The following is a 56,531-nucleotide window of genomic DNA, read 5'->3' as shown; positions in this document are numbered from 1 at the left end:
ACGTACAGCTCGCCGACGCATTCCACGCGGCCGCCGTTGTCGTCCTCCAGGTAGTCGGCGGCGACGATGCCGCCGACGATGTCGTTGAACTCCTGCGAATGCTGCAGATCGACCTTCTTGTTCACGGCCGTCATATGCCGACCGGACAACTCCTCGGCGGTGAAGTGATCGCCGTTCTTGTTGGTCCCGGTGCGGCAGAGCACGAAACTGAACTGGGGGTCGCCCGCCGAGCCGACATCCATGGCCTCGGTCGCGAGGCGTTCGCCGTCGCCCAGCCGGATGTCCACGGGGATGCTGGTGTGAAAGTTCGCGGCGGCGGCCATCGGAACGGGTTTCTCCTCCCGCTCGGCGCTGGCCTTGGCCCCGGGACCGCAGACGAACAGGCGCTCCTTGGCGTTGGAAGCCTCGCCGTGCTTGGAGGTGATGGCGTAGTGGTGATCCTTGGACTTCATCCGGCTCTGTTTGCCGAATGAGCCGATGATCCGCTTCATCTCCTGCTCGTTGGGATAGGCGTGATCGCGGTAGGAGATCAGCCAGTGCGGAATGTGCTTGGCGTTGCCGAGAAAGGTCTGGAAGAACTCGCTGGCGTTGGCCTTGGTGACGGTCTTGTGGTCGGTCTCGTAATACTTGACCTTGGTGTCGGCCTTGATTTCGAGCCCTTCCCAATAGGTCATGAGCCCCTCCACAAAGTGGTAGGCCCGCTCGTAGTTGGTGGTCGAAAACTCGGTGGCGTAGGGCGGATCGAAGTAGGCCAGATCCGCCTTGGCTTTCGGCAGCAGGTCGTTGATGTCCTGCCGGTGTGCCTTGTTCTCCTTGTCGTTGTCGAAGACCAGGGCGTTGATACGCTGCAGATTCTTGCGCAGACGATCCTTGAACTCGTCGGGGGTGTCCTGGCGGCGGCCATAATCGGTGGACGACGAGAAGTGGCCGAAGCCACCCTTGCCGCTCATGCAGGTTTTGCCGAGGCCAAACAGGGCGATGTCTTTCTTGAAGCCGGAGAGCTTGTCGCAGTTGGCGCGGATGGTGTCGATCAGCGTATGGACACCCTTGGCGAAGAAGATGCCCTTGAAGTTGTCCTGAACGAAGCTGCCCGCCTTGGCGTTGTCGGCCAGAAGCGCTTCGATCTCGTCCTCGCTCAGGCGAACCGAGTTGTTCTCGATGATCGCCTTGGCGGCATGGTGGCAGTAGCGGAGCCGGTCGTTGGCGATGACCTGGAGGCCCTTGGTCTTGTACATGTAGGCCACGACCGCAGACCCCGAAAAGGCATCCAGCACCGTGCCAGTGCCTTCCGGGGTATGCTTCCAGATCCAGTCGACGAGCTTCTGCTTACTGCCAATGTAGTTGGTGATGTACTTGGGGCGCTTCTCGGGAGGGAGCTCTTCAGGAGCGGACTGTTCGGCGGCCTCGCTCCCGAGCGTGTCGGGATCGAGAGTCAGCGCCGCATCGGCCTCCAGTAGAAACGCCAGCCTTTCCAGGTCTGTGGCGAACAGTTCCATCAACGTCTCCGGTCAGTTTGCTGTGCTCTCCGCGATTTGCGGGGAGCGTTCAGCGGTTACTTACCGGAAGCGTTGGCGATGTGTCGGAGGGTGACGGCGAATTTCAGCGGGCGGAGTTCAGCCGCGTCAGAACGGCCTTGCCGCAGGCGTCGAGGGAGGGGTATTCGTCGCTCTCGGTGATCTCGGAAAAGACCCCGTCATAGGGTGAGCGGGACAGCCGGTGGTATTCGAGAAAATCCGCCGGAAGCGAGGTGGCCCCGGCCTCGACCAGACGGTTGACCACCCAGGCGGCCTCGTCCCTGCGGTCGGAAAGCCCGTTCGGCCCCCGCTCGAAGTAGTACATCTCCGCATCCAGACCGGGACCCGGCCCCTGAACCCAGACGCCCACGGGCACGTATTCCGGGACGGTGGCTTGCCGGTCGGCCATTATCGAGTCGATCATATAGCGCAGTTTCATGACCAGTCCTCCGCGATCCGGAGATGCTCTGCCAGAAGCTGGGCGTCGATCCGGTGGAATCTTTCGGCGTTTTTTTGTCGGTAGGCGATCCAGCGTTGCCAGTCCGCCGCGAGCTCGGGCTCCGAGACCGGCTCCATCATTTCGACATGGTGAATCCGGCCCAGATCGTCGGTTAGCTCGACAATCAGCCAGCCTTCGGCCTCCTTGCCGTCATGTTCGGCCATCAGGGTGTCTTCGACCCGGACATCGACCACTTTGATGGTGTGGGCGTGCTGAAAACCCTCGTCGTAACCGAGTGCCTTCCACAACAGCCAGAAATCGGTGCGCAGATGGTTGCCAGCGGTGTCGAAATGGGGTGCGATCCGGGTGACGGTGAAGCTATCCACCAGGGTATCCAGGAAGAGATCCCCGGTTTCCCTGACGGTCATGCGACTGCCCCGGTTGTTGAACCAGTGCAGCGCTTCCTGCAGCCGCTGTTTCTCTTGTTCGATAAAGTCCTTCATGGTCATTGTTTGCGTTTGCTCCAGCTTTGAGGAGTATGGACGATGTCCTCCACCTTGCGCCCGTCGGGTAGTTTCTTGATGCCGCGCCGGGTGAAACTCTGGATGATCTCCCGGCGTTCGTTGTCGCTTCTGGCGACGATGAATTCGATGTTGTCCAGCAGCGTCACCGAGTATTTGAAGATGGTCTCGTTGCCGTGGCGCTGCGAGAACCGCTTCCAGTCGTCGATGCTGGCCCCCCGGTTGCGCTGCACGTAGTCGTCAATCACTTTGCCGTAGGCGTCATGGTCGTAGCTGATGGCGTCCATGCGCCGCAGCATCTGTTTCTTGAAGTAGAGGGCCGGTGAGGCGTCGCTGGCCGGTTGCTTCTTGATGCGGGTGAAGAAATAGCTTGCGCCGCCGGTCTGCATGTCAGCCACCGGGGACATGCCGCCCGGAGCCACGCCCATGCGCATCTTCTCGACCGTGCTGACCATGGCTCCGTTGTTCTCCATGATCAAGTCGATGAAGCCAGACATGCTCTCACCGTTGGTCAGATCGTGGACCAGCGAATACCCCTTCATCTGTTTTTCCAGGTCATCCTCGGTGATGTCGAACCGGAACTGGTGCCGGTATCCGCCCTTGGCGTTGCGGTCCAGAAAGCCCGCCTGGTATTCGCCCAGCGGGTTGTATCCCGAAAGCTGGGTGATGTCCTGGACGCCCAGTTCCTTTTGCCAATAGCCGCGCAGGGCCTGGACCCGCTCGGTGGTGGTGGCGTTGCGGTCGTCGAGGGATTTCTGCAGCCGTTTGTAATCGGCGCTCTTGTCGGTCTTGCGGATGTAGGCGAGCTTTTCGAGGTACATCTGCTCGGCGTTTTCCGCCGTGGCCACCCGGGTGTCGATGCCGAGCTGTTCGAGCTTTTCCAGCATCGCCTCGACCCGTCCGGGGGTAGCGTCGCCGTCCAGGATCATTTCCAGCTCGCCGCGCTGGGCATAGAGGTTGGTGTCGGACCAGGGGCGATAGCGGACCCGGGTGCCGTCCTCGAAGGTGACGGTGTACTGGTGTCCGTCCTGCATGCGGGAGTTGTGATTGAACAGCGTCCGGTTGTCGATGTCGTCGGCCTCGACGGTAATGGTGCCGGAACCGATCCTGCGCTTGGTGTGGGTCACCTTGCCGCGTTCCACCTTGAACGGCGGATTCTCCTTGGGTTTCTGCGCGTCGAGCTTGGGTAGATACTGCTCGAAAACGCCGTTGGTGGCCCGGTCCCAGTCGACGGATTCTTCGATCTCCTTGACCCATTTCAGATAATGGTCCGCCATCTCCTTGACCTTGGGGTCGGCGCTCTTTTGCAGGGTCTCCAGTTTCTTGCGCAGGCGCAGGGCTTTGTCGATCTTGGTCCGGTTGTACTTGCCGTCGCCCACGTGGAAATTGACGTTTTTGACGGCGTCCAGAACGGTCTCGAAGAAGCTGTCTTCGACCAGCGGTTGTCCCTTTTCCCCGGCCGCCGTCTGCACATACCTGCGCAGCACCTCGTCGATGCGGCGGTCCGTGTCCGGCCGGATCTTCATCTTGACCACGGTGCGCTTCTTCCCCTTGAAACTCTCGGTGAAGATCAGCGCGTTCTGGTCCTCCACGTCGCCGCTGTCGAAGGGCAATGTCTTGCCTTGCCAGCCGAGTTTGCGGGCCTCCTCGACCAGGGTCTCTTCGGCGGCGGAGAGCAGCTTTTTCTTGCCGGTGGCGGCACTCAGCTTGTCGAAGCGGAAGCCCCGATCCCCCAGCACATCGGCGTAATAGCCCTCGAAGTCCCGCCGGAGATTGTGTTTCCGCTCCAGGGCAAGGTCGTAGAAATGCCGCAGCCCGGCCGGGTCCTTGGCGAACCGTCCCTCGGCGTAGGGTCGCAACAGATCGAGGTAATCCTCGTCGGCGATCTTTTCGACTTCCTGGATGTAGCGAAAGGTCGCGTTCGGATCGACCCGTACCTTCCCTTCCTTGGCCGCCCGGAAGACCTTGTTGTAAAACGGCTCTTCCTCGCCGCAGACACCGTTGGGGTGATAGTCGAGCGAGAGCTTGTCCTGCCCCAGAAACTTGAATGCCTGGCCTTTGTCGATGCCGTAGACGCGACCGTCCCGGGCGCGGATGAACTGCTTGGAATGTCCGTCGTGGTTGGCGATCAGCCAGTCGACCACATGCTCGCGCTGGATCTGCTCCAGTTCGATGGTGGTCAGATCCTGTGGCAGGATGTTGCGAAAATCGAAGTCGTCCCGCAGATCGGTACGCCATTTCTGGATGGAGCCGGTGCGGCCGTTCAATTGGATGGTGCGCACCTCGATGGAATGGGGGTCGATCAGGCGGCCAATCTTGTAGGCGGCTTCCTCTCCGAAGGCGATGAACTCATCATCCTTGCGGCCAATGGGCTTGAACAGCCATTTGTCGCCGTTTTCGTCGGTCCAGAACTCCTTTTCGTGTGCGCCGCCGACAGCGGCCTTGCCGGTTTTCTTGAATTTTGACGGCAGACCTTTCTGCTGCCACGCTGAATCGACTGTGGCGAACTCCGCGCCTTTCTTGACGATCTTGGGCTCGGGCGGCTTGACCGGGCTCGGCTGTGGAGCTGGTTTCGGCGGCTCTTTCTTCGGCGTGGCGGGCTTGGCAGGAGCGGTTTTCTTCTTGCCTCCATGCTTTTCGGCCCAGGCCGCGTGCTTGGTGTCGATGCTGGCCTGAACCGCCTTGATTTTCGCCGGGTCGGTCTCGGTGAAGAGCGTGGTCAGCTCGTCTTTGTTGGCCCACTGCCAATACTGGACCTTGGTCTCCTTGGCGAGCGTCTTGAGCTCTGCCGATTTCAGTTTTCCGACCTGATCCTGGAAGAGCTGTTTCTTGAGGGCGATTTCCTTGCTGTGGGCCGCGAGCAGCTCCTGGGGCAGATCGGTGCCGCCGGAAACCGCCTGTTCCGCCTTGGCAATCGCGTCGAGGAAATCCTTGTAGCCGGTCGGCGTGTCGGGAACGACCACGGCCTTGGCGGCGTCTTCGAGAGCCGTTTTCTGTTTCAGGATCAGCTTTTGTTTGGCCTCGTCGACCGTCTTTTTCTTGACCGACTGGGCCATGTCGGCACCGGCCTTCTTCTGCAGCGCCTCAACGAGCTGCTGCTTGTTCTTGAGGATGCCGATGCCGTGCTTCTGTTTGGCCGCCGATAGTTCCTTGCCCATCAGGCCGCTGTGATCCACGCCGGGTTCCAGCTTGTCCAGCAGCTCGATGGTCTCCTGTTTGGTCATGTTGAGGGAGATGCCGTTCTCCTTCGCCATCTCCTTGAGCTGCTGGGCGGTCATGCCCTCCAGCCCCTCGGCGGGAGGGATCTTCGCCATCTGGACGGCGAGCAGCTTGGCCTGCTTGAGTTCCGCCTGCTTCTGTCCGAGCAGCTCGACCAGTTCTTCCTTGGTCCGCAGCAGGCCGATCTTGTGTTCCTTGAGCTTGGCGCTGAGCGCCGCTCCGGCCAGGTCGCCGTGATCGATCCCCGGTTCGGCCAGATCGAGCAGCTTGATGAAATCGGCCTTGGTCCGGGCAATGGCCACGCCGTTTTGTTTCGCCAGGGTCTGGAGCTGTTTGACCGTCAGCGAACCGAGGTCGGCGATGTCGCCGTTTTCAAAGGCGCTCTTGAGCTTGGCGTTCTCCTTGGCCTGGGCGTCGGCCATGCCTTCCAGCACATGGGGCGGGAGAATGCAGGCGTCCCCCTGCGATGCCTGGGCGGCCATCTCGCTGCCGCAGACGGTCATCGGCCAGGCCACGATGTTAGTGCAGCGGCAGTGCGGATGCGCGGGTTGCTGAGGGAACTTGTCGATGGGAAAGGTCTTGCCGTCCAGGCCGCCGCAGACCGGGCACATGCGCTCGTCCTCCACGGCCAGCCATTCCAGTTTCTGGATGCCGACCCGCTCGTGGAACTTGAGCCTGCCCATGTTGTGGGCGCGGAGGACCTCGGTGCGGGCGATCATCTCCATGCGGTACTGCGCCTTGCTGAACACCCGGCTTCCGGCCTGGCGAAAGGAGTCCTTGTCGACGATCACCTTGCCCATGTCCCTGACGATGTCGTCGGCCCCCTTGCCCGTGGCGACGCCGTTCAGGATGGTGCGCTTGATGCCGTCTGCGAGTTCTCGGTGGACGTCACCGGCGAGCGTGAGGTTGTACTGCGCCATGAAGTCGAGGGCATTGGTGTCGACGATGGTGAACACCTTGGTGGCCAGCTTGTCGATGCCCTCGGGCTTCAGGTCGGCGTAGAACGGCAGCGCCGCGTCGGCGAGCTCTCCGATTCCCTGCTGGATACCGAGCTTGAAGGAGTCCTTGGTCGTCTTGCGAAAGACCAGGGTCTGCTCCCGCTTGAGCCGCTTCATGGTGTCGTCGAGTTCGAGCTGGAGCTTTTCCAGCCCCTTGAGAGCGGCGAGCTTGTTGTCCGGCAGGGAGCCTAGGGAGCGGTACTGGAGGATGGCGCGGGCGACCTCGTCTTCGGCCTGTTTCAGGGCCTGGGTGAGTTGGGCCGTGACCTGGTCGTTGTAGCGGTTGCGGGCCGTCAGGCTTTTCAGGGTGGCCGCCTGGATGCGCTGCTTGAGGTCCGACGGCATCAGTGGGGCTCCCGGCGGTCGATGAAACGACAGGCCGGGGCGTCGAAGGTGCGCTCGCTGTTGTGAACCCGGCAGTGGTTGGTGTCAGCAATGAAGTGGCTGCACTCGTCGCACACGGCCGCGTCGCCGGTGGACTCCAGATCGCCCGACCAGACCAAAGCCGCCTCCGCCGTGGGTTCATCGTCCTCGGCCGGAATGCCGAGCATCTTCCGGGCGCGAGGCACGCTGAGAATGCCGGAGACGACCATATCCACCACCGGCTTCACCTGCTTCTCGTCCATCAGGTCGATCTGCTTACGTTCGGTCTCGCGGTTGGCGGCCTCGATGTCCGGGTCCAGGTCCATCTTGAGCTGAAGGCTGGAGCGGCTGATGAGCTTGCGGTCGTAGAGTTCGATGAGGAGCTTCTTGAAATCGACCGCGTCGCTGGGGTCGAGGTCGTTGAAGATGAACTGGATGCTTTTGTCGCCGTGGCCGTTCAGCTCCATCCAGTCGTCGAACACCCAGTCGAGGAGCTTGCGTGCGGCCTGTTTGATCTCGCGGATCATGACCATCATCTTCTGCATGCTCACCGAGGCGGTGGCGAAATTAGGGCCATCGCCGGTCACCAGCGAGCGTGACAGCCCCAGGGCCACCACGATGTCTTCCTTCACCTCCTTGACCTTGTCCTCGACGTTGAGGACCTGGCCGTCGGTGCCGTGAGTTTCGACATTGACGTAGAACGGGACCACCAAGCCGCTTTTCATGTCCATCTTGTTGACCATGTCGCGGACCTGTTCGAGCATCCGCTGGTCCGGCATCACCATCTTCTGGCCGAACGCGCCGCCCACCTTGAGCAGGCGAAAGGGCGTAGCCCAGCGCTTGGCGATGGCCTGTTCGGCCCGGCGGTAATCGCGCAGCAGTTCGATGGCTTGAAAGGCTGGAAGCACGAGGGAGTTGCCCCGGGGCGAGAAGGCCGGTGCGTCCCATTTGAGGTGGACCACCTGTTCGACGGGTAGCGGGATGGATTCCCCGCCGCCGGGGGTGTCTTCGGGAAATTGCCGGGCCTCGATCAGCTCGCCCTGGGCGTATTTGACTTTGACCGAAACCGGGTTGACGCAGACCAGTTCCTCGATGTCCTGGCCGGACTTGGTGAAGCGCTTGAAGCCGATGGCGTCGCCTTTCACCAGGAGCTGAAGAACCATGTCCTTGATGAATTGCGTGATGTTCAACCGCCAGGCGGCCTCCAGTGCCTGCTCCTTGAGGGTCTCGTCATCGCTGGTGATCTTGATCTCGTCGCCCACGGCGAAGGTGCGCCAGGAGTTGACGCAGTTCTTCACCAGCGGCTCCTCGACATAGTATTCCCAGGCCTTGCGGGCGCGTTCTTCCCAGGTGGCCGGAATCGCTTCGGCGGCGTTCACCTTGGCAAAGGCGGCCGAGTCGAGCGCGGCCGCTGCTGCCATCGGCGCGATGACAAAGCCGGTGGTGTCCAGGCTTTCGGGTTGTTCGTCCTGATGGGCGGTGCTTTCCACGTGATCCTCTCGGTAGTTTCGGCCATGACAGCCGCACATCCGGCCCGTGTGGGCCGAACCCGGCTCGATGCCGGTTACTTACCGGAGCGGGGTGGAAAACGTCGGAGGATGCGATCAGATGAAGATCGGATTGGTGAGCACCGGCTTGAGCGAGACCACCTCTTCGCCGACCGGGTCGAGGTTGCCTTCCTCCCGGATCAGCATGGCGCAGCGCACCGCGTCGATGATGTGGTCGTTGCCCTTGGAATAGATGATCTTGCCGTCCCGCAGGGTGTAGGTGTGGGTGGTGAACTGGTCTTCCACCTCAAGGTCGTCCGAGGGGAAAATGAGCTGCTTGCGCTGCAGCGCCCCGTTGATGAGGCTGGTCATCAGCTCCTTGGTCCGCTTCTTGACTTCCTTGCCGTCGCGGACCGCCAGCCGGGTCATGCCGCCGAAGTCGTATCCCTTGAGCCTGCCTTCCAGCTCCAGCCCTTTGTACTTGTCCAGGGTGAGCAGCTCCTGGACCACGGCCAGGCCGTTGCCGCCGTTGTCCACGCCGATGCCCGCCGGGGTGTAGTAACGCTCCAACAGCGCGATGATCTGGGCGATGTGCGGATAGGAAACGTGTTCGAGATGAACGCGCAGGATCATTTTCAGCAGCGTTCGCTCGCCGATCTCCATCTCCTGGAATACGACAATCTCGGTGGGGTCGTTGGTGTAGCCCAGGTCGCCGCCAACCCAGAACTGCCCGCTACGGGGCGTGAGGTTGAGCAGCATCTCCAGCCGGTCGTGGGCCGCTTCCTCGGTGTCGCAATCGCGCAGCTCGGAATCGGTGATGACGATCTTCTGATACTCCAGCAGATCCTGCCGACAGAGGTTGAACTGTTCGACATTGAAGGCCCCATAGGAGGGCTTGCCGTGCTCACCGGCCACCTCGTGCTGCCAGCCGGAGCTGTCGCGGCCGCCGTAGAACTCCAGCAGTTCGGCCTCGCGATCCTCGGTCCACAGAGGGTTGAGCCAGGACGGCCAGCGGAACACATGGAACTGATCCGACGAGGTGAGCCGGTAATAGGTGGTGTCGCGCAGGCCGTTGGGCGTGGAGTAGATGCGTAGCGTCCCTCCGGCTTTGAGGCACTGGCGCAGCGCCTTCCAGGCCCGTTCGGTCAGCCAGGCTCCTTCATCGACCCAGACGCGGCCGACATGCAGGGACCGGAAGGCGTCGCCATAAGCCCCGGCCGGGCGAAAATAGAGCACCGAACCGTTGGTGAACTCCAGCCGGAAGTAGGGTTTGCGGTGGATCTTGGGCTTGCCGTACTTGGTCAGGGCGATGCTGTTCATCAGATCCGGGTTGGTGTCGAGCTGGAACTCGATCTCCTCGATGATGGTGTCGAGGTGTCCCTGGTGCGGAGCGGCGATGAGGCCCTGACCGCCTCGGGTGGTGAAGGCGTAATGGAGCGCGTCGGTCGAGAGCACGATGGACTTGCCCACGTCCCGGCCGTCGAGGTGGATGATGTTCTTGGCCGGGCAGCGCAGGTCCTCCACCTGGTGCGGCCAGTAGTCGCGGCCTGAGCCATCCCGGTTGTAGAGGTAGGCTTGCCCCCACAACACGGGATCGCTCAGGGTCGCCGCGAGTCTGCGCTCCTTGTCGGTTACCGCCATCAGTGCATTCCCGTCCTCAAGGCGCTGCCGAGGATGGTGCCCACCAGTTCCGTCAGGATCTGCTGCACGGCCAGGGTGTTCTTCCGGTCATGGACAGCCTCCTGAATGTCGATGATGGCCTGGTCCAACTCCGCCCAGGCCCGGTATTGCTGCTGGGCCGCTTCCAGACGGCCGAGGGCGTTCTCGATCCGTCCCGCCGCCAGTTCGGTGCCGATTTCAACCAGGGCCTCACCGGCCTGGCGGACGGCATCGCTGTTTTCCTGAAGGATCTCTTTCATTGACCTGCCTCCTGGTTCGAGCCGTTGGCCCACTGGTCAAGGGCGTCCACGGCGGTCTGCAGGCGCAGGCCGACACCGGTCAGGCGCTCGGCGTCCGGGTGGCCGACCTCGCGCAGCGCCTTGTTGGCCTCGGTCACGTACTCGGGCGTGTGGCGGTTGACGGTGGCTACCGCCGACTGGATCTGGGCCGGAGGCCGGTAGGTGGCGCAGCCGGTCATGATCCCGGCCAGGACCAGCGGGATGGTCCATTCGAGGGTCTTCTTCAACATGTTGATCTCCTTTGGTTTGTGGGTTTTGGGCACATGCAGAAAGATCTCTGCAAACACTTGATTTCCAACGAAATAGAAGCGTCATTGGATGTGGCGCGGGATGGTCCCGCATCCACGAAAACCGGAACCGGAGGCAGGCCATGACCTACGACAGAAACCGCCAGCAGGCACTCAAGGCATACCGAGAAAAGCAGGAGAACATCGCCCGGCTGATCGAGGGCATTCGCGGCAAGCTCGAAGCGGACGCGAAGCAGACGGACATCACCTGGGCGAGCGTCGGCTCCCTCGGCCACGTCGAGGAACTGCTGCGGGAGCTGGACGAGTTCCTGTCCTGAACACACCGGGCCACTGACAAAGGAGACATCGACATGACCGAATGCACCGTGCATCAAGCCGCCGAGGCTTTCATCGGCCACCTGCGGGAATCCGGAAAGAAAGAGCGGACCCTCTACACCTACCGGAAGGACCTCGACGTGGTTGAGTCCTTCTTCGGAGCGGATCGCCAGCTCGCCGAGATCCGGCTTCCCCAGGTCGGCAAGTTCTACAAGTCCGACCTGCTGCTCAAACTCCCCGACGGCAAGGAGCGGGCTGAACGCACCGTCGCCAAGACCGTCCGGGTGTTCCGCATGATGATGGTCTGGGCCAGGGAGTCGGGGCGCATCGAGGAGTTGCCTCTGCCCAAGAGCACGCCCATGGGCCACAGCCGGGTAAAGGAGTCCAGCGATGAGCAACCGAACGGCTGACCTCGATCTGACGGGCGCGACAGAGGCGTTCTGTGCCCGCCTGTCGGCCGAAGGACGCTCCCCAGCGACCATAGCCGCATACCGCCGGGACCTCGCCCTGGTGGCCCGCGTGGCCGGGGAGCTGGCCCCGGGTATCGTCTGCCGGGCGGTCACGGCCGGGCTTCTCGACAAGGTGTTCTCCGCCGGGCCGGTTACCGAGAGTGAGCGAGGCCCACGCTCGGCGGCGTCGCTCCATCGGATGAAGGCGGCAGTGCGGGCTTTTTTCGCCTGGGCCGTCGAAGTTGGAGTGGTCGATGACAATCCGGCCCGGTCCATCCGCATGCAGCGACTGCCGAGAAAGCTGCCGGTGTTCCTGACCGCCGCTGAAAAGAAACGGCTCCTCAAAGAGCTCAAGGGACGGACCGATTTCTCCACGCTGCGCGACCGCGCCATGATCGAGGTGCTGCTGGGCACCGGGATCAGGCTTGGCGAGCTGGCCGCGCTCGACATGGATGACATTGACCTCGACGCCAAGCATCTGCGGGTGCGGGCCAAGGGGAATGTGCCGCAGGTCAAGTTCATCAAGACCGACCTCCGCACATTGCTGCGCCGTTACCTGGCCGAGCGCCGTCGACATGGCCGTCCCGAAATGGAAGCTCTGTTCCTGTCGAACCGGGACGGCAGACTCTGCCAGCGGCAGATTGCCAACCGGCTCGCTCACTGGCTGCGGAAAGCCGGGATCGAAAAGGATCTGACGCCGCACGGGCTGCGGCACACCTTCGCCACCCACCTCTACGGCGCGACCAATGACTTGCTCGTGGTGCAGCGGGCCTTGGGGCATCGCGACGTGTCCACCACCCAGATCTATACCCACCTCGTGGACGGTCAGCTCGAGGAAGCCCTCGAACGCCTCTGATCCTTCCGGACCCGACGATGGGAGCGGCCTCGGCTGCTCCTGTTTTCGTTGGCCGAGACAGTGTCGAAGACAGTGAATGACAGTGCCCGCAGAAGAACACATCCGCCGATGATGAATGATCATGACGGAGGGTCTCTTCCTCCCGGGCGGAGCGGGAAATATCGATTGACCGTAATTTCTCCTTCGCTGTCTGTCGGCCGCACATGGCTATAACTGCTTGGCTTGTGCGCTCCAGGCGCGGAACACACATGGCAATATCTGCTTGGCATGTGCGAGGGCCGTTGCCGAAGGAATGGCTATTTGCGGGGCTTGGCCGGTTCTGCCTGGGGTTCGACATGCCAATATCTACTTGGGTTATGTGAGAGAGCTCCGGCGTGAACGTGCCAATATCTACTTGGGTTATGCGGTTCGGCTTATGCACACACATGCCAAGCGGATATCGAGAGCTGCAGGAAGAAATCGAGGAGTGGAAATGATGATCGGCAGCCGGAGAATGCCGATTCCGAAAGTGCAAGGAACACGTCTTATCCGCAATTCCTGGTGAAGCTGTCTGCCGCAAGTCGCCGTGTGCCGGGGTCATCGGAAAAGCCCTCCATGGTGTTATCCGCAATTCTTTCCGTGTTTCTTGCGGCCGGAGGGTTTCGCGCCCGGGGTGTTGGCAGCCTCGGCCACCTTCTCAAGCAGTGCCGCCGCCCATTCCGCCGGAGAGGTCTGCGGGCCTTTCGGCTCCTCACCCTCGCGAGCAATCTTGGTGGTCTTGAGATCCTTCATGTGGCAGCGGATCATCCGGTCGAGCTTTTCGGCGGCGTCGGTGTTCCCCTCGATCTGGGCGCGGACCAGCTTGACCGAGTAGACGCCCACCAGCTCCACTTGCAGGAAGTCGCTGGATTTGTTGAACTCGAAGTCCTGGTTGAGGCGGTCGATGATCGCGTCGAACATGACCTTTTCTTCCGGCGTCAGGCAGCGGTCGGCGAAGATGCCGTGACGCAGCCGGTTCTGGTTGCCCTCGGGCGCACCAGGCCCGCGCCGGGGCGGTTCGGTCTTGCCCTCGTTGCGGTGCCAGCGGTCCAGCGTCTCTTTGTCCGGTTTGTTCAGTGCCACGTGGAAATCCTGCCGAATATTGTTTTCCCAAGCCGGGATGCGGGGCGGGAGGCCGATTTAGCCTCCAAACGCGCTCCCGCCGGTTCAGGGGTTACTTACCGGAAGCGGCGGCCAACTGTCGGTCCCGGTCCTGTTTTCGTTCGGCGGCGATGATCTGGTTGACCCGGCGGGTGGTCACTCCAGCGAGGTTGGAGATCTCCTGGCTGCTGATCCCCTGCAGATGAAGAGCCAATACCAGAGCGCGGCGCTCCTGGTAAAAGCGGCTCGGTGCCGGGACCCAGAGAATCCCGGTGTAGTGCTTCTGGATCTGCTCGAAGAGTTCCTCGGGCAGGACATCCTTGGCGTTGGCGTAGCGTTTCTTTTTCTTCACAGCTCAATCCTCCATTTTCTTCATCCACGGCTGGGGCACGTCCGGGTTGAAAAACCTCAGCGTGCTGGGGCGTCCGGACTTCGGCCCGTGGATAATTTCGATAGAACGCTCGGTGACCTCGCCAATCTCCTGATCGCCATCGACGAAGCAGACCAGGCCGTAGTCCTCGCCGCAGGGAAACCGGAAGCGGCCCTGGTTCTGATAGAGGCGTGCCTCGGACCAGCCATTGGCCATGGCCTCCTCACGGATGGCGTCGACCTTGGCGACAGCCTGGGAAGTCACCGGCTGCTTACATTTCCAAGCTTGGTTCCCGGGATAAATCCAGTCCTTTCTGGGAACTTCGACGGGTTTCTCCTGGGGCTCGGGACGAAGCGCGGGTGGCCGGTAGTTCTTCGGGGAAAAGGAGTGCAGTACCTCCTGCAAGTTTTCCTTGCCAAACTCCCGGATGGCCAGCTCCTGCAGGGCGTTGAATCGCTGCCGCAGCGTGTTCCAGGCATCGTCGGGGAGCTTTCCGGCCTTGTGCGCGGCTTGGGCGGTGACCATGCGGAAACGTAGCCAGGCAAAGAATTCAGGCGACAGACGGCGACACAGCGTGCCGTCGATCTCCCGGTCTTCAGGCCAGTCGCGAGCGTCCTCGATCTCGTGAACGTCGAGCCCGGTGGAGACATAGATGGCGGGCTGCGGTGGTTGCGGTGGTAATGATGGGGTTTCACATCCGGCCGAGGCGTCCTGCCCTCCGGCGGTGTGCTTGATCATGGTTTTCAGAAGGCTCATGGCTTCACGCTCCAGAAATACGGGTTAATTGCTTTTCCCGTTACTTACCGGAGCCCAAAGCCAGGTGACGGCGGACCGATGCTTTCGCTTGTAATCGTTTTTTTAGCGAGCGGCCGTTTTGTAACTGTTTTTTGAGATCTCTAAACGTTTTTCGAGAAACCGGCAGGTTCTGCGGTGGATATGTGCGGTGGCTGCGGTGGTCGTGCGGTGGAAGATTTTCTCGTCCCACCGCAGGGGGTGGTCCGTTGTTTGTTTATTGTTTTTCGTTAGTTATGAAGAAAGAAAAGAGAGAGTGCGGTGGTTGCGGTGGTATTTGGGGAATGTCTCTCACGCTGGGCCGGAATTTCTCTGGTGGGGGACGCCGGGTTGGTGAGTCGAAAAAATATTTCAGCCCATAGGGGGTGAGACCTCTGGATTTACCACCGCAACCACCGCAAAGGCCATGAAAGCCTTGTCTGGCAAGGGTTTGGCGTGCGGTGGTTATCCACCGCAAGGGACAGCGGTGTTCACCGCACCACCGCAAAAGAAAAGGACGCCCGAGAGCGTCCTGAATTATTGGGAGGGCGAACCGATTGGGGTTCAGACCTGGAGAATGTTTTCGACCAGCTTGTAAACCGTGGTGCCGCCAAGTGTGCGTGGCCAGTCGGCGCAGGGAGGATTGTCGCGCAGCCTGGCGCGGCGGATGGCTTCATCGATCCGGTCGCGGGTGATCTTGCGTGCGTCGATCCCCTTGTCGTAACCGGGAAGGTGCCGCTTCAGCCGGTCGCTGCAATCCCGTGACGATGCGATGCCGGTGCCGTCCTCGAAATGAAGCAGCAGCCAGTATTCGAACTTGGGGTTGCTGAGGGCGAAGCCGTAATTGTCGCGTGCCTGAGCCCAGGCATGAAGCTGGTCCAACTGTTCGTCGGTCCACTGATCCTTGTCCACCACGAGCCAGGCTTCGTCGGAGGATCTCAGCTCCTCCTGCCGGAGATGGTCCTCCATCCGCTTCAGCACCTGGGGAGGTGAGCTATCATGACTGCCTTTGAGGCAGTTCACCCGGATCACCGATTGCTGGTCATTGAAGATGGCGAAATACTGCGGCTCGGTCTTCACGCCTTCCACCGCGATCACGAACAGTTTGCGGTAGCGACGCTCGCCAAGGGGTCTCTGGAATTTGCGTCTCTTCGGCGGCATCAGTCATCCCCCTCACTTTCCTCGGTGAGGCAGGGATTGGTCAAAGCGCCTCCCAAAAGAATCCGGGGAATTCCACCCAGTCGCCCCTGCAGGTAGCTCTTGCGGATATCCTTGTCGTATCGGACATCCTTGTACTCGCTGAAGGAGAGCAGGTTCGAAGCTCCGGTGGCGTCTCTTTCGGCCACCCACATCTCGTCACGGCGCAGGAGTTGCTGATCCATGAGCAGCACGTCATGGGTGGTCAGCAGCAACTGCGTTCTGGTTTCCGTGGAGCAGTTGGCGAGGTACGCTTCGAGCAATCTGCGTGTCAGCAGCGTGTGCAGGCTGCGGTCGACCTCGTCGATCACGTAGACCTTCTTCGAGACCTGGGCCGAGAGCTCAAGAAACGCGGGCAGCAGATCGATCACCCGCTGCGAGCCGTCCGACTCCTGACGGATCTCGAACTTGGCTTCCGTGCCGTCCGCCTTCGGATGATAGGTCACCAGCTTCTTGGCGATCAGCTCGCCACCTTTGCGGGTCACCACGAACCGTTCGTTGATCGGCTCGGTCAGCAGACGAACGGTCATGCCTTCCTTCACGTCTTCCTGCAGCTTGGTTTTCAGCGGCTCGGGCAGCGGAATGTTTTCGAAGGGGGTCTCCTCGCCACCCAGGTGCGCGATGCCGGTGTCGAGCTGCGGCAACATCTCGTTCATGGTCGAGTAGAGCGGATGCCCCTCGTCGAGGAACTGCTCGAACGGTTCGAAGCGGGAATCGGGCGCGACCAGCTCGAGCGTGTCCTTGAACCAGTCGTAGACCGGCCGGAAATTGTCGACCTTCTGGGAGACCGAGTTGGTCAGAAAGAGTTGATTGTCCCGGGTCCCTTTGAAGGCGAACTGGAGGAACTGGTCCTTGGCCAAGGAATCATCGAAGTTGGGCTTTCCGTCTCGACGGTGGTAGAGCACCTTTTCACTGGTGCTGGTGATGACCACCAGCTTCTCTTCCAGAACCGCCTTGCGGGTCACCGCGAAGCTGAACTCGTAAATGATCTCGTCGATCAGCAGCTCGAAGCCAAACCGTGACGGCTGATCGGCCACCTTGGCGTCCAGCCGGAACGGCTCGACAGGAATCAGGCTGTCGGGCTGGGTCCCCTTGACGACCAGCGCCTTGGCGAAACTCAGTGCCTTGAAAAAGTTGGTCTTGCCCGACGCGTTACCGCCATAAATTGCCGCAACCGGAAGAACTCTCGTCTGGTACTTGCCGAGTTTGGGAACCCTGTCTCCATGCTGGCGCTCCCTGCTGGCGACCATCGAAAATGTGACCTGGTTGCGGAAGGACATCCAGTTTTCGAGTGAGAAACTGACTATCATCTTACCGCCTCCTAAAGTGAAATATTCGCTTTATCATTCCTTTAATATAGGCATGGGCGGCCTGAAAGTCAATCTAAAAGAGAAAATATCTCGTTAAACACCTTTGCTACTGATCCGGTACTCGAAGTTCTTGGTGTGGGCGTTGCGCTGCCGGTCGATGTCAAACCCGGCGTCCCGGATGATGTCCAGGTCGTTGCTGATGCGCCGACCGAGCTGGGCGGGCTTCTTGTATTCGAACTCGAGGTTGAATTCCCGGCCAACCCTGCGCAGCGCCGCGAGCAGCCGTCCCGCCGACACCGGTTCCATGGTGTTCTCGTTCTCGAACCTCACCTGATAGCGTTCGATGAACCCCACCACGTGGTTTGCCCGGTCGTCCTCGCCATAGCGGGCCTTCTCGTCCAGTTCCACCGCGTTCCGGTAGGCATGGAAGAGCGACGTCAGCGCCGTGGCAATGGGGTTCGACTCCCGCGCCATCTCCTGGCTGGTGTCATTGATGGAATGAATCTGCTCGATGAACAGCGGGCTTAGATCCTCGAGTCCGGTGGTCACCTCGTGTTCCTCGGACCCGGCCAGCATCATCAGGTACATCAGGCTCAGATAATCGTTGCAACGGCGCTTGCCATGGGTCGGCATGGTTCGGTGCAGCAGACGCATGACCTGTTTCTGGGCTCCGTCCCGGATCATCGCCAGAACATGACTGGTTCGCTTCATAATGGCCGAGATGATCAGGTCCCGGTTCTGCTGGATGGCGGAAATGACCTCCGATTCCAGGAAGCAGTCGCTGGCCTGGTTGGCGAGGTCGAAGTTGATAACGAAGGACCTCGACAGTATCTCCGAAAGCTCCCCGCACAGCGGCTCAATGCCGGTGGTGTTCAGCAGGCATTTGGTCCGCTCGGTGATGGTCTCGCTGTCGGTGCCGCTCTTGCGTTTCTCCTTGGCGATGCCGGTGATGCTGGTCAGCATGAAGGTGGTCAGATCCTCGGTCATCTGCTTGACCTCGATGTTGTCGAGGACGATGAGCGGGTTCTGCGAGCCGTCGGTGTAGTTCGCGGCGTCGGTGGCCTTCTTGTGCTGGGGCTCGCCGTAAAGCAGCGTCGAAGTGATTTTGCTGGCGGTGGTCTTGCCCGATCCGGCGGAGCCCTCGAAGCGGGTCATGGGCCGCGTCCCGGCAAAGTCGATCAGCAGGAAGCAGGAGAGCCAGGAAAGGATGAGAAAGCGATCTCCTTGCGGGCAGGTCATGTTACCCACCAGCAGATCGACCAGGAGCCGGTCCGCCTCTTCGAGGTCGGCGTCGGGCAGGAATTTCAGCGGCTTCATCTTCCGCGAGCCGTCCAGGATGATGCCGTCCTCGTTGCCGCCGTTCTTCATGATCTGAATTTCGTCCGGGGTAATCTTGGCGATCTCGTGCTCCGGATTGTTCAGGTTGAAATAGACGGTGTAGGAAGCCACATCCGTGTGCAGCCAGGAAAAATGGTCGCGCACCTGGCCACGGATCATCGCCAGGCTTGGCAACACCTCGAAAAATGTCCGTCCGCCGCCCGTGGTCGGCACCATGCCCGTGTGCTTGTAAAGCATGGCCGCGTAATGGCGCTTGCGGCCCCGGTCCGGTGAATCCATCCAATAGATGGCGTTGTCGAAATACATGAACGGCTCGCCCTGCAGGGTGTGAAAGAACTGGGCACCGTTGGAGGTGAACCAGTCGTAGGCGGCCTCGGCGGCCAGGGTGTAGTCGGGAGCGCCGTTCTCCAGTTCCGTGTCGATCAGCACCTCGTCAACCCGGGCGCGGCATGATCCGGGCATCGCGCCGGACATCCGCTTGGCCTTTTTCTTTTCGTTGCGGAACTCGACCTTTCGGTCCTTCTGGATGGCGCGGATTTGTTCCTTCAGGGTGGCCATGGAGACGCCACCGCCGATGCGCTCCTGCACCAGCTTCAGCAGGCGGGCCTGTTCCAGCGGCGACTGCTCGGAAATCTCCCCCAGGATCGGTTCGAGCAGGCGGTTGCGTTCCTCTTCCTCAGCGCCCTCGGGCAGCGAGCGCACGCCGAACTCGATGGGCGTGCTGGCCTCGGCGAGCAGGCGTTCGAAATCCTCCCGGGTATGCCCGGCGGCAATGTAATCGTTGACGTCGATCTTTGCGGTGGCGAGAAGCGCCTCGGCCGCCTGGATTTCCTCGGCGGGCCGTCCAGCCAGCAGCTTGGCCAGCTCCTTCGGCCCCACGCTCGCCGTCAGGCCGAAGCGTTCGGTCAGCTCCTGCCGGGCTGAGATCTGTGTCTCCGACAAGGGCAGCGTCACCAGGCGTGTGTCGATCTTGTGTTCGGCCAGGGTGCGGGCGGTTTGCAGTGCCCCCTTGAGACCGGCTTGGGAGAGTTCGTTGTCCTGACAGATGTAGACGGTTTCGACGCCGCGCAACTTGGGGATCAGGCGCTCCCAATCGGCGGCCCGGATGCGGACGGTGACCGGCGATACGGTGGGCAGGCCCAGTTGCATCAGCGCCAGGCAATCGGTCACCCCCTCGGTGATGATCACCTTGCCGGGCCGGGCCAGCAGACAGTCCTCGTTGAACAGCAGCGCGTTGTTGATGAAGTCGGCGACGTAGGGCCGCTGGTGTTCGTCATGAACCGGCAGTTTCTTGTATTTCCCTTGCTCCCAGCCCACGTCCGGGGTCCACGGCGTCTTGCGGCCGATCATGAACACTACCCGGCCACGGCTCCAGTAGGGAAAGACGATGCGGCGCTCGAAAAATGGCGTCAGGCCGTCCTGGCTGGTGGGACGGAAAGCGCCGGTCGCGGCGAGCTCCCGCTTGGAAAAACCGTCCTCACCCCCGGTCAGTTGGGCGACCGCGCCGGACGCGTTGTCCGCGTAGCCGATCAGGAGATCGTCGATGGTCTCCTCGCTCAGGGCGTATTTGGATTTCAGCCAGTCGAGGACCTCCGGCGACTCTTTGAGTCTGGCGTGGTAAAGCCTGGCCAGCGAGGTCAGCGCGTCCTTGACCCGCAGTTCGAAGGCGCGGTCGGCCTCCGTCTGGGCCAGACGCTCCTGGCTGAGGCCATAGCGCGACAGCGGAGGCAAGCCCGCCTTCTTGGCGAGATAGTCCCGGGCCTGACGGTGGCTGTCCGGCATCGGACCAGATTGCCCGGCGGTGACCGAGCCCGTCTGAATGAACTCAACGAGCTGCAGCACATCACCGCCGATTCCGCAGCCGAAGCAGTACCAGCCCTGCTTGTCGAGCATCACGTGCAGCGACAGACGCGACTGGCTCTGATGGTTGGGGCAGTCGCACATCAAGCGCTGGCCGGTCTCTTGGGTGATCCGTCCCGGCAGGAGTTCCCGGGCCACGTCACCGATGTCCATCTCGGTGACGAGCCGGTAATACTCCCTGACGTTATCCGTTCCGCCCATACTCATTCGGCCTCCGCGACACGGGCGAAATCGGCCTCCGCGTGCTGGGCGGCGTCCAGAAACAGGGGCAGAAAGGTCCGACGGTCATCCACCTGGCAACGCTTGGCGCAATTCTGGATGCCCCAATGGTCACCCAGGACAATGGCGGTGCGCCGGGCGCGGGTCACCCCGGTGTAGAGCAGATTGCGGTGGTGCATGAAGGAATGCGCCTTGTGGACCACCACCACGGCGCAGGGGAACTCGGAACCCTGGGTTTTGTGGATGGTGAGCGCATAGGCGAGCTGCAGGTCCTGAAGGTCGGGCGAACCCTTTTCCATCTCCACGGGCATGCCGTCGAAGTCGATGACCAGGGTGCCGTTCGCGAGGACATCGACCACATAGCCGATGGCACCGTTCATCACGTTCAGGTCGTAGTTGTTCCGGGTCTGGATGATCTTGTCGTGCTTGAGAAACGGGGCGCGGCGGCCCATAGCGACCGGCGGTACCTCGGCGTTCCAGAGCTTGCGCTGGATGAGCCGCTGCAGTTCCTCGTTCAATTCCTTGGTGCCGAGCGGCCCCTTGTGGGTCGGCGTCAGCACCTGCACGTCCTTGATGATGTCGAAACCCAGGGCGTCGAGCCGCTCCTGAAACAGCTCCAGCAGGAACGAGCGTGCCGCCATCGGGTCGGTGAACTGATCCACCAGATACCAATCCCGGCATCCAGCCACCGATGCCTCGCTGGTCTTGCGCACCTCGCCCTTGAGAACGGCGGTGCAGTTCTCCTTGAGGACACCAGCCTGGCGCACGACCTTATCGAGGATGACCGTGGGGATGGCGCGTGTCTGGATCAGATCGCGCAGGATGTTTCCGGGTCCCACCGGCGGAAGCTGGTTGTGGTCACCGACCAGCAGCACCGTGGTCCGCGACAGGTCGACCGCCTCGAACAAGTGCCAGGCCAGGGGCACGTCCACCATCGAAAACTCGTCGACCACCAAGACGTCGGCATCGATGGGATTCTCCTTGCTGCGGGAGAATCCCTTGCCGTCATAGCCGAGCAGACGGTGGATGGTGGTGCCGCTACGGCCGCTGACTTCCTCCAGGCGCTTGGCCGCCTTGCCGGTCGGCGCGGCGAGCACGACCTCCAGATCGCTCTCCTCGCAGATGGTGTTGATGATCGAAATGGTGTAGCTCTTGCCCGAACCGGCTCCACCCGAAATCAGGCTGATGCTGTGCTGGAGGGCCGAGCGCACCGCTTCGAGCTGCTTATCGTTCAGCGTTGATGCGCAGCGCCGAATCAGGGCATCGAGTTTCTTGACGGACTGGAAATGCGGGTTGGGTGTTTCGGCCTGGCCGAACAACGAGGCCAGCTCCCGCTCCATGCGGACGATCTCCGGCAGAGCGACCACGAAACGCCCGCCGTGGGAATCGCAGGAAAGCGCCTGTTCTTCGATGAGCGCGTCGAGGGCGCTCTCGATACGGACCCGGCTGTCCAGGGCATCCATGACCAGCAGCAAATTGGCCTGGTCCACCAGATCCTCGTATTCGATCCAACAGTGGCCATTGTCCAGGGCTTCACGGACGCAGAAATTCAATCCGGCCCGGATACGAGGGGTATGGTCCTTGGGGGTTCCCAGCTTGCGGGCGATCTTGTCGACCTTCTTGAAGCCGAATCCCCGGATCTCCCGAATGAGGATGTACGGGTCTTCCTTCAGGATATCGAGGCAGTTGCCGCCGAGTCTTTCGACCAGGGTGGTGACCTGATGATGGGTCAGGCCGAATGCCGACAGCCAGGCCATGACGGTGTTAACGCTACGGTTCTTCAACCATTCGTCACGCAACCGCCGGGCCGCTTCCAGGGGCAGTCGAGCCTTGAGCGCAATGCGCTCGGGGTCGTTCAGAAGGGTTTCTTCAAAGGCGTCGCCGAAGCTCTCGACGATCAATCTGGCCTTGGCCGGTCCAATGCCCTTGATCTCCGGATGGTTGGCCAGATAGTGGATCAGCCCCTCCGGATCGAGTTCGAGGTCGTGCTCCATCCCGTCGACCTTGAACTGACGGCCGTATTTTGGATGGGTGGACCACGACCCGAGCAGGACCACAGGCTGATTTTCCCGAGCGAACAAATTGCCCGCGAACTGGACTTCCTCACCGGTCGGGGTGAGCAGTCGGCCTGCGGAGAACTTGGGTCCGGCATAGTAAACGCGCTCTATTCTTCCCCGGAGTCGCGCCGGGTTACTCTCATTTCTTTTTGGCATCTCGCGATCCTCCGGTGAAAACGTGTCAGGTACTCCTCGACAAAACGGCAGGCTGCCTGCCGGTCCGAGCAGAAGTAGACGGGGACACCGAAGTCGACGACGATGGAGGCGACCGTTCCGATCAGCGCGTGCGGGTGGGCATCGCTTCGGTAGCGGCCATCGACCAGATCGCGAAAGTTGCATTCGACAACCACACAGGCGGATTCGTAGGCGGATAGCTTTTCCAGCTCGCGGTGGAACCGCTTGCGCCCCCGGATGACGGTGGAGACGAAATCCGTCAGGGATTTACGCTCCACCGCCACCCGTTCTTCGAGGCCGACCAGTGAGTAATCACCGGCGGGCAGCGCCTTGCGAACCGCCGAAACCTTGTCACTATCGAAGCTGTAGGGCTCCTGTTCGCGGGTGTCGACGACAACGGTGATCCGGTCCATCATCAGAACGGGATCATGTCGTCCATCGCCGCGCCGGGAGCCCCGGCATCGTCGGCCATGACAATGCGACGGTTGAAGTAGATGTTCTCGTTTTCACCGCGAGTGCGCTTGGTCACCTCCAGCTTGATGTTGAGAAGCTGCTCGAGGTGGCCCGGCAGGTCGGAGAGCTTCTGGAGCTGCAGCCCGCAGGTGTAGAGGTCCTGCTTGAGCCACTTGATGTTCTCGTTGCTGGCCATGACGTTGTTGCGCCAGAGCAGACGACCCTTGTGGGTCGGCGCGAGAATGCGCAGGGTCCACTTGAGCATGGGGTTGCCCGAGGTCTGGGCGCGGGTCAGTTCGACCCGGTCGACGTTGACCTGGTACTTGCCGTCGGGGACGGCATCGAACTCGCGTTCCTCGACTTCGGCGGTTTCAAAGGCGTCGTCGAACTGCGCCAGGTCGAGGTTGCTGCTGGATTGGTTTTCGTAGTGTTCCATGGTCGGATCTCCTTACTGTTGGGGTTTCGCCGCCGCACTCGCGGTCGGCTCCGGCTTTGGCCGGGCGGCACTCGCCGCAGCTCCGGCTGCCGTGTTGTTGAACGCTTTCATGAAGCTCGAAAAATCGAGGGGGATGACTTCGGGGAGTCGGCCGGTGCGGTCACCGGCGTCGTAGTTGGGACTGGGCTTGGTGCGCATCACGCGCTGCCAGACCGGCTTGCCGTCCTCGCCGGTTTTCATGTCCAGATCGCAGAACAGGATCAGGTCCACCAGGCCGGTGACCAGCTTCCGCGCCTTTTCCGGCAGCGTCGGCACGATGCGGGTGTGTTTGCCGGTCCGGGTCTCGATGTCCCGTTCCTGGGAGTGGGAGATCAGGATCAACCCATAGGGCAGGAAGGCGAGCTTGTTGATGACGCGCTGGAACTCGTTGTTGATCAGCGCGTAGCCCTTGCCGTAGCCCAGGTCGGATTCGTGCTCGATCTTGAATTTCTTGCAGACGTAGTCCGAGCACATCTTGTAGGCGTTATCCACCGTGTCGACGACGATGGTCTTGAACTCGTGCTTGCCCTCGGCGATTTCGGCGCAGGCCTGCAGAAGGTCGTCCCAGCAGGTGATCGGGGTCTGGAACACCTCCAGGGCGTTCAGACCCGGCTCGGTCGCCAGGAACAGTGCGTCATTGGCCTTGGAGCACCAGGTGCTCTTGCCGATCTTGCTCGGGCCGTACACCAGGGCGGTGAGGTCCGAGAGCGTGTGTTTGGGTTTGCTTTTGGTCTTGGGAAGCATGGCTTCGTCTCCTTATGGTTGGGATTTCAAAACACCGGAGCGGCGTCTTCACCGGCTCCGTCCCGCAGCTCTTCGTGCGGGGCGATCCGTTGGAAATGGTTTTCGATGACGTTGGGGTTGCCGCCCGAGCGGCAGAGCTGGAAGTAGGCGCAGGGTCTTCCGTACTGGAAGCAGTAGCTGGTGTTGCGGTAGAAGGTGTCGCGCCGACGGGCGTCGAGCATGGCCTTGGAGAGTTCCCACAGCTCCGCCCGCAGTTCCTCGAACTGGTCTCGGGAGATGTAGAGCACCTCGCGATGAAACATGCCCGGCTCGAGGTACTTCTCCTGGAGTCGTTGCTGGAAGGTTTCGTCGTCCTCCGGCAGCTTGCGCTTGGCGCTGCTCTTGCCGGTTTTCGACTTGGCGATCAGTTCGTCTCGGCGGGCTTCGTATTCAGCTTCGGTTTCACCCTTGCCCTGGCGCAGCCGGGCTTTGACCAGGACGTTATAGATGATGCCGCTGACCGTGATGCCGAGGGTCTGCTCCAGGTACCAGGCGTAGAGGATGATCTGGAAATCAGTCCACAGCCGCTCCAGATAGCTGGCGTCGATCTGCGCGGCGGTTTTGTGTTCCAGCAGAAAATACTGGCCATCCTGACGGACGATGCCGTCCACCTTCCCGGCGAGAATGAAACTGCGCGAGGTCGCCCCGGTCGCCGGGTTGACGATGGGACCTTCGAAGGTCTTCTCGAGCGCGACGACCTCGAACTCTTCGGCCGGGTAGTGTTTCGCATAGGCGCTCATCATGGCCCGGGCGAGATGCCAGTCGGCCTGTTGATGGTCGTCCTGCGCCCTGTTCGGATAGGTCCGGTCGATGTGGTCGAGGACCTTGGCCAGATCCCGCTCGCCGTGCCAGCACTCCAGGCAGTCGTGAATGACCGAGCCGAAGGCCAGATTGGGGTCGCGCTCGAGTGGCACCAGCTCGTCGATATAGCGCCACTTGCAGGCCATGCGGCAGTTGCGGAACAGCCGCCACATGGAATAGGTGGTGGTCATCAGCTCGCTCATACCGCCACCCCCGCTGTCGCGGCGGCGGGCGCTGCCCGATGCTTGGAGGCACAGGCGCAACCCGACGGCTGGGATCGTTCGATCAGGACCGAGCGTTCGCCGTATTCCTTGGTGGCGAAGCCGGTGAAGATGCGGGCGAGGTCGCTGCCGACATCGGTGGAGGCGTCGATCACGCAGGTGCGTCGGGCCTTGTCCAGATTGAACCGGCTCTCCATCCGCACACGGGAACGGCCATGCAGGCTTTCGACGGCCAGCATCGCCAGCATGAAAGTGTCTTCCAGTTCCTGGGCCGGGACCGACTCGTCAAAACGGTACTTGTAGGTGTCGTGAGTCATGGTTGAACTCCTCTTTTGTTCAGGTTCTGATTTCCGAGGCCCCGGATAGCCGCACCATGCGGCACGGTGCTTACTTACCGGAGGCGGAGCCGATGCGTCGGAGATCACAGGTAGTCCGTCAGGCCAGCCTCGATGAACGCCTCCCGCAGCTTGCTCAGCCGGTCGTAGAGGGTGGTTCTGGGAATGCCCATCTCCCGGGCGATTTCGGCCATGGTGCTGTCGTGCAGGCGCACGCACAGATCCCGGAGTTCTTCCGGCAGCGAGGCGATGGCCTGGCCGAGATCCATGTGGATCTCATGGGCGAGGCGCTCTCTTGTTTCGCGGGTGCCGCCCCCCAGAGAACCTTCGCTGTCCAGGAACTCGATCCGCTCGGTGGTGTCGCCTTCGCCGTTGTCGAGGGGTTCGTTGAGTGAGGTTTGGCAGAGCCGCCAGTCCCGGCATTGGGCGAACCGGGCCTCCAGAATGGTGGAGATGTGACGTTCGACGATCCGGGCCATGAAGGTGGTCTTCTTGGCCTTGGCGGGATTGAAATGCCGCATCCGCTGCAGCAGATCGATCATCAGTTCCTGTTCGAGGTCGGGTCTGTCGTCCTCGGTGAATCCGGCCTTGCCTACGAGTTGACGTGCTTTGTGCCGAATGAGGTCGGCGGCATACTTGTCGATGCCGTCGTAAGAATTTTGTGAAACCATCGGGGCCTCCTCGGAGCGAGGAGGAGGTCCGCGTGGGTGTCGGCACGGGCCAGATCACAGGACAAAGCTGTCGCGTGGGCGAAGGGGTCGCAGGTACGCCGCCAATTGCCGTATTCGGCTCGGCGACACCCACAACAGCCTCCGCCATGCGTCCAGCTTGTTGTCCAGTGTCTAAGGGTTAAGGTCGTTACGTGTTCAGGCTGCCCGTTCCTCGATGCGCATCAGGAAAGGCAGGCCATGCTTGATCTCGATTAGGCAGACTTTTCCGCTGCCCATCTGTGAGAGCTGCTCCAGCAGCGTCACAACCTCTTGCTTGAGAGTGAAGTCATCCTGGTCGCGCTCAGGCCTTGGACCGATCTGTCCGCCCAGCTTGATTTCACGCTCGATGACCGTGTCAGGGGTGAGTTCCGGTTCACCGTCGTGAACCGGAATGTTGGTGATGCGGCCGAAGTTGATGTCTTGCATCAATTCGATGAGTCGCCGCTTTGGTGGGGTGAGGGTTGCTTTGTTGACTTGTGCCATTGCCAGTCTCCTTGTTCGGAAGTTCTGGCACGCCCGGTGGCCAACACTCTGTTGACCAATAAAAAACGCCGGATCGCGCCTTCATTGAGGAAGGCGCTACATCCGGCGTCGCAATGGCTACATTTGGCGTAGCGGAAATTTTTTTTAGTTTTTTCTTCCTGGGTGGTCCCGGGTCACTCGTTGACTATCGGGCGGACCTCCCAAACGATCTCCTCTTCGGTCCGGTAGACAGGCTCGTTGCCGCACTTGATGGATTCCTTCAGGTGGGCGGCCAGCGGCTTGTCATACTTCTCCAGATACTTGATGGCCCGGTTTACGGCGTTCCGGAAGGCGTCACGGACGTTCTTTCGCTTGTCGTTGGATTTCCGGAGTTTGCCACCCAAGCCAACAGCCTCGTTGATCGCTGTGGTCACCTTTGCCATTTCTTCTTCAAGCCGCTGAATCTCGGCATCGTTGTTTTCTGCTCGTGCGTCTTCAATTTCTCGAAGAAGATCGTGAGCCGCCTCCCGGTACTGCTCGATAGCCTTGCGGTCGGCGACGAAGCCGGTATCGCCCAACGGAACCCCCTGGGTGAACTGAAAACCGTCTTCGGTTTCATCAGAGTTCAGAAACGTGTTGCAGGTATTGATGGCGAACCCGCAGACGATCTCGTAGACCGAGGTTTCCTTGTTGGGCCTCGCCAGAAGGAAGTTGATGTACTCGGCTCCTTTGTCGACACCCGTCACGAGCACCTCGGCATTGCCGTTAAAGCGTGCGGCCCAGACTCCCCCGCGCTTCCTGAAGTAGTTGTCCGGCTGCTTCTGCTCGACCGGAATAGCTGGGACAGAGATCACCGATCCCGATTCATAGACCGTCCGAAGCAAGCAGTCTCCCGGCAAGGTGCGCTGACGGATGGCCGTGATGTTGCGGGCGACCATGGTGTCCATCGCTTCGCAGACTTCCTTGGCGTGGCGTTTGTAAAGGTCATAGACCTTCTGGGCCACGCTTCCGGGGTTCCCATTCAAGTAGCGGAAGACCCGACTTACCTCGCTGAATCGAGCGATAAACTGGGTGATGTCATCCTGATCACGGACCTGGTTGGCTCGCTCCAGGTACGCGGCAGCCATGATCTTGTCCTCGTCCTTGCTTCGACTTTGGGTGAAGATATCGGCCTTATAGGCTTCCACGGGGTCATGCTGATCCGCTTTTGCCGCAATCATGGCAAAACGCCTGTCGATGCACTGCGAACACGTTCCGCAATGCGTATGGTGATTGGTCATCTCCCAGGTATGGGTGCAGGTGGTCGATGCCGCGATCATGTCCTGGCATCCGGCCTTGGTGATCACCTCGATAACACCGGCCTTGGTTTTCCAGATGTAGGGATTCTCAATCGTGAACGGTTCGCCAGCCACCAGGCTGATGATTTCCTGAAAGCCTCGGATCACCCTGGGGTGGGTGGTGCGTGTTGCCCGGCCTCCGACTACCTGAGCGCAGACCGGCAGATTCAAACTGATGACCCCGTTTTCGTAAAAACGGACGCTTTTCAGATTGAGCATTTTTGCGATGGTCGCCCCGATAGACACATAAAGGAAGGATCGGCTGCGCTGGGTGTACTCGTAGTTCAGGCCCTTGTTCTTGTTGACCCGGACGCCGATGTGTAGCGGGGCGTTTTCCCCAGCCTTGTCGGCAATCATCTTTTCCAGTCGCCGGTGGCGCGTGTTGAGCTTCGGTGTCGACTTGTGGGTAACAAGGACGACCTTGTGTTTTTCATTCAGAACTTCATCGATGGCTCCCGCCAGCGAGTCCAGTCCACCTGAAAACATCACTACCTGTTCCGGATAGCCGAACAGCCGTCCGTCATCATCAAATTTCAGATATCCCTGGAATGCCTGAGCCTCTTTCAGTTTGACGAACTCGAAGTGATAGTTGTCGTCAGACAAGAAACCAAGCGTGGAGCGCAGCGCCTGGTGGATATCGTCTCCGTTCCAAAAATCTGGCTTCCGCACCGGGATGATGAAGTGCAGATCCCTGCGCCAGCCATGGCCAAAAGAATCGACGTCGTCGGCCCCTCGTGGGATGGCCTGATCGGCACTGTAAACGTAGGTGGCGATTTCGAGCAGGTCCTGGAAAGAATCAGGCACGTCCTTGCTCATCTTTTTGTGGATGTCTTCAATGCGTAGGGTGATCTTGTCCGGCCCATCCTTGCCCCAAAGGCGCAGGCGCAGATCACGGTCAGGATTTTCTTCAATCCCATCGGTCGGTGCGTTCCCACAGATGATATATCGTTTATCTTGCATCGGCTCGCGCTCCTTCTTTTAGCTCGTCCTTCATCTTTTTCAGCGCGTAAGAGGCGAAGCCATTGGAAGACTCCCTGGAGATGTCACCACCTTCTTCGTACCTGTGCTTCGAAAACCAATCTGCTGAAAACTGCTCGACGATCAGGGACGCCTCTTTACAGTGCGTGTTCAGAGCCTTCTCGAATTGTCCCATTTCATTCATGGTGGCAAAGCGCTGGCCCTCGCCCAGATGGGTAGCCAGCGTTTTTGAGAGGAAGTAGTTCATGCTCTCGTTGGTCAGCTTGGCGAAGAAAGTCCGCGACAGCTCTCCGAACTCCCGCTTTTTCCCGAGCGCTGCCAGTGCGGCCCGAACATCATCTGGCCCGGGGGCGAAGAGAGACGGCAGTTTTGGTGAGATGTGCTCTACCAGGGCTCCGACCAATGCACGCTGAGACATTTCACCGAGGTCGGATCGGCCACCGTTGGACTCCAATTTGTTATCCAGGGCCTCGGAGACTGCGGCTGCAAGATCGGGAAGGGATGTATCCTGCGGCAGGTTGACGCCGAGGGATTGGAGATGCTCGCCGAGGTTCTCCTTTTTTGCGGCAATGGCGAGTTGCGTCATCAACCAGACCGCCTCGGTGAACCCCTCATCGTTGAGCACGAAGGTGAATGCTTTATCGGCTGCCCGGATTGTTGCGTTTGCGATTTGGGACACGTCGGCACCGGCCGTGATCAGGCCGACCACCTCTTTCCATGCCCTCGACCTCGGAAGGCTTCCAAGTCTGACGTGCCCCATGTCGATCTCCTTATTTTTCGCGACCCAGCATCGTTATTCGGGCCTCCTGATGACGACGATGCTTCGGGCCTTACGAGCTTCTTTCTTCAGATAGCCTTTCCGTACCAGTTGAGCGATCTGCTCGTGGGCGCTCGCGTGGCTGATACCAAGGACTTCCGACAATTCTTTCACCGTTGGCGGCAACCCCTTTTCATCGATGATTTGGCAAATGACCCTCAGCGTGTGTGCTTGTGGGTCGGTTATTTCCGATACCTTTTTCTTTCCCATGGCGATTGCTCCGTGTCGTAGCCACTGAGCGGATTAAGCCCAATTTATGACCACAAAATATACGACCTGATGAACATCAGGTCAATCAAAAAAACAGGACTTCTCGTCTGATTCCGTCATCTTGCACGTCCCTCCGGTAGGTAACGAACGCAAGTCCGGTTCAAGCCGGATGTAACCAGATAACCGACCAGAGGCGGAGCTGAGGCGGTTGTGGGTGCCATAGAACGCGCATCCCGACCGCCACCGTTTTCTGGCATCCACACCATCCAGTCCCCCGGTCCCACCGGAGGTGTTCGATGTTGGATGTCCAGGAAATGAATGATGGGCCGGGGATGGATGACCTTGGCGAAAACGGCAAACCCGGCCGCTTGTCGGGTGAGGCGAGGCTCCAGTCAGCCGCTTCCATTCTGGCCACGGCGATCCTGCGCCGAAAGGCAAAAAACGCATGTGTGGGCAATGAGTTAGATGCTTTCGAAGATTCTTCCCCTGTGCTCGGAGAAGGACTTGATTCATTGCCGGAACAGAGCATTCATTCATGACAACTCGTCCGGAAACCAAAATAAGGAGTTGAAAATGAATGAGTTACAGAACGCCGCCACCGGCGGCAAGAATCAGGACCGAACCCGAAACTCGGTCCTTCGGCAGATGGCCCTGCTGCAATCCATGTCCCTGGAGCAGCTCCGGGAAAAATGGCTCGACCTCTACGGAGAAGAGCCGCCCCAGTACAAAAAGCAATTCCTCATCAAGCGGCTGGCTTATCGCATCCAGGAGCTTTTCTACGGCGGGCTGTCCGAGCAGGCCAAGGTCCATCTTCAGCAGGCCGCTAAGGAGGACCCGGTCGCCACTGTCAATCGACGCATCCCAGAGGAGCGGAAATCGAACGAGGCGATCCTGCCCGGGACCAGACTAGTGCGGATCTGGAACGACCGGCGCTATGAGGTGATCGTCCTTGCCGATGGCTACGAGTTCGAAGGTCGCACATTCCGGTCGCTCAGCGCGGTGGCCAGGGAGATCACCGGGACGCGCTGGAACGGCAAAGTCTTTTTCGGGCTGAAGAAGGTTTACGGCAGAAAAGCCGAGGGAGGTTCGGATGCTTGATAACAGCAATGTCGCGCCGGGCAAGAACAAGACCCTGCGCTGCGCCATTTACACACGCAAGAGTCATGAGGAAGGACTCGAACAGGAGTTCAACTCGTTGGATGCGCAACGGGAATCGGCGGAACACTATATCGAAGCCCAGAGGATGCGGGGCTGGACGGCTCTGCCGGATCGCTATGACGATGGTGGTTTCTCGGGCGGGAACATGGAGCGTCCGGGGCTACGCCGCCTGCTGGCGGATATCGACGCCGGGAAGATCGATGTGATCGTCGTCTACAAGGTCGACCGCCTGTCCCGCTCGCTGCTGGACTTCATGAAGATGATCGACCTCTTCAACGAAAAGGGCGTCAGCTTCGTCTCGGTCACCCAGCACTTCAGCACCACCGATCCCACCGGCCGGATGTTTCTCGGCATCCTGATTACCTTCGCCCAGTACGAGCGGGAGGTCATCGCCGAACGTATCCGGGACAAGGTGGCGGCAGCCAAGCGCCGGGGAAAATACTGCGGCGGCGTGCCCATCCTCGGATACGACGTCGACCGGGATAACAAGAAGCTGCTGGTCAACCCGGATGAAGCCAGGACGGTGCAGTACATCTTCCGCCGCTTCATCCAGATCGGCTCGGCCAAGAAGCTGGGCCAGGAATTGAACGAACAGGGGTACCGCACCAAGGCCTGGACCACCAAGAAAGGCAAGGTGCGCGAGGGCTCCGAATGGAACACCGCCCACATCTACCGGCTGCTCAACAACCGGATCTATATCGGCGAGATCGCCCACAAGGACCGCAGCTACCCCGGCGAGCACGAAGGGATCATCGACCGGGCGACCTGGGACAAGGTTCAGGCCATCCTGGAGGACAACAAACCGGTCAAGGTATCCATGGCCAGAACCAAAATGGTCGCCCCGCTGAAGGGTGTCATCCGCTGCGGCCACTGCGGCTGCTCGATGGGACCGACCTACGCCCGCAAGAACGGCCGCCACTACACCTATTACATCTGCCAGAAGGACAGCAAGCGGACCGTGAGCCGGTGCCCGCTCAAACGGATTCCCGCCGGGGACATCGAGCAGGCCGTGATTGAGCAGTTGAGCGCGGTGTTTCGCACGCCGACGCTGGTGGCCAAAACCTTCTTCGCGGCCCGGGACATCGAGCAGGCGGAGCGGGAGCGGCTGTTCAAGCAGAAAGCCCAACTCGAGATGGAGCTGTCGCAGGCGAGGGAGCAGGCACTCGAACTGATGAAACCCGGCAGCGATCAGCCGGGCAAGGCTGAGATGCTCACGACCGTCAACCGCCAGGCGGTCGAGCTCTCGAAACAACTGACGCATGTGAGCGAGCGATGCAAAGCCTACCAGGGGAACAGCATCACTGAGCTGGATGTCTCGGAGGCCTTCCAGAATGTCGAGGGTTTCTGGGAGGACCTTTTTCCGATAGAGCGGAACCGGCTCATCCGCCTCCTTGTAGACAGAGTCGAGATTCGCGAGACCGGAATCGACATGGAACTGCGCACCAACGGGCTGACGACACTCATCGCCGAGCTGGCCGGTCTGGCATGCGAAGTCACTGAGCGGAGGGCAAGCCGATGAAAATCAAACCGACCATTACCGTGGCTGACAACGGCAACCTGCAGATCCACATCCCGATGCTCATCCGGCGCATGCGCGGCCGCAAGACGGTTATTGCTCCCCAGGCGCTGGATGGAGAAATCCCCGGGGCGCAGGAGCCGGTGCAGTCCGCCATCCTCCAGGCGCTGGCAAGAGCCTTTTCCTGGGCCGACATCCTCGAATCCGGCCAGATCAAGTCCATCAGCGAGCTTGCCCGTACCCTCGACGTGGATGGCTCGTATGTGACCCGCATTCTCAAGCTAACGACCCTTGCCCCGGACATCGTCGAAGCCCTGATCAACGGCGAGGAGCCCAACGGACTTTCGCTGGCTAAACTGACCCAAACCTTCCCCGAGGAATGGACCGCGCAGCGCCGCCAGTTCGGTTTCGCCACCGACTGACGACCGTACCGGAGACCACCCTCAGAGCCGACCATCAGCGTCGGCTTTTCTTTTGGCAGAGGCAGGAAACCGGAATTGACCACACTTCTTTTCATCACCGAGGAAGGCGATTTCGAAAAATACGTCCGGTTACGGCACCTCCCGAGGACCTAAGGCAACCGCCAAAAACGGCAACCAGCCGGAAACCTATATCAATCAAGGATGTAGCTTTCCGGACGAGCTTCGGACTTGGTCCGAAGAAAACAGAGAATCAGGGGTCAAACAGAGAAAGAATGGCTGGAGGATGGAGAGAATTGGCAGTGCGGAGAAGCTGTTTGAAAAGATGTGAAACGGGCGCAAACCCTTTAGAAACAAGGGAAAAAAGAAAACCCGTCACCCCGGAGAATGACTCCAGAGAGACGGGTTTGTCTTTTGTTAATGGTGGAGGCGGCGGGAGTTGAACCCGCGTCCGAAAGTAATCCACTGAAGTTTCTACATGTTTATCTCGCGTTTTGAGTTTCGCCTTTGAAAACTCCCACGAGCAGGATTTCGCACAGGCTAGCCTACTGGAATCTCATCTCTGTCACTGCAGGCGGCATGACAGGGACCATCTCGCTGAGTCGACGCTCCTGCTAATTCCGCAAGAAAAAACTAGAGGAACGGTAGCCGCCTAAGCGGCTACGGCATACGAATAATCGTCTGCGTTTGTGTTTAAATCCCGACAGTTTTACGAGGAACCAGGACCTCGACATGCAACTTGAGCTTCTTTACCTCCGTCGAACCCGTTTCGCCCCCTCTATAAGAATGCACATCCACCAACAATCTCATCAGAGTCGTTTTTCCTCGCCACCCCCTTCACATCTCCACATCTTGAAGATAGTATAGGTAGTTCTCCCAACCTCATGGCGGGAAGAATCGAAATGACGCTGACACCGTTCGGTTTGAATGCTTTGAGTGTTAACGATGCTTAATTGTAATATTCGTATTCAGAAAGTCAAGCATCTCAAAAAATGAACTTATGATAATTACTCTATGCGGCCCTCAAAAACAAGCATTTTTATGCAATGCTGGAGGAGACGACCGTTTTCTTTTATTCTGCCGGTCTTCTTTAACTCACTGTCTCTTTCATGAAATCTTGTCGTGTTCTCATTGAATTGCTATCATAAAAAAATATGAATATAGCCTCTACTCAGCTCAGGACAATCAGTGGAGTTTATTCGCACTCTTGCAAGAGCACTTTTTTATTTTGCACCGAAACGGAATATATTTAGAATTCCCGGAGAAAATCATTAAATGGTGAAATTGAGTAAAACAGCCCTTTGGTTGACAGGGATCTCGGGAATTCTGTTAATGGTTGCGGTTTCCTGCGTACTCCTCTTTCCCAGCCAGGGCCTCCTGGAGAAGATCAACAGGAAAATCACGGAAGAATTCCGCCTCAAAACCGGGTATGAGCTGCAATACAAGAGTCTCGACCTGTCCCTCTTCCCGTCACCTCATGTCGTTTTCAGGAAGATCCATATTTCTTCCCCCGGTTTATTCGACACCGAGATGCCTTCACTGACCGTCGTCCCACGACTTCTGGCGTTCATTCGAGGAAACGCAGAAATCGCTTCCATACGGTGTGAAGCACCACAGACGAATCTCCAACTGGTCTCCATGCCTCAGTCCGAAACCCAGTCGGAAACGATAGCTTCTCACCTCCAGGCTCAGGAAGATGTGGTTGCCTTCCTGGCCGGGCTCGCCTCAAAACTTCCCGACCTTCAGATTTTTATAGCCGACGGACGCCTCAATCTCATGGAGAAAGACAAGCCGAGATTCCAGTTCCATGACATTCATGGGAGCATCCATCTCTCCCCGGAACGCCCAAAGGTAGAAGTTCAGTGCAAGTCAGACCTCTTCGAGGCCATTTCCCTAAATGCCTGGCTCGATACCAAGACATTAAAAAGCCAGGGAAAGTTCAGCTTGACGCGCCTGACTCCCCAGAAGCTGACCCATTATTTTTTCCCCTATGCCAACTGCCAGGTCAAAGGAGGGCAGGCAGATTTCGAGGCCACCTTCGAAAGCAGCGGGCCCCAAATGATTCAGTCGCACTTCAGGGGAAAGATCCCGTATCTTGACCTTCTGCAAAACGGCGAAGACATTTTTTTAAAAGGGGGAACATTTGAAGGAACCGTTCAGCGCAACGGCGACCAGCTGGATGTGGCTTTCTCCAGGCTGCAATTCGACACCCCCAGAGGCAGTTTGACAGGAAAGTATTTCAGAGACGCGCGCATTCCCCTGGCGCGACTCGATCTCGACGGCAAAGACATCGATGCAGCCGCCCTTCGCAAGGTGGCGTTGGCCCTTGGAGGCAACAACGAGGCCATCTCCAAGGTTTTCACCATCATCAGGGCAGGAGATGTTCCTCTCATCACCTGCGTGGCTCAGGGAAAGACTCTATCCGACTTGAAAAAACTGGACCACATGGTCATCAACGGCAGGATGATCGACGGAACGATTCTTGTGCCCAAAATCGATCTCGAGGTTCAAAAGGCAAACGGTGAAGTTCTCATCTCTGAAGAGATCCTGGAAGGGAAAAATCTCGAAGGTGTCGCAGGAAAATCTTTTGGCCGGGAGGGCAAATTGATCATCGGTCTCATGAAAGGAGACAATACTCCTTTCCACTTGGATATCCTTCTGGACGCCGACCTCGTCCAATTGCCCCCCATCTTGGAGCGCGTCGTGAAATCTGATGCCTTCCTGCGGGAAATGCGACTCATGAAGGAGATCCAGGGGAGAGCTGTGGGGCACCTGGTCCTGGGAGAGAGTCTCGACGCCGTCAAGACGGATCTGGATATCCAGTCCTTCAATCTGAGCTCCAATTATCAACGGCTTCCCTCCCCTCTGCATATCCAGGGAGGCACCTTCGGTTACCACGGCAACGAAGTCACAGTGCAATCCGCCAGCGGCACTCTTGGCAAATCCGCGCTCTCCCAGGTATCCGTGGCGGTGCGTTGGGGGAATGAGACCCGTTTGGAAGTGACTTCATCTTCCCGGTCCAGGATCGACCTCGACGCAATCTACCCCTGGCTTCTCACTCACCCCGTCGTCAAAAGATTCCTCAAACATTTCGAATCCATGAAAGGCGTTCTCCTCGTGGATTCCCTCAACATGAAAGGCCCGGTGCTCCGACCCGGAGATTGGGTCTTCCAGGCCGAAGGGGGAGTAGAGAATTTTTCCATGAACTCATCGTTTCTGCCGGGACTGCTTACGGTAAAAAAGGGAAGGTTCGAGGCCGATGCTGAAAAGCTCTCTTTTTTCGACTGCTCCGCTCGCATTTTGGACTCTTCCTTTGTGGTCACAGGGTCTCTGGATGGCTACACAAAAGGGCTTCGCGCCGCAGATTTGTCTGTCAGCGGGGAATTGGGCACGGAAGGCAATCGGTACATTTCCGACCTCATTCATTTACCGGACACGTTCAGGCTCCGCTCGCCCCTGCAGTTTTCGCAGGCCCGCTTTGCCTGGAATCTCAATGGAGACACCTCTTTTTCAGCACAGATGAGTCCCAAGGACGGTCCGAAAATGGGCATTGAAGTGCTTCACAATCGCCTGAAGTTGAACATAAAAAAACTCGTGGTCAAAGATGATGCATCGGACGCCTCTGCATCCCTGCTCCTGAGTGAAGGGGAATTCGATATCTCTTTTGCCGGAGGACTGAAAAAAAGCAGTGTAGACCGTTTGTTGCTCCGCAATCCTTTCTTCACAGGTGCTGTCGAGGGAAGCTTTGAGACTCAGTTTTCCTTGGATGCCCCCCTCAATTCCAAGGCCGGCGGACAGCTTCACATCGAAGGGTTTCAATATAAGGATGGACTGAAAAAACCCGCCGTCATAGAGCGGGCAGATCTTTCAGCCGTTGGAAATCAAATCCACGTGAAATCGTCCCAGGTTTCATGGGGAGGAAGCCTGTTGAATTTTCAAGGCAATGTGGATTTTTCAGCCCAGGGTCTTCTGCTGAACATGGATGTATCCGCCGATTCACTGGACTGGGATCAAATTCGCTATATGAAAGAGGAAAGCCTTCCTACCGCCAGGCCTATCCTCACTAAAAGCCTATCTGAACCCCCCTCACCTCGGAGGGGAGACGAAAGTTTCCAGGCAGACACTAAAAAGAAACCGAACTTGACTTTGCAAGGGCTGCTCAACGTCAAAGCGGGAAAATTCACTTATGGTAAACTGACCTGGCAGGATGTCGCAACCAGGGTTTTTCTTCAAGGAGACGAAGCCAGAGTCGAATTCACCAAGGGAAGCCTTTGTGGTATCCCCACTCAGGGAACCATCGGCGTCACTTCCGGAAGCTACCACCTGGAAGCAAAGCCCAATGCAAAAGACGTCGATATCGTTCCGACTCTCGCCTGCCTTTGGAACAGAAGCAACCTCATGACAGGAAGGTTTGACCTTACGGGTGATTTGAAAGCGACCGGGAATCATCACGATCTGACTCAATCCCTGGAGGGCAACCTGAAGCTGACGGTCAGGGACGGCCGGATTTATCGTATGGGGCTTTTAGCCAGGATTTTCAGCGTGATCAACATTACTGAGATCTACCGGGGCAAATTTCCAGACCTCATGGAAGAAGGGTTCGCATACGATACCATCGAAGCGGAAGGCTCTCTGGCCAAGGGGAAAATGACCCTCAAGAAAGGGATCATCGATGGTCCATACCTGAAAATGGTTTGGCGCGGCACGGTAGATCTACAAAACGAGAATTTGGACATGACGGTTCTGGTTTCCCCTTTGAGGACTGTGGACAGGATCATTTCATCCATCCCTTTGCTCGGCAATGTTCTGGGAGGTTCACTCATCGCCATCCCCGTCCGGGTGACCGGCAACATCAAGGACCCCAACGTCGTGCCTCTTGCCCCGTCAGCCATAGGAGCGGAACTTTTCGGCTACGTGGAAAGAACTTTCAAGCTGCCCGTTACCCTGCTGCAACCCTTTCTCTAGCAGGGTGGACTTCACCGCCTTTTTACGCCTCGGTTTGTAGGTCGGTTTAGGGATATCCTGTACGCCGCAACCCAATGAAAGTCCGTCTTGGGTTTCACTACCGTTCAACCCAACCTAAATTTTTGTTCACTGCCTCTAAAAATAGCGGATGTCCGGCACATTAAATTCTCGATGGCGTTATAATTAAAAAAACTTCGGAGACTGTGACGATATGGAACGAATGATCTTTCGCATAAAGGGCATGTGCTGCGGGGAAGAGATAGCGGTTCTCAAAAGGCAGGTCGGCCCGTTGGTCGGCGGAGAATTGAACCTCGCCTTCGATTTGCTGGAAAGCAAGATGACGGTCCTATCGCCAGATGAAGCCGTAACTTCGGAAAAAATCAGGGAAGCTGTGGCTCAAACGGGTATGGAGGCTGTTCCCTGGGACGAGTTCTGTGTACCTGGAACTTGTGGTGTGGAAGAAGGCGCGTGGCAACGTCACGGCCGTCTTTTCATGTGCGGAGCGAGCGGCGCCTTCATACTCGCCGGGTTCCTTTTGGAAGCCTATCGCCTGGGCAGTTTCTGGGATGCGTTGAGCGAAGGCCATGCGGAAGCGTTACGGTACGGCAACGCTGCGATTCTCCTATATACAGCGGCCGTCGTCACGGGCATATGGTACGTTTTACCCAAAGCGCTTTTTGCCGTTCGGCGTCTCCGGCCCGACATGAACCTTCTCATGACCGTCGCCGTGCTGGGCGCCATGGGCATCGGTCAATGGCTCGAAGCCGCTTCCGTGAGTTTCCTCTTTTCCCTGGCCCTGGTTTTAGAATCCTGGAGCGTGGGAAGGGCCCGTCGGGCCATCAAGGCGCTTGTGGATATTTCTCCAACGAAAGCCCGGTTCATCTGTCCCACGGACGGAAATATCGAGGAAAAACCAGTGGAGGATATCCCCGTGGGAGTAACCGTTCTGGTGCGGCCGGGCGAAAAAATCCCGCTGGACGGAGTGGTCACCAAAGGCATTACCTCGGTCAATCAGTCTCCCATTACCGGAGAATCGGCCCCTGTATTCAAAGAACCCGGCGATGAAGTCTTTGCCGGAACCATCAACGCAGAAGGCGCCATTGAATTCCGTTCCACCCGGCCGGCTTCGAATACCACCCTTTCACGCATCATTCACATGGTGGAAGACGCTCAGGCCCGCCGCGCACCAGTGGAACAATGGGTGGAAAAATTTGCCCTCGTTTATACTCCCGCCATGATGGTCCTCGCCCTTCTGATCGCTGTCATCCCTCCCGTTTTTCTTGGAGGAATCTGGACAGACTGGTTCTACCAGGCCCTGGTGATTCTGGTGATTGCATGTCCCTGTTCACTGGTCATTTCCACGCCCGTGAGCATCGTGGCAGGCCTCACCTCTGCGGCCCGCAATGGAGTGCTCATAAAAGGAGGTGCGTTTCTCGAAGCCCCGGCCAGGCTCAAAGGGATCGCCCTGGACAAAACGGGGACTCTCACCTATGGACAGCCCACCGTGCAGCAAATCATTCCCACAGACAATCACACGGAGGAAGAACTTCTGGCCAACGCAGCGGCCCTGGAATCTCACTGCACCCATCCCTTCGCCAGGGCGATTCTGGAACACGCACAAGCCAGAGGAGTCACATTCCCCGAAGCCGAAGATTTCTCTATTCTACCCGGACAGGGAGCTCAGGGAACCATCCACAACAAGTCCTACTGGATCGGAAGCCACCGACTGCTCGAGCAGTGGCGGCATGAGACTCCGGAATTTCACGAAATGGCCACCCGCCTAGAAGATGAGGGGCATTCCCTGGTGATCATGTGGTGCAACGACCACGTCTGCGGGCTCATGAGCGTTGCCGACCAGGTGCGGACAGAGGCAAGGCAGGCCATCAGCGAATTGAAAGAGCTTGGGATCCAAAAGATTGTGATGATCACGGGGGACAATCAACGCACAGCCGAACAGATGGCTCACACAACCGGCGTGGATGCCTATCGGGCGGAATTGCTGCCGGAAGACAAGGTGCGGTTTGTTGCCGAACTCGAGGAAGACTTGGGAAATGTTGCCATGGTGGGAGACGGCGTGAACGATGCCCCCGCTATGGCGATGGCGTCGGTGGGCATTGCCATGGGCGCCATGGGAACAGACGCGGCCGTCGAAACGGCGGACATCGCTCTTATGTCGGACGATTTGTCCAAACTGCCCTGGCTCATCCGCCATTCCCGAAGGACCCTCAAGGTCATCAAACAGAACATCTTGTTTTCCCTAGGGATAAAGCTTCTCTTCATCTCCATGACGCTTTTTGGAACGGCGACCCTGTGGATGGCCATTGCCGCCGACATGGGAGCATCCCTCCTGGTGATTTTTAACGGCCTGAGACTGCTGCGCAGCAAACAGCAGGGGCAGGAGCGGATCAATTCCGATTCTACCGATCCGCCTTTTCCGCAACCGCTTCGGTCTCCAGGCCGGCAATTTCCTGCCTGATGAGTTTGGCTTTCAGGGGAATGGCTTTCTTATCTTCATTCAACAAGCGTTTCAGCCCTTCCTGATACCATCTTATGCCGGACTTCGTCTGCAGCATCTGCTGGTCGAGGTCTTTGGGAAGACGGTTCTGGCTCCATCTCGAAAGGATGTGAAGTTTTATTTCAGATTCCAGGGCCGAATGGTTTGTCACATAATCGACGAGGATGGACCATTCTTGTGCCGACGGCCCCCCCCACTGCAGCGTGAACCCATAGAGGCGGTAGCAAACGAGAGCGGCATCGCGGTCCTCTTCCGTCTGGAAATGCCGTCCGCTGTAGAGCCGCATGGCCTCCCTGCCCACCTGGCTGATGAAAGAGAGGTAAAACCACCGGAGCATGAAGAAATACCCTTCCCGGCTGAGCTCCTTCCCCGCCCAATAAAGGGGGTTTCCGAGATTTTTCACGTTCATGGCCCATCTGGCGATTTTATAAAGCTGTGGATTGCGCTTGACGAGCTGCAGGATGGGGTTTTCATTGATCTTGCGGTAGACTTCATAGTAACGCTGATAATCCCGCAGCCTTCGATTGCCCAAATATTTGAAAGGCGCAGTCGTGGAAAGGCGGGCCAGTTTTGTGCTGATGCGGCGCACCATCTGGAGCAGTTCCGAGAGGGAAGCTTCGTATTGGGGAAAGTCGGCAAAGGGATAGTAAACCCCTGCAACGGCCTTCACGATCCCAACGGCTCGAAGATTCAAGGCATCGACACTGAGGATAAGCTCCGATTCTGGAAGCCCCCACACATCGCTGCGGAACTTCTTGATAAGGGCCATGGCCTCCTGATCTTTGGGGCCGGTGGATGGCAGTATGTCCAGCTCATTTTCTTCCTCGAACTTTTCTTCCAGGAAGCATCTTAGACGCCTTCTCAGCCACCAGCGGAACCCAAGGAGCAGAAAAATGGTCAAAAGAGTCAGGAGTATAAAAAGAGCGCTTACCCAGTGCAGGCGCAGCAACTCCAGAAACATGTCATATCCTGGATAGATATCCATGGCCCCCTACTGAAGCGAAGACTTAAAATGGGGCTGGATCGTCCGCACTTTCATGGTCTAAAATCTCTTTGCCCTGCTGCGGGGGTTCTCCGCCATTGCCCTGCATCCAATCCTTGAGTTGCGGCAGACTGTCGGACTCCCAGGCGGGACTCAGCCGTTCCAGGAGGAATTTCGCATAAAGCGCATTGAGAGCTGACGTGGCATCTTCGAGAAAGTACATTTTTTCCAGAAAAAGCGAGTCCTGGTCCTCTTCGTCGTAATCCTTCAACTGCTTTGGCGTCTTGAGCCCTTTAACCGCCCAGAGTGCGCTGTCCAGGGTGAGGAGATATTCATCTTCTCCAATCATCATGAAGATCTGGATTTCCTGAACCAGTTTTCCCTGCCGCAAGGCGGTCCGTGCTTCGTGAAGCGAATTGGCCTGTGTGGTGCACACCACTTTTTCCTTGCCTTCCCCGGGAAGGGTCAGCACCACCCGCTCTCCCAGGTGGATTTCAGCCTCCTTTTCGCCACTCACGCTGGAGATACGAATGCGACCTTCCGAATTTTCGATAAAATACCAAAGCCAGGTCAGGAATTCATATCCGAGGAAACGGCCGTCCTCCATAGCCTGCGGAGACTGGAGAGGCACCAGGGCACTCAAAATATCCTTCTGCCGCTCATTGAGGGGAATAAGATTCAAAGCCCAATGGACGTGGTAGAGAGGCACGGGATAGATATTGAAATGCTTTTCGAAGTGTTCCAGAAAAGCATCCATCATTTTGGTGCTCGTAGTCCCCAAAAACATCCATTTACCCGCCGGATTCCAGACCACTTCGCACGTCGAGGGCTGAGGAAGGGAACGGTTCAGGAGCCAATTCTGCACCTCCTCCTGAATCTCCTGCCTTTCCTGGCGAGAGGGCCATTTATCGTTATTTTCCTTGCGAAATTTTTGGACGGCGTCTCGAATATACTTCTTCACGATGATGGCGGGGACTTTCCGCTGATCGCAACGGAACTGAAAAGCCACATATTCACCCTTGTGATACGATCCATAAGGAAAAGAGGACTCAAAAAAATCCTCCCACGAGGCGAATCCCACCGTCTGTTCCTGAATGTCATCAGGTTCCCTGAAACACCCGGCCTCTAATTTTTCCTCTACAAAACTCCAAAAATCTTCAGTGGTGGGATCTGGAACAAAAAATCGGGTGAAAGTGGCCGAAGCCGTTTGAATGCCCATCTGCACATATCCTAATTCATTATATTCATTTTATCGGTGAACCAGCTGGGAAAAGACCTTTGCGAGCATCTTTTCCTCGGCGCCAAAAGAGAAAGCCGGAAAACACCGGCTGTTCATCTCGTTCACTTTGCCGTTCTTTCAAGCGCCATTGAACGAAGAAACTCTCTCTAGCCAAAAGCACAGAGGCAGTCAACGGCAAAATAATCACTGCAAGGAGCTGAAAAATTAAAACTTAACCGTTCTAACGATCATTTCGAATTCCTGGATTTCCGCCGCCGACAACTCTCGCCGCATCAGGTGCCTGGCGACCCAGATGGGACATTTCACGTGGAGAGCCAGAGCAACCGCATCGCTGGGACGACTGTCAAAAACCGCTTCCTCCCCATGAATTTTTGTGTAAACCTTCGCAAAATATGTGTTTTCCTGCATAGCAGAAATCTCGATGTGGTCGAATTCAACGCCCGCCTTATCCAGGATGGAAAGATACAAGTCATGCGTAAGAGGACGTTTGGGGTCTACAAGCCCCTTTTCTTTGGCTATGGCAGTGATTTCAGCATCTCCTACAAACATCAGGAAATAGTTGGGGTCGTCTTCCGATTCCTTCAAAACGACTGTATTGCCCTGAATCCGGTCCGTCTTGATGAACACCTCTTTAGCTATGACAAATTCCTTTGAATCCATGGCTTCCTCCTGAACATTGAGTGATTTTATAATCTACATATATAGTCTCTTGGAGAATTTTTTCAAGCAGGCAGTCCAACCCTTGTTTTGGATATAAAGAGAGGCAGTAGCAATTTGAAAAAACTACACCCCCCTGCCCCCCATCGAGGGGGGAATTTTTAGGATAAAATCCCCCTTTGAAGGGGGATTGAGGAGGGTGTCGGAAGTACCAATATCATGAGAGGCGTCCAAAATGAGAATTGCTGGTGAGGCAGGAGGGCGGGTTGACAAGCATCAAATTAGAATCTATATATCTGCCTAAATTTTGTGTCTTATGGGATTGACAGAAGAAACCGGAAGGAAATTCAGATGCCTATATTTGAATATCTTTGTAAAGACTGTGGCGTCGTGTCGGAACATCTCGTCTTTTCGGATGCCGAAAAAGTTCAATGTCCTCAGTGCGGAAGCGTCAAAGTTCAGAAAATCCTATCGGCCACTTCCAGTGCATCGGGGCTCAAGGGTGAAGGCAAAATCCCGGGAGCCGGCGATACGGGCTGCTGTGGATCACGGCCAGGAGCTCAGGGATGCATCCCTGGAAGCTGCTGCGGAAAGGCCTGATTCGAACAGCAGAAGATCTCCACTACAAAGCGGCAAATTCTGGTTCCCACGCCCTCTCATACGGGAACTCATGTATACAGGCGTTCCCACACCGTGAAAGGGACGTTGGAGCGCGAGGCACGTGTGCCCCCCAGTCGGGTGCATGGGAATCAGGAACACATACGGCATTTTCGCAAACCGCCTACTCACTCAACGTCTTCAGCACCCCCGCCATTCTATCGAATGCTCACTCGCCACCGTGTTCCCCTGGGGGAATCTTCGAGCTGAATGCCTTTCATCTCCAATTCCTGCCGAATTCGGTCCGCTTCCTCAAAGTCCTTTGCCTGCCGTGCCTGATGGCGCATTTCGATAAACCTCTGCACATCTTCTTCCGTCAATCCCGTCGCCTTGAGCTTCAGCCGCTTTTCTTCTTCCATGAAGACCTCGGGTTCCAGGCTCAGAAGCCCTATAATCTGCGCATAATGCTGCAAAGCCTCAGACGCTTTCCGGGCCAATGACGCGGCAGGCCCCTTCAGCTTTTTCTGTCCGAAACGGTCGAGAAATCTCTGCAAGTGGCGTTGAAGTCCGAAAAGACACCCGATGACCTGGGCCGTATTGAAGTCGTTATCCATGGCATCCGTAAAGGCTTGAGGCAATGCCGTCAGTTCCTGGAACAGCTCAGCGTCCTGAGACTGGAGTGTTTTGTCTGCAACCTGAGCATCCACTGACTCGGGAGTTCGTTCCTTCACTGCGGCCAGGGTATTGTAGAGCTTTTCCAATCCGCGTTCGGCCTCGGCCACTGTTTCGTCGGAAAAATCCACCGGGCTGCGATAATGTTTGCTCAAAACGAAAAGACGCAACGCCTCCGGGTGAACCTGCTGAAGAACGTCCCGAATGGTAAAAAAATTTCCAAGAGATTTGGACATCTTTTCATTGTTGATATTCACAAACCCATTATGGATCCAATATTTCACAAATGGAGCTTCGAAGGCCGCCTCGCTCTGAGCGATTTCATTTTCATGGTGCGGGAAAATCAAATCTTTTCCCCCGCCATGAATATCGAAGGTCTTCCCCAGGAAGCGCGAACCCATGGCGGAGCATTCGATGTGCCATCCCGGCCGCCCAGGTCCCCAGGGGCTATCCCATGCCGGTTCGCCCGGTTTGCTGCCCTTCCAGAGGACGAAGTCAAAAGGATTTCGCTTATTTTCGTCCACTTCAACACGCGCTCCGGCCATCATGTCTTCCAGCGACCGTCCTGAAAGCTTTCCATACTGAGGAAAGCTTTCCACATGAAAATAGACATCTGCACCCGACTGATAGGCGATCCCCTTTTCCACCAGTTTCTGGATGATTTCGATCATACCGGGGATATTATCCGTCGCAAGGGGCTCCAGAGTGGGCCGCATCACTCCCAGTGCATCCATGTCTTCATAGAAGGCGGCAATGTAGCGCTGTGCAATGGTGCGATAGTCCGTTCCCTCTTCGTTGGCGCGGCGAATGATTTTGTCATCGATATCCGTAAAGTTGCGCACATACGTCACATCGTAGCCGAGGTGCATGAGATATCGATAGACGACATCGAAAACGATGGCGGAACGCGCATGCCCTATATGGCAATAGTCGTAGACCGTTACTCCGCAGACATAAAATCTGACTTTCCCGGGTTCCAGAGGAACAAATTCTTCCTTGCTTTTTGTGAGCGTATTATAAAGTTGCAATCCCATGTGTATGATCTCCATAGACGGCAGGAAGCAAGCATCGAAGTTTCAGTGCAGCCTGCAATCTTTTCACTATAACATCAACATAACATCAGGATTTAGGGAGTGAGTCGCTCTTGAAATCCCCATTCACCGCAGAGGCCCAAAGATCACAGAGGAATCCCATAAGAATTCCAAAATCTTCTCCGTGCCTTCCGCGTCTTTGTGGTGAATAACGGGATATTAGAATCCGCCAACTCCCTTAAAAGAATGTTGAGTGGCTCGAACCGAAGGCGACAAGAGCCCGAAACGAAACCGCACATTCTCAACATCAAAATCATTGAACTCTCTCTTCAAGGAGAGCTACTGCATATGCCGCCACCCCTTCTTCCCGACCCGTAAAGCCGAGCTTTTCAGTCGTGGTGGCCTTGACATTGACCGACGAAAGGGGAAGTCCCGCGACCCTGGCAATTTGTTCAACCATTCTGGAAATATAAGGGGCAAGACGAGGTTTTTGAAGGACCAAGGTGCTGTCGATGTTTTGCACTTTGAAGCCGCGCTCCTCGATCAATTCCACCGTGCGCTCCAGGAGCAGCAGGCTGGAGATTCCCTTGTAGGCCGGATCGGAATCCGGAAAATGGCGCCCGATATCCCCGAGGGCTGCCGCACCCAGAAGGGCATCCGCGATGGCGTGCAACAGCACATCGGCATCCGAATGGCCGAGCAGTCCGTATTCGTAGGGGACTTCGACCCCCCCCAGAAAAAGAGGACGTCCTTCCACAAACGCATGAACGTCGTATCCAAATCCCACCCTCATGCTTCCCCCCCCGCAGATTGAAGGTTTTCCCTCTCGGGATTTCGACCAAGATACCACGCAGCCCAGTCGAGATCCTCGGGAGTGGTCACCTTTATGTTCGAACGCTCCCCATGGACCACGGAAACCGGGATTTGAAGGCGTTCCACAAAGGAGGCATCGTCCGTCCCCACCCATCCGTATTTCCGGGCTTCTTCGTAAGCTCTAAGCAGAATTTCCTTGCGGAACACCTGAGGCGTCTGAACCAGCCAGATTTCCTCGCGCGGCAGCGTTTCCCGGACGACTGCGTCCAGAACGCGCTTGACCGTATCCGTGGCAGAAAGAGCCGCAACGGCCGCCCCCGAGATTTGAGCCGCTTTCCAGGTTTTCTCTAGGAGTTTCAGGGATGCAAAAGGACGCACGCCATCGTGCACCATCACCCAATCGCAGTCTGAAGGCAACCGGCACAAGCCGTTGTAAACGCTGTCCTGCCTTTCCGCTCCCCCCACAACCACTGAAAAACGGGACCCGTCCCGAATCGAATCGGAGAAGCCCTGAATCAGCTCTCGAGCTTCAGATATAAAATCCTGAGGAACCACCAGAAAAATCTCCGACAGGAAGGAAGCCTTCGAAAAAATATCCAATGTATGAGAAAGAAGGGACTTTCCTGATACTTCAAGAAACTGTTTGGGTTTGTTTCTACCCATCCGCAGACCGCGTCCGGCAGCGGGAATGATTGCACAGGTTTTTGACATCATTTAAAAATCCAAAACAATAGAGAAGATGGAGCCGGTTCAAAAGGAGATCCACAAGAAGAAAAGTATAAACTCTCTTTTTTTCGCCGCCATGGAAGACGGCGCTACCGTTGATTTTTGGCACATTTGAAAAAAAAGGGATTTGGAGCAGGTCATAAGCCGGGTTCTGTTCCCCATCCTCCCCGAAGGAAGAACGAGGCAATGATCATTCCTCTAGCCCCACTGTTACCAGTGGGATCAAGCAACCAACCCGAGAGCTCGGACGGGCCGCCCTCAAACGCTCTCCTATTCGGTCTTGCTCCGGGTGGGGCTTGCCTAGCTCCCGATGTCGCCACCGAGACTGGTGAGCTCTTACCTCACCGTTTCACCCTTACCCCGCCATTGGCGAGGCGGTCTGCTTTCTGTTGCGCTTTCCTCCTCGTCGCCGAGACTGGGCGTTACCCAGCACCATGCCCTGTGGAGCCCGGACTTTCCTCCCGTCTTTCCCCGCAAGGGGATAAACCAGCGATCATTTGCCCTACTCCAAATCCCCAACTGCCGGCAGATCAAAATTTCCAGGTTGGACATCGCAGATATCATATATTCGTAATAATAGCAAATTTCGTTGTCTGTTCAAGCCGGCAAATAGCAAAACCTCGCAAACTTTGCAAGGGCTCAGCCGGCTGCAATGCCGCCCATTCTTTGACGACCCTGCGGATATGCAAAGGGTGGTCAACAGTTACAAAGCTTCTTCGGCTTTGCGCGTGAGATCGTTGAGTGTATTTTCCAGTTCCAGACGTTTACGATCCATTTGCTCCGCAGACATATTCCGCGGCACCCAAAGGGGAGGCCCGAAAGCGAGTACGACTCGGGAGAAGGGTTTGGCAAGAAGAGTGCGATCCCAACTGTGGAAACGCCAGCAGGGATCGGCCGCCACGCTCACAGGCACCAGAGGAGCCTCCGTGTAGCGAGCCAGGAGCAGAATCCCTTTCTGGGCCACCAGCGGCGGCCCTTTGGAACCGTCCGCCACGAAACCTCCGCCGGGACCACGCTTGATCTCCGCAATGATCCGGCGCAGTGCCGTCGCGCCGCCCTTTCCGGGCGAACCACGGAAACTCTTGTAACCCAAATGTTTCAGAACTCGAGCGGCCCACTCTCCATCACGGCTGCGGCTGACCATAACCATTCCGTTGCGATCCCTGAAATGGTAAATGACTGCTGGAAAGGCAAAATGCCAGGATACAAACAAGGCCGGCCCGTCGTGCGCCAAAGCCGCATCTTCATGTTCTTTTCCCAAGATGCTAAAATGACAGCTCCCATGGAGGAATCGCATCATCCCTGCCACTAGTCGGGGCAAGAAGGGCACCTGCTCCACATGGAACCGGCGCGAAGCTTTTTTGCCGGGGGACTCCACCGTCACAGATTTTTCGCTCATGATCTACCTTGCATATCAAGTGAAAGGAAACATATCGACATGAAAAAAGGTAAGATAGCACTTATTGGTTTTCGTGCAACCGGCAAAAGCCTTGTGGGTAAAATTTTGGCCATGAAAACCCATTGGCCCTTGGTGGATATGGATAAGGAACTGATCGCATCCCTGGGGCAGGATATTGATTCCTATGTCCGGACTTACGGCTGGGAATCGTTTAGAGAAGCGGAGTCCAAACTGCTACATGCCCTTGCGGAAAGGGAGAGGCTGGTGGTCTCTACCGGCGGGGGAGTCATCGAAAGAACAGTCAACAGGGAAAAACTGAAGGAACAATTTTTTGTTGTCTGGCTTAGAGCGTCACCCGAAACCATTCATGCCCGACTCCTTCAGGACCCCGAAACAGGGGCGAACCGCCCTCCCTTGACGCATCTTCCCATGGAAAATGAGATCGAAGAGGTGCTCCGGCGGCGCGCTCCTCTCTACGAAGAAATTGCCGATCTCATTCTGGATACCGACGATGCATCTCCCGAAGAACTTGTCTCGAGGATCATATTGAGTGCTGCATCCTCCTGAGGTAGGAGTTCCAATGCGTAGAGGCCTTTTCAAATGTTCCCTTCTCATTTTTGGTGCGGCGATCTTCTGCCATATTCCCGAAGGAGTTTCAAAAATGGAAAATTGGACACTGAATATTCCCGATACCATGAACCGCCTGCAGAAACATCTGGAAGCACTCACGGTTACGATTGGGGAAAGGAGCGTGGTTTTGCCGGAAAATCTTCATCGAACCCAGGAATACATTGAAAATTTTTACCGCAGCCTGGGGCTTCATGTGAAGACGGAAACCTATGCCTATGAAAACTTCACGGTGGCCAATGTCTTTGCGGAGATCTCTTTCGGAACGCAACCGTCCCAAACGTATCTTATCGGAGCCCATTACGATTCCGTCGCAGGAACTGTAGGAGCCGATGACAATGCCAGCGCCGTTGCCGTTCAACTGGAGACGGCTCGAATTCTGAAAGCCTTAGAAGGACATGCAGATCTTCATGTCACGGTCAAATTTGTTTCCTTCGCTCTTGAAGAACCTCCCGTTTTCACTACTCGGTACATGGGAAGCAGAGTACATGCCGCAAACATCGTAAAGCACAAGGAAAGAATCGACGGGATGATCTGCCTGGAAATGGTGGGCTACACCTGTCGGCAACCCGGCTGCCAGGATTACCCCTTTCCCCTCATGTTCATGGGATATCCCAAGGAGGGGAATTTCATCGGGATTGTGGGTAATTTCCCCTCGAGAAGCTTCACCAGCTCTCTCAAGAAATCCTTTGAAAAGAATACCGACCTGCCGGTGGTGACACTGTCCGTTCCTTTCAACGGTTGGCTGATGCCAGCGGTCCGTCTGAGTGACCACTCCTCCTTCTGGGACAAGGGGATCAAAGCGGTCATGGTCACGGACACGGCCTTCTACCGGAATCCCCACTACCACTTCAGATCCGACACCATGGAAAAACTGGATTACCGGTTCATGGCGGAACTCGTGGAAAGCCTGCTCATTTTTCTGCGCTCCCACACGGGTGAATCTCCTTAAGGAGTTGGCGGATTCTAATATCCCGTTATTTACCACGGAGAGCAGAGAGAAGATTTTGGAATTCTTATGGGATTCCTCCGTGATCTCTGTGCCTCCGCGGTGAATGGGGATTTCAAGAACAACTCACTCCCTTACATCCAAAGAAAAAAAAGAAACCGAAACACCATCGGGCCGGGTTCCATACAGTTTTCAGGAAAAAATGCTTGGAGACAGGTATTATAATATAATAAAAAAATGTTCGTCTGATTGCAGTGGCATTCGGGAGCAGGATCTACCGATCCATGGAGAATGTCCTCGCGGGGGAGATAGGCATCGACAGGATGGAAAGGAACGAGCAGTGGTGGGATCTTCATGGAGTCATTGGATAAAATTGTTGGTTATCACGACTTTGTTGTGGGGATGTACCCCTAGGAAGATCATACAACCCTATCCAGCGGAATACATTCCACCGCCGCCACCGCCCGTTCCCATGGAAGGGCAATTGTATCATCCGAAAACCGTGCCCAGTAAAAAGTTCCGGGATCTGTCCTGGACAAAACGCATCATAACGGAGCAGGAGCTCATACAGGTCACCCAAAAAAACCCCGAACTGACATCTGTTGAAGTCTACGATATTCTGGCCAATCTGAATGCAAGGGCCCGTTATTACATCCGCGAAGACGTGAAAAACCATCGTCCATTGAAAGTGCCAAACAGCTTCAGTTCTTACAAGAACTGGTCGCCACTGCCTCAATATATTCCCGACCTCATCCATGTTCCCAAATTCATCCTGATCACCATGGATAAGCCCTACCTGGGGTGGTACCAGTACGGTCATCTCAAAAACGACAGTTTCGTATGCATCGGTAAGGAGGAGGGAATGACCGAGGCTGGGTTTTACAGAGTCCTCAATAAGGATGCAAATCATGTTTCCAGAAGCTACCCAAACGCTTTTGGCGATCCGGCGCCGATGCCGTGGGCGTTGAGGATTTATGACCACGTCTGGATTCACCTGGGAGACATCACGAGCGGCAATTGCTCCCATGGCTGCATCAATCTTCCACTCGGAAAGGCCGAGGAACTCTATAAGTGGGCAGACCTGGGCACCATTGTGGTCGTGGCGGATTCGCTGCCCCACTTGAACCAGATTTTGAAGGCGCGTCGCAATGAACTCCTCCCCGGCGTTCGGAATAACAGGATGCAGGGCGGCGTCCCAACAAGCGATCGCTAACTTTTTTGCAAAGGATATCAGACCGTGAAAAGACTGCTTTTGTTTTCCATGACATTTTTTCTGACCGTTTCCCTTTCTTCCCTCAACTCTGTCGCCCGAGCGGGTGGAGAAGAGGTGATGAAAGTCGAGTCGGCCATTCACGTGCTGGATGAAATCATGTCCATTCCCGAAACATGCATTCCTCCATCCCTTTTGAATGACGCATACGGCATCGCCATTTTCCCGGGACTTCTCAAGGCGGGCTTCATTCTCGGTGGACGCTATGGGGTGGGAATTCTCTCCGTTCGAAATGAGAACCGCAACTGGAGCAATCCAGTTTTCTTCAAGCTCATGGGCGGTAGCCTCGGATGGCAGATCGGAGCTCAGTCGAGCGATGTGATATTGGTCTTCAAAACCATCAGGAGCCTGGATTCCATCACAAGCGGCAAATTCACCCTCGGGGCGGACGCATCCGCTGCCGCCGGCCCTGTAGGGCGGCACGCAGAGGCGAGCACAGACCTGCAACTCAAAGCGGAAATCTACTCGTACTCCCGCAGCCGTGGACTCTTCGCCGGAGTCTCGCTGGAAGGGAGTTCCATACAGGTGGATGAAAAATCCAACTCGGCTTTTTACGGAATGGCGGGATTGACTCCTATGCAGATCTTCACGAACAATACCATTCAGGCCCCTGCCGTCGCTGAAGATTTCAAAAGGGCTCTGGCAAAATATGCCAATCCGTAGGACTGACGGACCGGCTTTCCGAAAAGGGATGCATCAGGATACACAGCCACCAGTATATTTCGTCACGAGGTGATCTTCTTCCTGACGGCATCGCAAAGGAGGAAGGAGGCTTCAAGTTCGCCTCCAGTTGCCGTTTGCATACGGACAAGAGCATCGTGTCCCAGGGACCTCTCCAATTGAGGGCACAGGTACTCGATGCAAATCAGGTTGCGGACGCGAAGCCTGCATCCCTTCGGTCCAAGGAAGGCACAACTGTCGGTCCTGGAAGCGCAAGTCTCCAGGTCGACTCCCAATAATAAATTGATCAGCAAAAGCACCACATCATACTTGTTTTCCAGACCCCGGCTGCAGCAACTCCCTTCCGGAGCCGTCGCATCGCAAAGTGCACAGGCCCGATCGATCCCCAGGTCTTTCATGGTTTTTCCGGATACTTTTATTCCCTCTTCCAATTGCCGCAGATAACGACGAACGGTAAGATCTTTTAGAAGCTCTTTTCCCCATTGCAAGAAAAGAAACCGAGCAAATTCGATTTTTTCCTCTATGGGAAGCATGTAATGCCGGGACTCCTGCACACAGGAATCCTCCATGGAACTTTCGCCTTTCGGTTCCCGCCTTTTCCCAAATTTTTCTCTCAACAGGGTTTCTTCCCACGAATCAACCCAGCACCCTCGATTGAATTTGAAGCTCATGAAAACATATCCCGTATGCAATATTGATCTGATGAAAATTGAGCTCCCCGCATAACTCCAGCAAGGTCACAGTGTGTCTCGTTCCTCCAATTGGGAATCGTGACCTCGGCGGCCTTTTCTTGCCGCAAACAGGGTCCTTGTTTATACTGTTACTCAAAATAACACAAAGCATCATGATGAAAACTTGTAAACAGGCATCATTCTCTCCTTTGATATCTCGGCCGCCAATGATACATGAAATGCCGTCGTAGCAATTTTTGTTACCATAAATTATGAGCCTCTTTTCATAAAGCAGGAGGTGCACCATGGCTTTTCCATTTGAGGGGAAATGATATGATTGAAGACATGATATCGGAAATGTTGGAAACCATTCGAAAACGGCATCCGCTGGTTCATAATATCACCAATTACGTGGTCATGAACTACACCGCCAATGTTTTGTTGGCCCTCGGTGCATCACCCGTAATGGCCCATGCTCCCGAGGAGGTCGAAGAGATGGTCGGGCTTGCCGGCGCACTGGTCATCAATATTGGAACCCTTTCGACTCCATGGGTGGATTCCATGTTTCTGGCCGCCCGGGCCGCAGAAAAACACTCCATCCCCATCATTCTGGACCCTGTAGGCGCAGGTGCCACACGCTTCAGAACGGATACAGCGAGGCGTCTTTTGAATGAAATCCATGTCACTGCGGTGCGGGGCAACGCTTCCGAAATCCTTGCGCTGGCTGGAGAATCGGGCAGTACCCGAGGGGTCGACTCGGTCCACGGTGCTGAAGATGCCCGCAATGTCGCTTCGCAACTCGCCCGAAAACATGACACGGTGATCGCTGTGACGGGGGTGGAAGATTTTGTAACGGACGGTGTGCGAAATTCCACCATTTCCAACGGTCACCCTCTCATGGGCCGCGTGACGGGGACCGGATGTTCCGCCAGCGCCATAACGGGAGCTTTTTGCGCAGTCGAACCCGACGCTCTCATCGCCGCCACAGGAGCCCTGACAACCTTTGGATTGGCAGGGGAAATGGCCGCCCGATCCAATCCGGGGCCGGGATCTTTTCAAATCCTCCTCCTGGATGCGTTGGACTCAATAGACCATAACATCATCAAGGAGAGAGCACGCCTCAGTGCTTCTTGATTACAAATGCATATGCAAATCGATTATTCTCTTTATCTGGTTACCGACCGCCGCATGACGGGCAACCGCTCCCTGATTGAAATCATCGAGGAGAGTATAGCGGGTGGTGTCACCATCGTACAATTGCGCGAAAAGCATGCCTCCACCAGGGAGTTCTTCGACCTGGCGGTAGCCGTCAGGGAAATCTTAAAGCCACACCGTATCCCTCTCATCATCAATGACCGTTTAGACGTTGCTCTGGCGTGTGGCGCCGAGGGGGTACATGTCGGCCAAAGCGACATGCAGTGCCGCATTGTGCGCAGAATTGTGGACCGTAAAATGATTGTCGGCGTCTCCGTAAGTACCGTGGAAGAAGCCCTGGCCGCGGAGGCCGACGGAGCAGATTACCTGGGCGTGAGTCCGGTCTTCAATACTCCCACCAAAACCGACACACCTGAAGCCACGGGCCTTCAAGGGCTGCAGAAAATCCGGCAGACGGTCAACATCCCCATTGTGGGAATCGGCGGAATTCATTCTGCCAATGCGGCACAGGTGGTGAGCTGCGGAGCGGATGGAATCGCTGTCGTTTCAGCGATCATGGCTTCATCAGAACCCCGCGGGGCTGCCCGGAGCCTGCGGGCCGCCATCGATTCGGGACGGTTTGCTCCGGAATACCGTTCACAAACGTAGACTTTTTTTGGGCTCATTCATCTCGATAATTTCGAGCCGTGTTTGCATGAAATGCATACGAAAACGTCCCACCATTTTGAGAGGAGTTTCACCCATGGCGCTTTTTCTCGTACAGCACGGTAAGAGCCTGCCCGAAGAGCAGGACCCGGAACGGGGACTTTCCAGTGAAGGCATCGCGGACGTGGAACGCATTGCGGCCGTCGCTCGCGGATACGGCGTAAATGTAGCGATCATCAAACATAGCGGGAAGAAGAGAGCGCGACAGACTGCGGAAATCTTTGCGGCAGCACTGAGGCCGGAAAAGGGGGTCGAGGAAGCGGCAGGATTGAATCCCCTGGACGATGTCACCGCTTTTGCCGCCGCCATCAATAACGAAGACAATGTAATGCTGGTGGGTCACCTCCCTTTCATGGAAAGACTCACCTCTTACCTGATCGTGGGATCTCCCGACAAGACCCTCTTCAAATTCCAGAATGGCGGTATTGTCTGCCTGGACCAGGACCCGAGAAGTTCTTCATGGTTCATCAAGTGGAGTCTCAGCCCGAAGATCGGATGATTTTTATTTGAACTTTTCTCAAACAGGACATCTCACTTCCTGCAGATCTTTTCACGGTTGATTTCAGGCAGTCTTTCAACAAGGCTCACAATCTCTGGTTCATCCCGAAGCCAGTGCCTCAGATTTCCCAGAAGACTTGCCGAATACGGGTTGGCATTCCCATCCGCGAGAAAGTAATTGACCCACTGGCCATCCTTCCGGTAAACCACAAGTCCTGCATCTATGAGCACTTTAAGATGATTGGACACGGTCGGCTGGGCTATTTTCAAAACGGCCTGGAGTTCGCAAACGCACATGCTCTTATGTTGAAGAAGTTTCAGTATCTTGACGCGATTGGGATCTGAAAGCGCTTTCATCACTCGAATAAATTCTTTCATGAAGGCTCCTCAATATATTTTTAAATGGAAATATAAAAATCAGATTGAGGAGTGTCAATCACTTTTTCGGGGCAGCAACGGCAGGTTCCGCCCTGTAAAGCGAACATGAAGGTGACGCCTTGCATGGACACGCCCGTTCTGTTTGAACTGCACATGGAGGATCTTTTACCGAATGGAGTTTTCTTCAAATACGATTGCATCACGAGTTGTCCGCTTCGTGCGACTCCCCCTCTTCCTGCTGGCTCTGGCATCTTTGCCCTTCTTCGTTTTGGAGCTGAAGACTCCGGCTCTAAACGACGCTGAAGGGATGTACGCCCAAATCGCACGCGAAATGCGAACGACGGGAGACTGGACCACCCCTCACCTCAATGGCAACCGTCATTTCGACAAACCCCCTCTCATCTATTGGCTCATCGGAACGGCCCAATCCGTACTGGGTGAAACGGAAACAGCGGCCCGCATCTGGCCCGCCCTGGCCGCATGGGCCACCATTTCCGTCGTAGGGACGATAGGTTCGACCCTTTATGGAGTTCAGACGGGATT

Annotated in this window: 52 protein-coding genes and 2 other RNA genes (2 of these 54 cut by a window edge); 18 read left to right on the top strand and 36 right to left on the bottom strand. The window is 57.1% G+C overall.

Going from position 1 to position 56,531, the window contains the following annotated elements; translation table 11 throughout:
• The 8 genes from QMG16_RS00780 to QMG16_RS00745 form a co-directional block, all read right to left on the bottom strand.
• On the bottom strand, positions 1–1,496 hold the 5' portion of the coding sequence (locus QMG16_RS00780; RefSeq protein ID WP_281791772.1) for a DNA adenine methylase. 901 nt of this gene lie to the left of the window's left edge; 1,496 of the gene's 2,397 nt are visible here — the first part of the coding sequence; it begins with the start codon at positions 1,494–1,496; its stop codon lies off the left edge, out of view.
• 103 nt (positions 1,497–1,599) lie between these two features.
• Positions 1,600–1,953, bottom strand: a complete 354-nt coding sequence (locus QMG16_RS00775; RefSeq protein WP_281791771.1) for a hypothetical protein — start codon at positions 1,951–1,953, stop codon at positions 1,600–1,602.
• A complete protein-coding gene (locus QMG16_RS00770) occupies positions 1,950–2,462 on the bottom strand; it encodes a hypothetical protein (RefSeq protein WP_281791770.1) in 513 nt (170 codons plus the stop codon). Before QMG16_RS00770 ends, QMG16_RS00775 begins: the two co-directional genes overlap by 4 nt.
• Positions 2,459–7,036: a minor capsid protein gene (locus QMG16_RS00765; RefSeq protein ID WP_281791769.1), complete on the bottom strand. Its 4,578-nt coding sequence runs from the start codon at positions 7,034–7,036 to the stop codon at positions 2,459–2,461. Before QMG16_RS00765 ends, QMG16_RS00770 begins: the two co-directional genes overlap by 4 nt.
• Positions 7,036–8,544, bottom strand: coding sequence for a phage portal protein family protein (locus QMG16_RS00760; protein WP_281791768.1), 1,509 nt, complete (start codon positions 8,542–8,544; stop codon positions 7,036–7,038). Before QMG16_RS00760 ends, QMG16_RS00765 begins: the two co-directional genes overlap by 1 nt.
• A gap of 114 nt (positions 8,545–8,658) precedes the next feature.
• Positions 8,659–10,182, bottom strand: coding sequence for a terminase large subunit domain-containing protein (locus tag QMG16_RS00755; RefSeq protein ID WP_281791767.1), 1,524 nt, complete (start codon positions 10,180–10,182; stop codon positions 8,659–8,661).
• On the bottom strand, positions 10,182–10,460 hold the full coding sequence (locus QMG16_RS00750; RefSeq protein WP_011366961.1) for a hypothetical protein: 279 nt from the start codon (positions 10,458–10,460) through the stop codon (positions 10,182–10,184). Before QMG16_RS00750 ends, QMG16_RS00755 begins: the two co-directional genes overlap by 1 nt.
• Positions 10,457–10,729, bottom strand: coding sequence for a hypothetical protein (locus QMG16_RS00745; RefSeq protein WP_013258631.1), 273 nt, complete (start codon positions 10,727–10,729; stop codon positions 10,457–10,459). Before QMG16_RS00745 ends, QMG16_RS00750 begins: the two co-directional genes overlap by 4 nt.
• 140 nt (positions 10,730–10,869) lie before the next feature.
• On the opposite strand from QMG16_RS00745, the gene QMG16_RS00740 reads away from it, so the two are divergent.
• Genes QMG16_RS00740 through QMG16_RS00730 form a run of 3 tightly spaced genes read left to right on the top strand, consistent with a single transcriptional unit; the run spans position 10,870 to position 12,367 of the window.
• Positions 10,870–11,064 (top strand): hypothetical protein, encoded by a 195-nt coding sequence (locus QMG16_RS00740; protein WP_281791766.1) that lies wholly within the window; start codon positions 10,870–10,872, stop codon positions 11,062–11,064.
• A 33-nt stretch (positions 11,065–11,097) separates the two neighbouring features.
• On the top strand, positions 11,098–11,472 hold the full coding sequence (locus tag QMG16_RS00735) for a hypothetical protein (protein WP_281791765.1): 375 nt from the start codon (positions 11,098–11,100) through the stop codon (positions 11,470–11,472).
• Entirely contained in the window at positions 11,453–12,367 is a 915-nt protein-coding gene (locus QMG16_RS00730; protein ID WP_281791764.1) for a tyrosine-type recombinase/integrase, read from the top strand. Before QMG16_RS00735 ends, QMG16_RS00730 begins: the two co-directional genes overlap by 20 nt.
• Before the next feature lie 600 nt (positions 12,368–12,967).
• On the opposite strand, the gene QMG16_RS00725 is transcribed toward QMG16_RS00730, so the two are convergent.
• From QMG16_RS00725 to QMG16_RS00645, 17 genes are all read right to left on the bottom strand, one after another.
• Positions 12,968–13,468 (bottom strand): hypothetical protein, encoded by a 501-nt coding sequence (locus QMG16_RS00725; protein WP_013219077.1) that lies wholly within the window; start codon positions 13,466–13,468, stop codon positions 12,968–12,970.
• A 91-nt stretch (positions 13,469–13,559) separates the two neighbouring features.
• The gene (locus QMG16_RS00720; RefSeq protein WP_281791763.1) at positions 13,560–13,838 is read right to left on the bottom strand and encodes a hypothetical protein; all 279 of its coding nucleotides are present in this window, start codon (positions 13,836–13,838) and stop codon (positions 13,560–13,562) included.
• 3 nt (positions 13,839–13,841) lie between these two features.
• Positions 13,842–14,612 carry a hypothetical protein gene (locus QMG16_RS00715; protein ID WP_281791762.1) on the bottom strand — a complete coding sequence of 257 codons (771 nt, stop codon included), beginning with the start codon at positions 14,610–14,612 and terminating at the stop codon, positions 13,842–13,844.
• A 579-nt stretch (positions 14,613–15,191) separates the two neighbouring features.
• The gene (locus tag QMG16_RS00710) at positions 15,192–15,788 is read right to left on the bottom strand and encodes an RloB family protein (protein ID WP_281791761.1); all 597 of its coding nucleotides are present in this window, start codon (positions 15,786–15,788) and stop codon (positions 15,192–15,194) included.
• Positions 15,788–17,134, bottom strand: coding sequence for an AAA family ATPase (locus tag QMG16_RS00705; RefSeq protein ID WP_281791760.1), 1,347 nt, complete (start codon positions 17,132–17,134; stop codon positions 15,788–15,790). The genes QMG16_RS00710 and QMG16_RS00705 overlap by 1 nt, the downstream gene beginning before the upstream one ends.
• Before the next feature lie 93 nt (positions 17,135–17,227).
• A complete protein-coding gene (locus QMG16_RS00700; protein ID WP_373878644.1) occupies positions 17,228–20,539 on the bottom strand; it encodes a CHC2 zinc finger domain-containing protein in 3,312 nt (1,103 codons plus the stop codon).
• Positions 20,536–22,764 carry an SF1B family DNA helicase RecD2 gene (gene recD2 / locus QMG16_RS00695; protein WP_281791758.1) on the bottom strand — a complete coding sequence of 743 codons (2,229 nt, stop codon included), beginning with the start codon at positions 22,762–22,764 and terminating at the stop codon, positions 20,536–20,538. Before recD2 ends, QMG16_RS00700 begins: the two co-directional genes overlap by 4 nt.
• A complete protein-coding gene (locus tag QMG16_RS00690) occupies positions 22,716–23,198 on the bottom strand; it encodes an ERCC4 domain-containing protein (RefSeq protein WP_013258639.1) in 483 nt (160 codons plus the stop codon). The genes recD2 and QMG16_RS00690 overlap by 49 nt, the downstream gene beginning before the upstream one ends.
• The gene (locus tag QMG16_RS00685; RefSeq protein ID WP_281791757.1) at positions 23,198–23,671 is read right to left on the bottom strand and encodes a DUF669 domain-containing protein; all 474 of its coding nucleotides are present in this window, start codon (positions 23,669–23,671) and stop codon (positions 23,198–23,200) included. The genes QMG16_RS00690 and QMG16_RS00685 overlap by 1 nt, the downstream gene beginning before the upstream one ends.
• Before the next feature lie 12 nt (positions 23,672–23,683).
• Positions 23,684–24,454, bottom strand: coding sequence for an ATP-binding protein (locus QMG16_RS00680; RefSeq protein WP_144234525.1), 771 nt, complete (start codon positions 24,452–24,454; stop codon positions 23,684–23,686).
• A gap of 26 nt (positions 24,455–24,480) precedes the next feature.
• Positions 24,481–25,497, bottom strand: coding sequence for a PD-(D/E)XK nuclease family protein (locus tag QMG16_RS00675; RefSeq protein WP_144234526.1), 1,017 nt, complete (start codon positions 25,495–25,497; stop codon positions 24,481–24,483).
• Positions 25,494–25,832: a hypothetical protein gene (locus tag QMG16_RS00670; RefSeq protein WP_029895089.1), complete on the bottom strand. Its 339-nt coding sequence runs from the start codon at positions 25,830–25,832 to the stop codon at positions 25,494–25,496. The genes QMG16_RS00675 and QMG16_RS00670 overlap by 4 nt, the downstream gene beginning before the upstream one ends.
• 104 nt (positions 25,833–25,936) lie before the next feature.
• Entirely contained in the window at positions 25,937–26,521 is a 585-nt protein-coding gene (locus QMG16_RS00665) for a sigma-70 family RNA polymerase sigma factor (RefSeq protein ID WP_281791754.1), read from the bottom strand.
• Between the two features lie 195 nt (positions 26,522–26,716).
• Positions 26,717–27,043, bottom strand: a complete 327-nt coding sequence (locus QMG16_RS00660; protein ID WP_281791753.1) for a hypothetical protein — start codon at positions 27,041–27,043, stop codon at positions 26,717–26,719.
• Positions 27,044–27,216: 173 nt separating this feature from the next.
• Entirely contained in the window at positions 27,217–29,319 is a 2,103-nt protein-coding gene (locus tag QMG16_RS00655) for a 7-cyano-7-deazaguanine synthase (RefSeq protein ID WP_281791752.1), read from the bottom strand.
• Complete coding sequence (locus tag QMG16_RS00650; RefSeq protein ID WP_013514522.1) at positions 29,309–30,097, bottom strand: hypothetical protein; 789 nt, start codon at positions 30,095–30,097, stop codon at positions 29,309–29,311. Before QMG16_RS00650 ends, QMG16_RS00655 begins: the two co-directional genes overlap by 11 nt.
• Positions 30,098–30,130: 33 nt before the next feature.
• Positions 30,131–30,364: a LexA family protein gene (locus QMG16_RS00645; protein ID WP_273195713.1), complete on the bottom strand. Its 234-nt coding sequence runs from the start codon at positions 30,362–30,364 to the stop codon at positions 30,131–30,133.
• A gap of 296 nt (positions 30,365–30,660) precedes the next feature.
• Between QMG16_RS00645 and QMG16_RS00640 the strand changes: the two genes are divergently transcribed.
• The 4 genes from QMG16_RS00640 to QMG16_RS00625 are packed head-to-tail and all read left to right on the top strand — an operon-like array spanning position 30,661 to position 33,460.
• Positions 30,661–30,903, top strand: a complete 243-nt coding sequence (locus QMG16_RS00640; RefSeq protein WP_281791751.1) for a hypothetical protein — start codon at positions 30,661–30,663, stop codon at positions 30,901–30,903.
• A 34-nt stretch (positions 30,904–30,937) separates the two neighbouring features.
• Entirely contained in the window at positions 30,938–31,462 is a 525-nt protein-coding gene (locus tag QMG16_RS00635) for a DUF2924 domain-containing protein (RefSeq protein ID WP_281791750.1), read from the top strand.
• Positions 31,455–33,041 (top strand): recombinase family protein, encoded by a 1,587-nt coding sequence (locus QMG16_RS00630; protein WP_281791749.1) that lies wholly within the window; start codon positions 31,455–31,457, stop codon positions 33,039–33,041. The genes QMG16_RS00635 and QMG16_RS00630 overlap by 8 nt, the downstream gene beginning before the upstream one ends.
• Positions 33,038–33,460, top strand: coding sequence for a hypothetical protein (locus tag QMG16_RS00625; protein WP_281791748.1), 423 nt, complete (start codon positions 33,038–33,040; stop codon positions 33,458–33,460). Before QMG16_RS00630 ends, QMG16_RS00625 begins: the two co-directional genes overlap by 4 nt.
• A gap of 418 nt (positions 33,461–33,878) precedes the next feature.
• Here the strand turns inward: QMG16_RS00625 and ssrA are convergent.
• Positions 33,879–34,234, bottom strand: a transfer-messenger RNA (tmRNA) gene (gene ssrA, locus QMG16_RS00620).
• Positions 34,235–34,732: 498 nt separating this feature from the next.
• Here ssrA and QMG16_RS00615 point away from each other — a divergent pair.
• Positions 34,733–38,422: a DUF3971 domain-containing protein gene (locus tag QMG16_RS00615; protein ID WP_281791746.1), complete on the top strand. Its 3,690-nt coding sequence runs from the start codon at positions 34,733–34,735 to the stop codon at positions 38,420–38,422.
• A 220-nt stretch (positions 38,423–38,642) separates the two neighbouring features.
• Positions 38,643–40,898, top strand: a complete 2,256-nt coding sequence (locus QMG16_RS00610; RefSeq protein ID WP_281791745.1) for a heavy metal translocating P-type ATPase — start codon at positions 38,643–38,645, stop codon at positions 40,896–40,898.
• Here QMG16_RS00610 and QMG16_RS00605 read toward each other — a convergent pair.
• The 3 genes from QMG16_RS00605 to QMG16_RS00595 form a co-directional block, all read right to left on the bottom strand.
• Positions 40,840–41,922: a hypothetical protein gene (locus tag QMG16_RS00605; RefSeq protein WP_281791744.1), complete on the bottom strand. Its 1,083-nt coding sequence runs from the start codon at positions 41,920–41,922 to the stop codon at positions 40,840–40,842. The genes QMG16_RS00610 and QMG16_RS00605 overlap by 59 nt on opposite strands.
• 22 nt (positions 41,923–41,944) lie before the next feature.
• A complete protein-coding gene (gene rdgC / locus QMG16_RS00600) occupies positions 41,945–43,138 on the bottom strand; it encodes a recombination-associated protein RdgC (protein ID WP_281791743.1) in 1,194 nt (397 codons plus the stop codon).
• 225 nt (positions 43,139–43,363) lie between these two features.
• Positions 43,364–43,819: a bifunctional nuclease family protein gene (locus tag QMG16_RS00595; protein ID WP_281791742.1), complete on the bottom strand. Its 456-nt coding sequence runs from the start codon at positions 43,817–43,819 to the stop codon at positions 43,364–43,366.
• A 348-nt stretch (positions 43,820–44,167) separates the two neighbouring features.
• Between QMG16_RS00595 and QMG16_RS00590 the strand changes: the two genes are divergently transcribed.
• Positions 44,168–44,416 carry an FmdB family zinc ribbon protein gene (locus QMG16_RS00590; protein WP_281791741.1) on the top strand — a complete coding sequence of 83 codons (249 nt, stop codon included), beginning with the start codon at positions 44,168–44,170 and terminating at the stop codon, positions 44,414–44,416.
• Positions 44,417–44,631: 215 nt separating this feature from the next.
• On the opposite strand, the gene cysS is transcribed toward QMG16_RS00590, so the two are convergent.
• The 5 genes from cysS to QMG16_RS00565 form a co-directional block, all read right to left on the bottom strand.
• The gene (gene cysS, locus QMG16_RS00585; protein WP_281791740.1) at positions 44,632–46,119 is read right to left on the bottom strand and encodes a cysteine--tRNA ligase; all 1,488 of its coding nucleotides are present in this window, start codon (positions 46,117–46,119) and stop codon (positions 44,632–44,634) included.
• A gap of 310 nt (positions 46,120–46,429) precedes the next feature.
• The gene (ispF, locus tag QMG16_RS00580) at positions 46,430–46,909 is read right to left on the bottom strand and encodes a 2-C-methyl-D-erythritol 2,4-cyclodiphosphate synthase (protein ID WP_281791739.1); all 480 of its coding nucleotides are present in this window, start codon (positions 46,907–46,909) and stop codon (positions 46,430–46,432) included.
• A complete protein-coding gene (gene ispD / locus QMG16_RS00575; protein ID WP_281791738.1) occupies positions 46,906–47,643 on the bottom strand; it encodes a 2-C-methyl-D-erythritol 4-phosphate cytidylyltransferase in 738 nt (245 codons plus the stop codon). Before ispD ends, ispF begins: the two co-directional genes overlap by 4 nt.
• Before the next feature lie 137 nt (positions 47,644–47,780).
• Positions 47,781–48,164: RNase P RNA component class A (gene rnpB / locus QMG16_RS00570), an RNA gene on the bottom strand.
• Between the two features lie 194 nt (positions 48,165–48,358).
• Positions 48,359–49,054 carry a lysophospholipid acyltransferase family protein gene (locus QMG16_RS00565; RefSeq protein WP_281791737.1) on the bottom strand — a complete coding sequence of 232 codons (696 nt, stop codon included), beginning with the start codon at positions 49,052–49,054 and terminating at the stop codon, positions 48,359–48,361.
• 39 nt (positions 49,055–49,093) lie between these two features.
• On the opposite strand from QMG16_RS00565, the gene QMG16_RS00560 reads away from it, so the two are divergent.
• The 4 genes from QMG16_RS00560 to QMG16_RS00545 all read left to right on the top strand — a co-directional run bounded on the left by QMG16_RS00560 (position 49,094) and on the right by QMG16_RS00545 (position 52,563).
• A complete protein-coding gene (locus tag QMG16_RS00560) occupies positions 49,094–49,621 on the top strand; it encodes a shikimate kinase (RefSeq protein WP_281791736.1) in 528 nt (175 codons plus the stop codon).
• Positions 49,622–49,715: 94 nt separating this feature from the next.
• Positions 49,716–50,633 carry a M28 family peptidase gene (locus QMG16_RS00555; RefSeq protein WP_281791735.1) on the top strand — a complete coding sequence of 306 codons (918 nt, stop codon included), beginning with the start codon at positions 49,716–49,718 and terminating at the stop codon, positions 50,631–50,633.
• 370 nt (positions 50,634–51,003) lie between these two features.
• Entirely contained in the window at positions 51,004–51,843 is an 840-nt protein-coding gene (locus QMG16_RS00550) for a L,D-transpeptidase (RefSeq protein ID WP_281791734.1), read from the top strand.
• A gap of 24 nt (positions 51,844–51,867) precedes the next feature.
• The gene (locus QMG16_RS00545; RefSeq protein ID WP_281791733.1) at positions 51,868–52,563 is read left to right on the top strand and encodes a lipid-binding SYLF domain-containing protein; all 696 of its coding nucleotides are present in this window, start codon (positions 51,868–51,870) and stop codon (positions 52,561–52,563) included.
• 62 nt (positions 52,564–52,625) lie between these two features.
• On the opposite strand, the gene QMG16_RS00540 is transcribed toward QMG16_RS00545, so the two are convergent.
• Positions 52,626–53,150: a hypothetical protein gene (locus tag QMG16_RS00540; RefSeq protein WP_281791732.1), complete on the bottom strand. Its 525-nt coding sequence runs from the start codon at positions 53,148–53,150 to the stop codon at positions 52,626–52,628.
• A 435-nt stretch (positions 53,151–53,585) separates the two neighbouring features.
• Here QMG16_RS00540 and thiM point away from each other — a divergent pair, with 435 nt between their 5' ends.
• From thiM to sixA, 3 genes are all read left to right on the top strand, one after another.
• A complete protein-coding gene (thiM, locus tag QMG16_RS00535; protein WP_281791731.1) occupies positions 53,586–54,386 on the top strand; it encodes a hydroxyethylthiazole kinase in 801 nt (266 codons plus the stop codon).
• 12 nt (positions 54,387–54,398) lie between these two features.
• Positions 54,399–55,055: a thiamine phosphate synthase gene (thiE, locus tag QMG16_RS00530; protein WP_281791730.1), complete on the top strand. Its 657-nt coding sequence runs from the start codon at positions 54,399–54,401 to the stop codon at positions 55,053–55,055.
• Positions 55,056–55,149: 94 nt separating this feature from the next.
• Positions 55,150–55,611, top strand: coding sequence for a phosphohistidine phosphatase SixA (gene sixA, locus QMG16_RS00525; protein WP_281791729.1), 462 nt, complete (start codon positions 55,150–55,152; stop codon positions 55,609–55,611).
• Positions 55,612–55,643: 32 nt separating this feature from the next.
• Here sixA and QMG16_RS00520 read toward each other — a convergent pair whose 3' ends face one another.
• Positions 55,644–55,988, bottom strand: coding sequence for an ArsR/SmtB family transcription factor (locus QMG16_RS00520; RefSeq protein ID WP_281791728.1), 345 nt, complete (start codon positions 55,986–55,988; stop codon positions 55,644–55,646).
• Positions 55,989–56,160: 172 nt separating this feature from the next.
• On the opposite strand from QMG16_RS00520, the gene QMG16_RS00515 reads away from it, so the two are divergent.
• Positions 56,161–56,531, top strand: partial view of an ArnT family glycosyltransferase gene (locus QMG16_RS00515; protein ID WP_281791727.1) — the 5' portion only. It continues 1,480 nt past the right edge of the window; 371 of the gene's 1,851 nt are visible here — the first part of the coding sequence; it begins with the start codon at positions 56,161–56,163; its stop codon lies beyond the right edge, outside the window.

Origin of the sequence: Desulforhabdus amnigena, assembly GCF_027925305.1 — a bacterium.
In the GTDB taxonomy this organism is placed as follows: Bacteria; Desulfobacterota; Syntrophobacteria; order Syntrophobacterales; family Syntrophobacteraceae; genus Desulforhabdus; species Desulforhabdus amnigena.
Note: the sequence above shows the minus strand (reverse complement) of the source record. Positions and strands in the feature narration are given on the sequence as shown.

Excerpts from the sequence above, each read along its gene's own strand:
- QMG16_RS00775 (WP_281791771.1), bottom strand. The coding sequence starts at position 1,953 with ATGAAACTGCGCTATATGATCGACTCGATAATGGCCGACCGGCAAGCC.
- QMG16_RS00770 (WP_281791770.1), bottom strand. The coding sequence starts at position 2,462 with ATGACCATGAAGGACTTTATCGAACAAGAGAAACAGCGGCTGCAGGAA.
- QMG16_RS00765 (WP_281791769.1), bottom strand. The coding sequence starts at position 7,036 with ATGCCGTCGGACCTCAAGCAGCGCATCCAGGCGGCCACCCTGAAAAGC.
- QMG16_RS00755 (WP_281791767.1), bottom strand. The coding sequence starts at position 10,182 with ATGGCGGTAACCGACAAGGAGCGCAGACTCGCGGCGACCCTGAGCGAT.
- QMG16_RS00750 (WP_011366961.1), bottom strand. The coding sequence starts at position 10,460 with ATGAAAGAGATCCTTCAGGAAAACAGCGATGCCGTCCGCCAGGCCGGT.
- QMG16_RS00745 (WP_013258631.1), bottom strand. The coding sequence starts at position 10,729 with ATGTTGAAGAAGACCCTCGAATGGACCATCCCGCTGGTCCTGGCCGGG.
- QMG16_RS00740 (WP_281791766.1), top strand. The coding sequence starts at position 10,870 with ATGACCTACGACAGAAACCGCCAGCAGGCACTCAAGGCATACCGAGAA.
- QMG16_RS00735 (WP_281791765.1), top strand. The coding sequence starts at position 11,098 with ATGACCGAATGCACCGTGCATCAAGCCGCCGAGGCTTTCATCGGCCAC.
- QMG16_RS00730 (WP_281791764.1), top strand. The coding sequence starts at position 11,453 with ATGAGCAACCGAACGGCTGACCTCGATCTGACGGGCGCGACAGAGGCG.
- QMG16_RS00715 (WP_281791762.1), bottom strand. The coding sequence starts at position 14,612 with ATGAGCCTTCTGAAAACCATGATCAAGCACACCGCCGGAGGGCAGGAC.
- QMG16_RS00710 (WP_281791761.1), bottom strand. The coding sequence starts at position 15,788 with ATGCCGCCGAAGAGACGCAAATTCCAGAGACCCCTTGGCGAGCGTCGC.
- QMG16_RS00705 (WP_281791760.1), bottom strand. The coding sequence starts at position 17,134 with ATGATAGTCAGTTTCTCACTCGAAAACTGGATGTCCTTCCGCAACCAG.
- QMG16_RS00700 (WP_373878644.1), bottom strand. The coding sequence starts at position 20,539 with ATGAGTATGGGCGGAACGGATAACGTCAGGGAGTATTACCGGCTCGTC.
- recD2 (WP_281791758.1), bottom strand. The coding sequence starts at position 22,764 with ATGCCAAAAAGAAATGAGAGTAACCCGGCGCGACTCCGGGGAAGAATA.
- QMG16_RS00690 (WP_013258639.1), bottom strand. The coding sequence starts at position 23,198 with ATGATGGACCGGATCACCGTTGTCGTCGACACCCGCGAACAGGAGCCC.
- QMG16_RS00685 (WP_281791757.1), bottom strand. The coding sequence starts at position 23,671 with ATGGAACACTACGAAAACCAATCCAGCAGCAACCTCGACCTGGCGCAG.
- QMG16_RS00680 (WP_144234525.1), bottom strand. The coding sequence starts at position 24,454 with ATGCTTCCCAAGACCAAAAGCAAACCCAAACACACGCTCTCGGACCTC.
- QMG16_RS00675 (WP_144234526.1), bottom strand. The coding sequence starts at position 25,497 with ATGAGCGAGCTGATGACCACCACCTATTCCATGTGGCGGCTGTTCCGC.
- QMG16_RS00670 (WP_029895089.1), bottom strand. The coding sequence starts at position 25,832 with ATGACTCACGACACCTACAAGTACCGTTTTGACGAGTCGGTCCCGGCC.
- QMG16_RS00665 (WP_281791754.1), bottom strand. The coding sequence starts at position 26,521 with ATGGTTTCACAAAATTCTTACGACGGCATCGACAAGTATGCCGCCGAC.
- QMG16_RS00660 (WP_281791753.1), bottom strand. The coding sequence starts at position 27,043 with ATGGCACAAGTCAACAAAGCAACCCTCACCCCACCAAAGCGGCGACTC.
- QMG16_RS00655 (WP_281791752.1), bottom strand. The coding sequence starts at position 29,319 with ATGCAAGATAAACGATATATCATCTGTGGGAACGCACCGACCGATGGG.
- QMG16_RS00650 (WP_013514522.1), bottom strand. The coding sequence starts at position 30,097 with ATGGGGCACGTCAGACTTGGAAGCCTTCCGAGGTCGAGGGCATGGAAA.
- QMG16_RS00645 (WP_273195713.1), bottom strand. The coding sequence starts at position 30,364 with ATGGGAAAGAAAAAGGTATCGGAAATAACCGACCCACAAGCACACACG.
- QMG16_RS00640 (WP_281791751.1), top strand. The coding sequence starts at position 30,661 with ATGTTGGATGTCCAGGAAATGAATGATGGGCCGGGGATGGATGACCTT.
- QMG16_RS00635 (WP_281791750.1), top strand. The coding sequence starts at position 30,938 with ATGAATGAGTTACAGAACGCCGCCACCGGCGGCAAGAATCAGGACCGA.
- QMG16_RS00630 (WP_281791749.1), top strand. The coding sequence starts at position 31,455 with ATGCTTGATAACAGCAATGTCGCGCCGGGCAAGAACAAGACCCTGCGC.
- QMG16_RS00625 (WP_281791748.1), top strand. The coding sequence starts at position 33,038 with ATGAAAATCAAACCGACCATTACCGTGGCTGACAACGGCAACCTGCAG.
- QMG16_RS00615 (WP_281791746.1), top strand. The coding sequence starts at position 34,733 with ATGGTGAAATTGAGTAAAACAGCCCTTTGGTTGACAGGGATCTCGGGA.
- QMG16_RS00610 (WP_281791745.1), top strand. The coding sequence starts at position 38,643 with ATGATCTTTCGCATAAAGGGCATGTGCTGCGGGGAAGAGATAGCGGTT.
- QMG16_RS00605 (WP_281791744.1), bottom strand. The coding sequence starts at position 41,922 with ATGGATATCTATCCAGGATATGACATGTTTCTGGAGTTGCTGCGCCTG.
- rdgC (WP_281791743.1), bottom strand. The coding sequence starts at position 43,138 with ATGGGCATTCAAACGGCTTCGGCCACTTTCACCCGATTTTTTGTTCCA.
- QMG16_RS00595 (WP_281791742.1), bottom strand. The coding sequence starts at position 43,819 with ATGGATTCAAAGGAATTTGTCATAGCTAAAGAGGTGTTCATCAAGACG.
- QMG16_RS00590 (WP_281791741.1), top strand. The coding sequence starts at position 44,168 with ATGCCTATATTTGAATATCTTTGTAAAGACTGTGGCGTCGTGTCGGAA.
- cysS (WP_281791740.1), bottom strand. The coding sequence starts at position 46,119 with ATGGGATTGCAACTTTATAATACGCTCACAAAAAGCAAGGAAGAATTT.
- ispF (WP_281791739.1), bottom strand. The coding sequence starts at position 46,909 with ATGAGGGTGGGATTTGGATACGACGTTCATGCGTTTGTGGAAGGACGT.
- ispD (WP_281791738.1), bottom strand. The coding sequence starts at position 47,643 with ATGATGTCAAAAACCTGTGCAATCATTCCCGCTGCCGGACGCGGTCTG.
- QMG16_RS00565 (WP_281791737.1), bottom strand. The coding sequence starts at position 49,054 with ATGAGCGAAAAATCTGTGACGGTGGAGTCCCCCGGCAAAAAAGCTTCG.
- QMG16_RS00560 (WP_281791736.1), top strand. The coding sequence starts at position 49,094 with ATGAAAAAAGGTAAGATAGCACTTATTGGTTTTCGTGCAACCGGCAAA.
- QMG16_RS00555 (WP_281791735.1), top strand. The coding sequence starts at position 49,716 with ATGGAAAATTGGACACTGAATATTCCCGATACCATGAACCGCCTGCAG.
- QMG16_RS00540 (WP_281791732.1), bottom strand. The coding sequence starts at position 53,150 with ATGGAGGATTCCTGTGTGCAGGAGTCCCGGCATTACATGCTTCCCATA.
- thiM (WP_281791731.1), top strand. The coding sequence starts at position 53,586 with ATGATTGAAGACATGATATCGGAAATGTTGGAAACCATTCGAAAACGG.
- thiE (WP_281791730.1), top strand. The coding sequence starts at position 54,399 with ATGCAAATCGATTATTCTCTTTATCTGGTTACCGACCGCCGCATGACG.
- sixA (WP_281791729.1), top strand. The coding sequence starts at position 55,150 with ATGGCGCTTTTTCTCGTACAGCACGGTAAGAGCCTGCCCGAAGAGCAG.
- QMG16_RS00520 (WP_281791728.1), bottom strand. The coding sequence starts at position 55,988 with ATGAAAGAATTTATTCGAGTGATGAAAGCGCTTTCAGATCCCAATCGC.